At 70.5% G+C, this 56,380-nt stretch carries 52 protein-coding genes, 1 tRNA gene and 1 pseudogene (2 of these 54 cut by a window edge); 32 read left to right on the top strand and 22 right to left on the bottom strand.

Annotation, left to right across the window (positions count from 1 at the left end; genetic code table 11):
- A protein-coding gene (locus tag SGFS_RS39775) for an aldehyde dehydrogenase (RefSeq protein WP_286257099.1) crosses the window boundary here: on the bottom strand, nt 1-1,356 show its 5' portion. The gene continues 123 nt to the left of window position 1, outside the view; only the first 1,356 of its 1,479 coding nucleotides appear in the window; the start codon lies at nt 1,354-1,356; its stop codon lies off the left edge, out of view.
- Between the two features lie 322 nt (nt 1,357-1,678).
- Between SGFS_RS39775 and SGFS_RS39770 the strand changes: the two genes are divergently transcribed.
- The 3 genes from SGFS_RS39770 (at nt 1,679) to SGFS_RS39760 (ending at nt 4,759) form a co-directional block, all read left to right on the top strand.
- The gene (locus SGFS_RS39770) at nt 1,679-2,704 is read left to right on the top strand and encodes an MBL fold metallo-hydrolase (RefSeq protein WP_286257098.1); all 1,026 of its coding nucleotides are present in this window, start codon (nt 1,679-1,681) and stop codon (nt 2,702-2,704) included.
- A 66-nt stretch (nt 2,705-2,770) separates the two neighbouring features.
- Nucleotides 2,771-2,977 carry a hypothetical protein gene (locus tag SGFS_RS39765; RefSeq protein WP_286257097.1) on the top strand — a complete coding sequence of 69 codons (207 nt, stop codon included), beginning with the start codon at nt 2,771-2,773 and terminating at the stop codon, nt 2,975-2,977.
- 93 nt (nt 2,978-3,070) lie between these two features.
- On the top strand, nt 3,071-4,759 hold the full coding sequence (locus tag SGFS_RS39760; protein ID WP_286257096.1) for a serine/threonine-protein kinase: 1,689 nt from the start codon (nt 3,071-3,073) through the stop codon (nt 4,757-4,759).
- Nucleotides 4,760-4,858: 99 nt separating this feature from the next.
- Here the strand turns inward: SGFS_RS39760 and SGFS_RS39755 are convergent, their stop codons facing one another.
- A complete protein-coding gene (locus SGFS_RS39755; RefSeq protein WP_286257095.1) occupies nt 4,859-5,602 on the bottom strand; it encodes a phosphotransferase in 744 nt (247 codons plus the stop codon).
- A gap of 416 nt (nt 5,603-6,018) precedes the next feature.
- Between SGFS_RS39755 and SGFS_RS39750 the strand changes: the two genes are divergently transcribed.
- The 3 genes from SGFS_RS39750 (at nt 6,019) to SGFS_RS39740 (ending at nt 9,235) form a co-directional block, all read left to right on the top strand.
- The gene (locus SGFS_RS39750; protein WP_286257094.1) at nt 6,019-7,263 is read left to right on the top strand and encodes a prenyltransferase/squalene oxidase repeat-containing protein; all 1,245 of its coding nucleotides are present in this window, start codon (nt 6,019-6,021) and stop codon (nt 7,261-7,263) included.
- A gap of 443 nt (nt 7,264-7,706) precedes the next feature.
- On the top strand, nt 7,707-8,117 hold the full coding sequence (locus SGFS_RS39745; protein ID WP_286257093.1) for an aggregation-promoting factor C-terminal-like domain-containing protein: 411 nt from the start codon (nt 7,707-7,709) through the stop codon (nt 8,115-8,117).
- Nucleotides 8,118-8,524: 407 nt separating this feature from the next.
- Nucleotides 8,525-9,235 (top strand): hypothetical protein, encoded by a 711-nt coding sequence (locus SGFS_RS39740; RefSeq protein WP_286257092.1) that lies wholly within the window; start codon nt 8,525-8,527, stop codon nt 9,233-9,235.
- A 135-nt stretch (nt 9,236-9,370) separates the two neighbouring features.
- Here SGFS_RS39740 and SGFS_RS39735 read toward each other — a convergent pair whose 3' ends face one another.
- Complete coding sequence (locus tag SGFS_RS39735) at nt 9,371-10,540, bottom strand: steroid 3-ketoacyl-CoA thiolase (protein ID WP_286257091.1); 1,170 nt, start codon at nt 10,538-10,540, stop codon at nt 9,371-9,373.
- A gap of 427 nt (nt 10,541-10,967) precedes the next feature.
- On the opposite strand from SGFS_RS39735, the gene SGFS_RS39730 reads away from it, so the two are divergent.
- The 5 genes from SGFS_RS39730 to SGFS_RS39710 all read left to right on the top strand — a co-directional run bounded on the left by SGFS_RS39730 (nt 10,968) and on the right by SGFS_RS39710 (nt 15,984).
- Nucleotides 10,968-12,188: an esterase/lipase family protein gene (locus SGFS_RS39730; protein WP_286257089.1), complete on the top strand. Its 1,221-nt coding sequence runs from the start codon at nt 10,968-10,970 to the stop codon at nt 12,186-12,188.
- Between the two features lie 198 nt (nt 12,189-12,386).
- The gene (locus tag SGFS_RS39725; RefSeq protein ID WP_286257087.1) at nt 12,387-13,622 is read left to right on the top strand and encodes a cytochrome P450; all 1,236 of its coding nucleotides are present in this window, start codon (nt 12,387-12,389) and stop codon (nt 13,620-13,622) included.
- Nucleotides 13,623-14,023: 401 nt separating this feature from the next.
- Nucleotides 14,024-14,659 (top strand): hypothetical protein, encoded by a 636-nt coding sequence (locus SGFS_RS39720; RefSeq protein ID WP_286257086.1) that lies wholly within the window; start codon nt 14,024-14,026, stop codon nt 14,657-14,659.
- Nucleotides 14,660-14,701: 42 nt separating this feature from the next.
- A complete protein-coding gene (locus SGFS_RS39715) occupies nt 14,702-15,571 on the top strand; it encodes a glycine betaine ABC transporter substrate-binding protein (protein ID WP_286257085.1) in 870 nt (289 codons plus the stop codon).
- A 47-nt stretch (nt 15,572-15,618) separates the two neighbouring features.
- Nucleotides 15,619-15,984: a hypothetical protein gene (locus SGFS_RS39710; RefSeq protein WP_286257084.1), complete on the top strand. Its 366-nt coding sequence runs from the start codon at nt 15,619-15,621 to the stop codon at nt 15,982-15,984.
- A gap of 7 nt (nt 15,985-15,991) precedes the next feature.
- On the opposite strand, the gene SGFS_RS39705 is transcribed toward SGFS_RS39710, so the two are convergent.
- Nucleotides 15,992-17,998 (bottom strand): bifunctional glycosyltransferase 87/phosphatase PAP2 family protein, encoded by a 2,007-nt coding sequence (locus SGFS_RS39705; RefSeq protein ID WP_286257083.1) that lies wholly within the window; start codon nt 17,996-17,998, stop codon nt 15,992-15,994.
- A gap of 216 nt (nt 17,999-18,214) precedes the next feature.
- Between SGFS_RS39705 and SGFS_RS39700 the strand changes: the two genes are divergently transcribed.
- Complete coding sequence (locus SGFS_RS39700; RefSeq protein WP_286257081.1) at nt 18,215-19,429, top strand: DUF2330 domain-containing protein; 1,215 nt, start codon at nt 18,215-18,217, stop codon at nt 19,427-19,429.
- A gap of 139 nt (nt 19,430-19,568) precedes the next feature.
- Nucleotides 19,569-20,240, top strand: coding sequence for an O-methyltransferase (locus SGFS_RS39695; protein WP_286257080.1), 672 nt, complete (start codon nt 19,569-19,571; stop codon nt 20,238-20,240).
- A 24-nt stretch (nt 20,241-20,264) separates the two neighbouring features.
- Here the strand turns inward: SGFS_RS39695 and SGFS_RS39690 are convergent, their stop codons facing one another.
- Nucleotides 20,265-20,660: an FHA domain-containing protein gene (locus tag SGFS_RS39690; protein WP_286257079.1), complete on the bottom strand. Its 396-nt coding sequence runs from the start codon at nt 20,658-20,660 to the stop codon at nt 20,265-20,267.
- Between the two features lie 129 nt (nt 20,661-20,789).
- On the opposite strand from SGFS_RS39690, the gene SGFS_RS39685 reads away from it, so the two are divergent.
- Nucleotides 20,790-21,194 (top strand): DnaJ family domain-containing protein, encoded by a 405-nt coding sequence (locus SGFS_RS39685; protein WP_286257078.1) that lies wholly within the window; start codon nt 20,790-20,792, stop codon nt 21,192-21,194.
- Between the two features lie 145 nt (nt 21,195-21,339).
- Here the strand turns inward: SGFS_RS39685 and SGFS_RS39680 are convergent, their stop codons facing one another.
- Together SGFS_RS39680 and SGFS_RS39675 are read right to left on the bottom strand one after the other, a co-directional pair.
- The gene (locus SGFS_RS39680; RefSeq protein WP_434028132.1) at nt 21,340-21,708 is read right to left on the bottom strand and encodes a hypothetical protein; all 369 of its coding nucleotides are present in this window, start codon (nt 21,706-21,708) and stop codon (nt 21,340-21,342) included.
- A 26-nt stretch (nt 21,709-21,734) separates the two neighbouring features.
- Nucleotides 21,735-22,391, bottom strand: coding sequence for a hypothetical protein (locus tag SGFS_RS39675; protein WP_286257075.1), 657 nt, complete (start codon nt 22,389-22,391; stop codon nt 21,735-21,737).
- A gap of 164 nt (nt 22,392-22,555) precedes the next feature.
- On the opposite strand from SGFS_RS39675, the gene SGFS_RS39670 reads away from it, so the two are divergent.
- Nucleotides 22,556-23,065 carry a GNAT family N-acetyltransferase gene (locus tag SGFS_RS39670; RefSeq protein WP_286257074.1) on the top strand — a complete coding sequence of 170 codons (510 nt, stop codon included), beginning with the start codon at nt 22,556-22,558 and terminating at the stop codon, nt 23,063-23,065.
- Between the two features lie 33 nt (nt 23,066-23,098).
- Here the strand turns inward: SGFS_RS39670 and SGFS_RS39665 are convergent, their stop codons facing one another.
- Nucleotides 23,099-25,231, bottom strand: a complete 2,133-nt coding sequence (locus SGFS_RS39665) for an MDR family MFS transporter (protein ID WP_434028131.1) — start codon at nt 25,229-25,231, stop codon at nt 23,099-23,101.
- A gap of 163 nt (nt 25,232-25,394) precedes the next feature.
- Here SGFS_RS39665 and SGFS_RS39660 point away from each other — a divergent pair, with 163 nt between their 5' ends.
- Nucleotides 25,395-26,396 (top strand): peptidoglycan-binding domain-containing protein, encoded by a 1,002-nt coding sequence (locus SGFS_RS39660; protein ID WP_286257073.1) that lies wholly within the window; start codon nt 25,395-25,397, stop codon nt 26,394-26,396.
- Nucleotides 26,397-26,449: 53 nt separating this feature from the next.
- Nucleotides 26,450-26,770 (top strand): antibiotic biosynthesis monooxygenase family protein, encoded by a 321-nt coding sequence (locus tag SGFS_RS39655; RefSeq protein ID WP_286257072.1) that lies wholly within the window; start codon nt 26,450-26,452, stop codon nt 26,768-26,770.
- Between the two features lie 207 nt (nt 26,771-26,977).
- Here SGFS_RS39655 and tnpA read toward each other — a convergent pair.
- The 3 genes and pseudogenes from tnpA to SGFS_RS39640 all read right to left on the bottom strand — a co-directional run.
- Nucleotides 26,978-27,324 (bottom strand): annotated as a pseudogene (gene tnpA, locus SGFS_RS39650) (IS200/IS605 family transposase); the annotation flags it as partial.
- Between the two features lie 98 nt (nt 27,325-27,422).
- Nucleotides 27,423-28,100 (bottom strand): HAD family hydrolase, encoded by a 678-nt coding sequence (locus SGFS_RS39645; protein WP_286257071.1) that lies wholly within the window; start codon nt 28,098-28,100, stop codon nt 27,423-27,425.
- Nucleotides 28,101-28,473: 373 nt separating this feature from the next.
- Complete coding sequence (locus SGFS_RS39640) at nt 28,474-29,055, bottom strand: TMEM165/GDT1 family protein (RefSeq protein ID WP_286257069.1); 582 nt, start codon at nt 29,053-29,055, stop codon at nt 28,474-28,476.
- A gap of 464 nt (nt 29,056-29,519) precedes the next feature.
- Here SGFS_RS39640 and SGFS_RS39635 point away from each other — a divergent pair, with 464 nt between their 5' ends.
- From SGFS_RS39635 to SGFS_RS39615, 5 genes are all read left to right on the top strand, one after another.
- Nucleotides 29,520-30,164, top strand: coding sequence for an HNH endonuclease family protein (locus SGFS_RS39635; RefSeq protein WP_286257068.1), 645 nt, complete (start codon nt 29,520-29,522; stop codon nt 30,162-30,164).
- A 210-nt stretch (nt 30,165-30,374) separates the two neighbouring features.
- Nucleotides 30,375-32,021 carry an alkaline phosphatase D family protein gene (locus SGFS_RS39630; RefSeq protein ID WP_286257067.1) on the top strand — a complete coding sequence of 549 codons (1,647 nt, stop codon included), beginning with the start codon at nt 30,375-30,377 and terminating at the stop codon, nt 32,019-32,021.
- Nucleotides 32,022-32,188: 167 nt separating this feature from the next.
- Nucleotides 32,189-34,159, top strand: coding sequence for an FAD/NAD(P)-binding protein (locus tag SGFS_RS39625; RefSeq protein ID WP_434028130.1), 1,971 nt, complete (start codon nt 32,189-32,191; stop codon nt 34,157-34,159).
- 84 nt (nt 34,160-34,243) lie between these two features.
- Nucleotides 34,244-34,699, top strand: coding sequence for a DoxX family protein (locus tag SGFS_RS39620; RefSeq protein ID WP_286257065.1), 456 nt, complete (start codon nt 34,244-34,246; stop codon nt 34,697-34,699).
- Nucleotides 34,700-35,013: 314 nt separating this feature from the next.
- On the top strand, nt 35,014-35,625 hold the full coding sequence (locus tag SGFS_RS39615; RefSeq protein WP_286257064.1) for a DedA family protein: 612 nt from the start codon (nt 35,014-35,016) through the stop codon (nt 35,623-35,625).
- A 174-nt stretch (nt 35,626-35,799) separates the two neighbouring features.
- On the opposite strand, the gene SGFS_RS39610 is transcribed toward SGFS_RS39615, so the two are convergent.
- The gene (locus SGFS_RS39610) at nt 35,800-36,027 is read right to left on the bottom strand and encodes a DUF2277 domain-containing protein (RefSeq protein ID WP_286257063.1); all 228 of its coding nucleotides are present in this window, start codon (nt 36,025-36,027) and stop codon (nt 35,800-35,802) included.
- Between the two features lie 123 nt (nt 36,028-36,150).
- Here SGFS_RS39610 and SGFS_RS39605 point away from each other — a divergent pair, with 123 nt between their 5' ends.
- Nucleotides 36,151-37,059, top strand: a complete 909-nt coding sequence (locus SGFS_RS39605; protein WP_286257061.1) for a ketopantoate reductase family protein — start codon at nt 36,151-36,153, stop codon at nt 37,057-37,059.
- Here SGFS_RS39605 and SGFS_RS39600 read toward each other — a convergent pair.
- Nucleotides 37,056-37,979, bottom strand: coding sequence for a LysR family transcriptional regulator (locus SGFS_RS39600; protein ID WP_286257059.1), 924 nt, complete (start codon nt 37,977-37,979; stop codon nt 37,056-37,058). The two genes, SGFS_RS39605 and SGFS_RS39600, sit on opposite strands and share 4 nt — an antisense overlap.
- 123 nt (nt 37,980-38,102) lie before the next feature.
- On the opposite strand from SGFS_RS39600, the gene SGFS_RS39595 reads away from it, so the two are divergent.
- The 3 genes from SGFS_RS39595 (at nt 38,103) to SGFS_RS39585 (ending at nt 39,427) form a co-directional block, all read left to right on the top strand.
- A complete protein-coding gene (locus tag SGFS_RS39595; RefSeq protein ID WP_286257058.1) occupies nt 38,103-38,339 on the top strand; it encodes a hypothetical protein in 237 nt (78 codons plus the stop codon).
- 153 nt (nt 38,340-38,492) lie between these two features.
- Nucleotides 38,493-39,005, top strand: a complete 513-nt coding sequence (locus SGFS_RS39590) for a hypothetical protein (RefSeq protein ID WP_286257057.1) — start codon at nt 38,493-38,495, stop codon at nt 39,003-39,005.
- Between the two features lie 77 nt (nt 39,006-39,082).
- The gene (locus tag SGFS_RS39585; RefSeq protein ID WP_286257056.1) at nt 39,083-39,427 is read left to right on the top strand and encodes a hypothetical protein; all 345 of its coding nucleotides are present in this window, start codon (nt 39,083-39,085) and stop codon (nt 39,425-39,427) included.
- Between the two features lie 86 nt (nt 39,428-39,513).
- Here the strand turns inward: SGFS_RS39585 and SGFS_RS39580 are convergent.
- A tRNA-Val gene (locus tag SGFS_RS39580) sits at nt 39,514-39,585 on the bottom strand.
- Between the two features lie 164 nt (nt 39,586-39,749).
- On the opposite strand from SGFS_RS39580, the gene SGFS_RS39575 reads away from it, so the two are divergent.
- The 3 genes from SGFS_RS39575 (at nt 39,750) to SGFS_RS39565 (ending at nt 42,805) form a co-directional block, all read left to right on the top strand.
- A complete protein-coding gene (locus SGFS_RS39575; protein ID WP_286257055.1) occupies nt 39,750-40,544 on the top strand; it encodes a DUF4097 family beta strand repeat-containing protein in 795 nt (264 codons plus the stop codon).
- Between the two features lie 121 nt (nt 40,545-40,665).
- Nucleotides 40,666-42,084 (top strand): coiled-coil domain-containing protein, encoded by a 1,419-nt coding sequence (locus SGFS_RS39570; RefSeq protein WP_286257054.1) that lies wholly within the window; start codon nt 40,666-40,668, stop codon nt 42,082-42,084.
- A gap of 88 nt (nt 42,085-42,172) precedes the next feature.
- Nucleotides 42,173-42,805 (top strand): DUF4383 domain-containing protein, encoded by a 633-nt coding sequence (locus tag SGFS_RS39565; protein ID WP_286257053.1) that lies wholly within the window; start codon nt 42,173-42,175, stop codon nt 42,803-42,805.
- Between the two features lie 3 nt (nt 42,806-42,808).
- On the opposite strand, the gene SGFS_RS39560 is transcribed toward SGFS_RS39565, so the two are convergent.
- The 3 genes from SGFS_RS39560 to SGFS_RS39550 all read right to left on the bottom strand — a co-directional run bounded on the left by SGFS_RS39560 (nt 42,809) and on the right by SGFS_RS39550 (nt 47,634).
- Complete coding sequence (locus SGFS_RS39560; protein ID WP_434028129.1) at nt 42,809-43,951, bottom strand: amidase domain-containing protein; 1,143 nt, start codon at nt 43,949-43,951, stop codon at nt 42,809-42,811.
- A gap of 171 nt (nt 43,952-44,122) precedes the next feature.
- Nucleotides 44,123-45,427, bottom strand: a complete 1,305-nt coding sequence (locus tag SGFS_RS39555; RefSeq protein ID WP_286257052.1) for a polysaccharide deacetylase family protein — start codon at nt 45,425-45,427, stop codon at nt 44,123-44,125.
- Between the two features lie 155 nt (nt 45,428-45,582).
- Entirely contained in the window at nt 45,583-47,634 is a 2,052-nt protein-coding gene (locus SGFS_RS39550) for a transglycosylase domain-containing protein (protein ID WP_286260292.1), read from the bottom strand.
- A 473-nt stretch (nt 47,635-48,107) separates the two neighbouring features.
- Here SGFS_RS39550 and SGFS_RS39545 point away from each other — a divergent pair, with 473 nt between their 5' ends.
- Nucleotides 48,108-48,332: an FmdB family zinc ribbon protein gene (locus SGFS_RS39545; RefSeq protein WP_286257051.1), complete on the top strand. Its 225-nt coding sequence runs from the start codon at nt 48,108-48,110 to the stop codon at nt 48,330-48,332.
- 124 nt (nt 48,333-48,456) lie between these two features.
- Entirely contained in the window at nt 48,457-49,278 is an 822-nt protein-coding gene (locus tag SGFS_RS39540; protein ID WP_286257050.1) for a DedA family protein, read from the top strand.
- On the opposite strand, the gene SGFS_RS39535 is transcribed toward SGFS_RS39540, so the two are convergent.
- From SGFS_RS39535 to SGFS_RS39525, 3 genes are all read right to left on the bottom strand, one after another.
- Nucleotides 49,199-50,008: an HAD family hydrolase gene (locus tag SGFS_RS39535; RefSeq protein WP_286257049.1), complete on the bottom strand. Its 810-nt coding sequence runs from the start codon at nt 50,006-50,008 to the stop codon at nt 49,199-49,201. The two genes, SGFS_RS39540 and SGFS_RS39535, sit on opposite strands and share 80 nt — an antisense overlap.
- The gene (locus SGFS_RS39530; RefSeq protein WP_286257048.1) at nt 50,008-52,536 is read right to left on the bottom strand and encodes a phosphoribosyltransferase; all 2,529 of its coding nucleotides are present in this window, start codon (nt 52,534-52,536) and stop codon (nt 50,008-50,010) included. Before SGFS_RS39530 ends, SGFS_RS39535 begins: the two co-directional genes overlap by 1 nt.
- 82 nt (nt 52,537-52,618) lie before the next feature.
- A complete protein-coding gene (locus SGFS_RS39525; RefSeq protein WP_286257047.1) occupies nt 52,619-53,785 on the bottom strand; it encodes an HpcH/HpaI aldolase/citrate lyase family protein in 1,167 nt (388 codons plus the stop codon).
- Between the two features lie 190 nt (nt 53,786-53,975).
- Between SGFS_RS39525 and SGFS_RS39520 the strand changes: the two genes are divergently transcribed.
- Nucleotides 53,976-54,806 (top strand): TerD family protein, encoded by an 831-nt coding sequence (locus SGFS_RS39520; protein ID WP_286257046.1) that lies wholly within the window; start codon nt 53,976-53,978, stop codon nt 54,804-54,806.
- A 103-nt stretch (nt 54,807-54,909) separates the two neighbouring features.
- On the opposite strand, the gene SGFS_RS39515 is transcribed toward SGFS_RS39520, so the two are convergent.
- The gene (locus tag SGFS_RS39515; protein ID WP_286257045.1) at nt 54,910-55,647 is read right to left on the bottom strand and encodes a TerD family protein; all 738 of its coding nucleotides are present in this window, start codon (nt 55,645-55,647) and stop codon (nt 54,910-54,912) included.
- 155 nt (nt 55,648-55,802) lie between these two features.
- Nucleotides 55,803-56,380 carry the 3' portion of a DUF475 domain-containing protein gene (locus SGFS_RS39510; protein WP_286257044.1) on the bottom strand. Its footprint extends 565 nt past the window's final position, so 578 of the gene's 1,143 nt are visible here — the last part of the coding sequence; its start codon lies beyond the right edge, outside the window; its stop codon occupies nt 55,803-55,805.

Raw genomic sequence — 56,380 nt, 5'->3', positions numbered from 1 at the left:
GCCGAACGGGCCGAGCATGTCGAGACTGAAGGTGTTGACGGAGTAGGTGCCGGTGCGGACCTGGCGGGCCACCTCGACGCCGCGCTCGTCGTCGGCGGTCCAGACGCTGCCGCTGAGGCCGTACTCGGAGTCGTTGGCGATCCTTATCGCGTCCTTCTCGTCGCCGTACGGCAGGAGGCAGATCACCGGGCCGAAGATCTCCTCGCGGGCGATGCGCATGGAGTTGTCGACGTCGCCGAAGAGGGTGGGCTCGACGTACCAGCCGTGGTCCAGGCCCGCCGGGCGGCCGCCGCCGGTGAGGATCTTGGCGCCCTCCTCCTGGCCGATGCGGATGTAGTCGAGGCTGCGGCGGCGCTGACGTTCGGCGACGAGCGGACCGAGTTCGGTCGCCGGGTCGAGCGGATCGCCGACCTTGAGCGCGCTCGCGGCGGCGGCGAAGGCCTCGGCGAACTCGTCGTAGCGGGTGCGCGGGACGAGGATGCGGGTCTGGGCGACACATGCCTGGCCGTTGATCATCCAGGCGAAGGGGGCGATGCCGTTGACGGCGGTCTGCGCGTCGGCGTCGGGGAGGATCACGGCCGCCGACTTGCCGCCCAGTTCCAGGGTGACGCGGGTGAGGTTGCGGGCGCAGACCTCCATGACGCGCTTGCCGGCGGCGACCGAGCCGGTGAAGGAGACCTTGTCGACGCCGGGGTGTCCGACGAGGTACTCGCTCACCTCGCGGTCGGCGGGCAGGACGGAGAGCACACCCTCGGGCAGGCCCGCCTCGGCGGCGATCTCGGCCAGGAGGTAGGCGTCAAGGGGTGTCTCGGGCGAGACCTTCAGGATCGTCGGGCAGCCGGCGAGCAGCGCGGGGGCGAGTTTGGCGGCGGCGGTGAACTGCGGCACGTTCCACGGGACGACGGCCGCGACGACGCCGACGGGTTCGCGGCGCACGAGGATCTGCCCGAGTACGCCGGCCCGCCGCTCCTCGTACGTGAAGGCGCGGGCGGTGGTGATCGCCGCGTCCCAGACCATGAGCGAGGCGAGTGCCTGGACCATCACGGAGGAGGTGTATGGGGTGCCGTTCTCGGCGCTGATGATCCGGGCGAACTCATCGTGGCGTACGGCGAAGGTGTCCTTGATGCGGGTGACGACCTCGATGCGCTCGTCGAGGGTCAGGCGTGGCCAGGGGCCCTCGTCGAAGGCTTTGCGGGCGGCGGCGACAGCGCGGTCGACGTCGGCGCGGGAGGCGTGCGGAACGCGGCCGATGACCTCCTCGGTGTGCGGCGAGACGACCTCGATGACGTCCGTGCCCAAGGGGTCGGTCAACGCCCCACCGATGAACAGCTGTCCGTGTTCCACGAGCTCGGTCATGGTCGACTGCCTCCCCGGGGGCCGTTCCTGACGCTCCATCAGATTGTGCGCTACGGGAACTGATACCAGGTCTGGTGGGAGGAGTCCACGGGGTGAGTGGGTGGGGTTGGGAGGTTTGGCCCGGCTTTCCAGGGGCGCGGGGAACTGCGCGAGCAACCACATCCGAACCCGCGCCCGCGCCCGCGCCCGGCGCCCGGCGCCCGCCAACGCACCCCGACCACGCCTAGCTCGTAGCCAACCGGAGAAGCGCTACACCCGTTCCGCTGGAACCAGTTCTAGTTATAGTGGGCCGGGATGGCCGGACACGGCGATTGGGGAGCCCATGGCGCAGGCGAGGGATCACGGCGGGGGCGTACGGTCCATCGAGGTCCCCATCCCGGACAACCCGCTCGGCCACACACTCGTGTACGTCGTCGACACCGATCGCGGCCCGGTACTGATCGACACCGGCTGGGACGACCCCCGCTCCTGGACCACCCTCACCGACGGCCTCACCGCGTGCGGCACCTCCGTCTCCGAGATCCACGGCATCGTCATCACCCACCACCACCCCGACCACCACGGCCTCTCGGGCGCCGTACGCGAGGCCTCCGGCGCGTGGATCGCGATGCACGCCGCCGACATCTCGGTGGTCCGCCGCACCCGCTCGACCCGCCCCGAGACCTGGCTCGGCTACATGGCGGCGAAGCTGACCGCCGCCGGGGCCCCGGAAGAGCACGTGGCCCCCCTGCGCACCTCCGGCCCCCGCAGACTCCCCGGATTCTCCCCCGCCCTCCCCGACCGCGAGATCGTCCCCGGTGAACTCCTCGACCTCCCCGGCCGCCGCCTCCGCGCGATCTGGACGCCGGGCCACACGCCCGGCCACGTCTGCCTCCACCTGGAGGAGGCGCACCCCTCCCAACTCCCGGGCCACGGACGTCTGTTCTCCGGCGACCACCTCCTGCCCGAGATCAGCCCGCACATCGGCCTGTACGAGGACCCGGACGACGTCACCACCGCCGACCCCCTCGGCGACTTCCTCGACTCCCTCGAACGCGTCGCCCGCCTCGGCCCCGCCGAGGTCCTCCCGGCCCACCAGTACGCGTTCACCGACGCCCCGTCCCGCGTACGGGAGCTGCTCGACCACCACGAGCACCGCCTGACCGGCCTCCAGTCCCTCCTCACCACCCCGCTCACCCCCTGGCAACTGGCCGAGCGCATGGAGTGGAACCGCCCCTGGCCCGACATCCCGTACTCCTCCCGCAACATCGCCGTCGCGGAGGCCGAGGCACATCTGCGCCGCCTGGTGAAGGAGGGCCGCGCGGAGTCCGTGCCGGGGAGCGATCCGGTGACGTACGTGGCGGTGTGAGCGAAGCCGACCGCGCCACCGGGGTGCAGAAGGAACTGACTGGTCGCGCCGACCCGCCCGTGGTGGGTGGCGGACGGTCCCGGCGAGGACCCCTACGCCACGGACCCCGCCGCCCTGCACGCCTCCCTGCACGCCTCCCGCCGGGCGATCCTCGGCCTGGGCCCGGCCCTCGTCGTCCCGGGACGCGGCGCCGCGTTCGCGCCCACGGGCTCCTCTCCGCGCCGACCCCTGTCGGCCCTCGGCTCCCATCAGCGGTCACAGGACACCCTTTAGGCTGCTGCCGTTGATCAGTTCATCGGACCACCGGCAGTAAGTGGCCGAGGAACCGCGGGACTTGGGGATCAGGGAAGCAGGGGGACCGGACCGTTGGACAACGCGACTGAGGTGTTCCAGCCGCTACAGGTGGACGATCCGCCGGTGGTGGCCGGTTACCGCCTCGCCGCCCGGCTCGGCGCGGGTGGCATGGGCCGGGTCTATCTGTCGCACACGCAGGGCGGCCGGCCGGTGGCGATCAAGGTGATCCGTCCGGAGCTGGCCGACGATCCGGCGTTCCGGCGGCGGTTCCGCCGGGAGATCGGGGCGGCGCAGCGGGTCCGGGGCGCGTACACCGCCGAACTCATCGACGCCGACGCGGACGGCGTACCGCCCTGGCTGGCCACCCTGTACGTGCCAGGCCCCTCCCTGGCGGAGGCCGTCGCCCGGCGCGGACCGCTGCCGGTGCCGGCGATGCTGTGGCTGATGGCGGGGGCGGCCGAGGCGCTGCAGGCCATCCATGGCGCGGGGATCGTGCACCGGGATCTGAAGCCGTCGAACGTGCTGTTGGCCGCCGACGGGCCCCGGGTGATCGACTTCGGTATCTCGCTGGCCTCCGACGTCACCTCGCCCACCGCCTCGGGCTCCGCCGTCGGCACCCCCCAGTTCATGGCTCCCGAGCAGGCGGTCGCGGGTGAGGTGACGTCGGCGACCGATGTCTTCGCGCTCGGGCAGACGGCGGCGTTCGCGGCACTGGGCGAACCGCTGTACGGGGACGGGCCCTCGGCCACCGTGCTGTACCGGATCGTGCACGAGCAGCCCGACCTGTCCCTGCTGCCCGCGCAGCTCCGTCCGCTGATCGCCCGGTGCCTGGCCGCCGAACCGGAGGAGCGGGCCACGTTGGCGGAGGTCGTCGAGTGGTGCCGACAGCGGCTGGGCCGGGACGCCGACGCGGGCGGTGGACCGGCCGTCTGGCGGGAGGTCACAGGGCCGGAGGTGACGGTTCCGGCGCCGGTCCCCGACCCCACCCCGGTCCACACGATGCCGTTGCTCGCGCCACCCCGGCCGACGGTGCCGACAGGGTCGGTGGAGACGGCAGAGACGGCAGGGCCGAGCGAGCGGCGGGCCCGTCGCCGTCGGACCGCGCTGATCACCACCGTCGCCGTGACCGCGGGCGCGCTGCTGTTGACGGGCCTGGCGTGGACCTTGGCGGAGGGCCTGAACCGGCTCCGCGACGGGGACACGGCCGCGTCCTCGACTTCCGGTGCGACAGGGTCCGGACGGTCGTCCACGTCCTCGCCGGAGTCGTCGGGGTCGTCGTCGCGATCCTCGTCGGGGTCCACGGGCGACTCGGGGGCGGCCAAAGGCGCTGGTGACAAGGCATCCGAGACGTCTAGCCCCTCCCCGACCGCGCCCAAGCAGCCGCGAGCTATCGGGGTCGCCCCCCTGAATCTCACCGAGAAGAACTCGCTGAGCATCAAGGACCTGGAAACGCGCGAGGACCGCAAGGGGGACATCCGCTTCACCTGCGAGGGAGACGGCTGCGCGCTGGAGAGCGACACCAGCGTGATCACCATGCTGTTCGACGAGCCGGGCGCCACCCTCGATACGTGCCGTGTCGCCCTCACCGGCGCCAAGAGTCACAACTTCTCGCTGGCCGTGGCGGCGGCCGGCAGCGAGTTCTGCTTCAAGCACCCCTCCGGGGACATCGCGCTGTTCGTGATCCAGGTGAAGTCGACCGCGCTGCCCAACAGCGGGCTGAGCTTCGTGCTCGGGGACCTGACGGTCTGGCGGGCGGCCTGAGGGCGCCCGAGCCGCCCTGAGCCGCCCTGAGCCGCCCTGAGCCGCCCTGAGCCGCCCTGAGCCGCCCTGAGCCGCCCCGCGGCAGCTTGTCCCGGCGGCTCAGGTCACGAAGGGAGTGGCGGCCTCACGGATCAACTCCTCGGCCCGGCCCAGCAGTTGGATCTCGTACGCGGTCATCGTCGGATCGGCGGCCCTGCGCGCCCTCGCCTCCCTGAGGCCCTCCTCCGTCAGGGCGGAGCCGGCCGTCCGGTGGGTCAGGAGGGAGGTGAGCGTGGCGTGGGCGAGCCCGGCGCGGGGGTCGTCGTCGGCCACGGCGACCTGGGCGAGGATCACCGCCGACATGCCCCAGTCCAGGCCCGGCGGACCCTCCTCGGCGTTGGCCCAGTCGATGACCCTGGGGCCGTCCGGGGTGAGCAGCACGTTCTCGGGGTGCAGGTCGAGGTGGAGGACGCGGACGCCGGGGGTGGCGGTGCGGCGGGGCGGAAGCGCGTGCAACTCGCGCAGGAGACGGGCGAGTAGGGCGCCCGCCTCGGCCGGACCCAGGAGGCCCGCGCCGAACGCCTCCAACATCGTCGGGCCCGACAGCCGTTCCAGCACCAGGTCGGTCCGGGTCGCCTCGCGCACCCGCGGAACGGGGTAACCGTGGCCTCGTACGTACTCCATGACCTCGGCCTCGGCGACCGCGTCCCCCCAACCGCCCCTGTAGCGCCGCAGCACCCAAGTCCCGTTGTCGGCACCGGCATTGGTATCGGGATTGGCATCGGCATTGCCATGGGCATCGGTATCGCCGAGCTCGTACACATCGGCCGTACGGCCCGCCCCGAGCAGTCTCCCCATCCGCATGGTCCGAAGCTAACCCGGCCTCCACGTGCCGCCCAGGCGGCTCGCTACGGGTCAGTAGAGTGGCCGGGTCGTCATCACATCCGTACAGGGGGAAGCCGGTGCGAATCCGGCGCTGACCGGCAACCGCGAGCCGGTGTCCCAGCGGGGGCCGGCGAGTCGGATCGCCGTGTACGGGATCGTGACCGGCTCGCGTCACCGGCGGCCCGTCGGTGCACGGCACCGTCGAGGAACACGGGGCCGAGCCGCCCGGCTGTGCCGTGCCGCCCGGTTCCCGCAGGGGGAGGCATCAGCCGATGAGGCATGAGTCGATGCGGCATGAGTCGATGCGGCATGAGTCGATGCGGCATGAGTCGAGCATCAAAGTCTTGGGTACGGAGGTCCGCCGCGGCACTGCGGTCCGGGGCCCCGCACGAACCGTGACCGCCACCGCCGCCCTGACCGTTCTGCTCGGCCTCGGTTCCGTGCCGGTCGCCCTCGCCGACGGCTCCCCCGCTCCCTCCGCCTCGCCGTCCCAGGCGATACCCACCGGGCTGTACGGCTCCGACGACCCCGCCGAGGACGGCGTCCGGAGGCAGTCCCTCACTCTCCTCGCGCTGAGCACGGCCGGCGAGAAGCCCCCGGCCGAGGCCGTGCGCTGGCTCGTCGACCAGCAGTGCGACAACGGGGCCTGGGCGGCGTACCGCGCCGACCCCTACGCCAAGTGTGACGCGACGACCCCGGTCGACCCCGGCAGTACGGCGGTCGCGGTGCAGGCGCTCGCCTGGCTCGGCAGGCACGACACCGAGATCGAGCGGGCCGTCGACTGGCTGAAGGACGTACAGCACGAGGACGGCGGCTGGGGCGACGACGCGGGCGGGGCGAGCGACGCCGGCTCGACGTCCGCCGTGATCGGCGCCCTGGCGGCCGTGGGCGCCGACCCCGCCGACCAGAAGCGGCACGGCAACTCCCCTTACGACCTCCTGGGCACACTCTCCGTCCCCTGTCAGGAGAAGGGCGCCGGCGCCTTCGCCCAGCGGCCCGACAAGAAGGGCGGGCTCGTGCCGGACGCCGAGGCCACGGCCGCCGGCGTGCTCGGCAGCCTGGGGAAGGGATACGTGGTGGGCGCGTGGATGGCCGGCGACAAGGCCGATGGGTGTAGGAGTGACTCCGGCGGGCGCGAGGCCGTCGCCCACAACGGCGTACGCCGTCTCACCGAGGCCACGGCCGAGAACGGCTGTCTGACCTCCGCGCTCTCCGGGTCCGGAGGTCGGCCCGACCACGGCGCCACCGCCGACGCGGTCGTCGCGCTCGCCGCCGCCGGGGCGACGGACGCCACGTCGAAGCCGCTGGCCTGGCTGAAGAAGAACCACGGGAGTTGGGCGGCCGAGGCGGGCCCCGCCGCGTACGCCCGGCTCATCCTCGCCGCCCACGCGACCTGGACCGATCCGCACGACTTCGGGGGCACCGACCTGGTCGAGCAGCTGGCCGCCACCGGTCCGGCGACCGATGTCGACTACTTCCCCACGCCTGACGGAAACACGTCCGCCGGGGAGGAAGGGCAGGCGGAGGACGACAGCGGGTTCGGCTGGTCCGGCAAGTGGCTGCTGGCCAGGCTCGGTGTGTTCGCCGCCATCTCGCTCTTCGTGTTCTTCGTGTGGGACAGGAAACGGGATCGCTCGTGATCCGTCGGCGTGCCCGCGGTCGCTCGTGATCCGTCGGCGTGCCCGGCGGCGACCGCGGAGACGCCGGTCACATGCGCACCCTCCGCCGTATCGACACCCCGCGAGGGACCACACACCCTCCGTTGGCTGATCCGTGAACCACCCCACAGGACCCAGGTCACATACGAAGCGGGATCGTAGATCGAACCGCGTGGCATGCCCACACCATCATGGCCTCTGACCTGCGCATTGAGAGCCCCGTCACACGGAGGACCTTCAAACCACATACGACCACAACTAGCAAAAGGGGTGTTTGCGGGCAGACCGTCCGGGCTGCTTCTGTAGACGAGTCGCACGGCGCCGACGTGCCCACCCGGGCCTCGGCGCCTACGTACGCCCCCACCACTCATCACGTGGTGAAGGCATACCCGCGACGGCCATGTCCCCGAAGAAAAGGTGTTCCGTTGAACCGCTCGCTCCTCCGCCGCATCGCCTCCCCGAAGAAGGTCCTCACCGGTGCCGCCGTGGCCGCCACCGCCGCCGGTGCGCTGCTCGCCGCCGCGCCCGCCCAGGCCGCGTCGGAGGCCTCGCAGGCCCAGGCGATCGCGAAGAAGATGATCGGCGACTCGGCCCAGTACACGTGCTTCTCCAACATCGTCGACCACGAGAGCGACTGGAACATCAACGCGACGAACGCGTCCTCCGGCGCCTACGGCCTGGTCCAGGCGCTCCCCGGCTCGAAGATGGCCTCCGCCGGTTCCGACTGGAAGACCAACGCCGCCACCCAGATCAAGTGGGGCGTGGACTACATGAAGGACCGCTACGGCAGCCCCTGTGGCGCGTGGAACTTCTGGCAGGCCAACAACTGGTACTGAGCGACCACCGGCGCGTAACGCCGAACGGCAGCTGAAGGCGGCGGCCCCCGATCCCCGGGGCCGCCGCCTTCGCCGTTTCCCCGCCTTTCGGAACCCGGCCCTCCGGCCCCTCGCCCTCCGCCCCCTCGCCCTCCGCCCCTCGCCCGCCGCACCGGGCCTTCCGCACCGCGCCTTTCCCCCTGCGGTTTCCGCCCTGCGTCTTCCGACCCTCGCTCTCCGCCCTGCGGCTTCCGGCCTCCGCCGTCCAGGCACCGCCGTCCAGGCACCGCCGTCCGGAGCCCTGCCCTCCAGGACGCTGCCCGAAGAGACAATTTCGCCCCTCCTCGCGCACCCGTAGCTTCGTCGCGACACCAAGGACCGCCCGCGCATCACCCGCGGGGCAACCCCCGTCACGAGGAGAGAACACCGTGCGTAAGCGCCTCACCGCATCCGCAGTCGCCGCAGTCGCCTCCATAGCCCTGCTCGGCGCCTCCGGCCAGGCGTTCGCCGGCAGCCAGGCAGACACCAAGCCCGCTGCCCCCTCCAAGCTGACCGTGGCCGCGTACAAGGCCTGGCTGAAGAAGACGCCCGGCGCCGCCGCCACGCTCAAGGCGTTCAGCAGGCTGCCCGCGGCCAAGCAGACGGCGTTCGTCGGCTATTTGCAGAACCCGAAGGTCTACAAGGCGTTCACCGTCTCGCACGACGGTGACATCCCGAAGAGCGGCAAGAAGACGGTCCGCTACAACAAGGACGTCACCTTCACCAGCAGCACGACCTCCACCGCCCGCACGGTGAAGAAGGTCACCACCGTCAGCCTGTCCACCACGGCGACCGAGCGCGTCTTCGACATCCCGGTCACCACCGTGTCGACCCAGCTGGCCTACCAGACCAACAGGGACGTGATGACCGGCAAGGGGACGAAGGTCGGCCACAAGGGCACCAACTTCAACGCCGCCTTCGCCATCACCCCCTCCGCGAGCAGCGCCGAGCCCGAGGCGAACATGCTCGACGGCAGGACCACCTGGACCGCGACTCCCAAGTTCAAGACCGTCGGCACCAAGCCCGTCAAGAAGCTCCAGGTCATCACCGGCCTGGGCGCCCACAGCTGGAACGCCCAGCTCATCAACATCGGCGGCTGACACCGGGAGGGGGCGGACACCGCGCACGGGTCCGTCCCCTCACCACCGAAGCCAACAGCGACTACAGCGACTACAGCGACTACAGCGACTACAGCGACTACACAGTCTTGGGGCCGCCGGCCCGCAGAGCCACACTCAAAGCCGCTGAATGATCGTCCCCGTGGCCAACCCGCCCCCCGCGCACATCGTCACCAGCGCGAACTCCTTGTCCGCCCGCTCCAGTTCATGCAGCGCGGTCGTGATCAGCCGTGCCCCGGTCGCCCCCACCGGATGCCCCAGCGCGATCGCGCCCCCGTTGACGTTCACCTTCGCCAGGTCCTGTTCGAAGACCCGCGCCCAGCTCAACACCACGGACGCGAAGGCCTCGTTGATCTCGACGAGGTCGATGTCCTTCAGGGACATGCCCGCCTTGCCCAGCACCGCCTTCGTCGCGTCGATCGGCCCGTCGAGGTGGAAGTGCGGGTCGGCGCCCACCAGGGCCTGGGCCACGATCCGCGCCCGGGGGCGCAGTTTCAGCGCCCGCGCCATCCGCTTCGACGCCCACATGATCGCCGCCGCGCCGTCGCTGATCTGGGACGAGTTGCCCGCGGTGTGCACGGCAGTGGGCATGATCGGTTTCAGCCGGGCCAGCGCCTCCGCCGACGTGTCGCGCAGCCCCTCGTCCCGGTCCACCAGGCGCCACATGCCCTGTCCGGCCCTCTGCTCGTCCTCCGTCGTCGGCACCTGGACCGCGAACGTCTCCCGTTTGAACCGCTCCTCGGCCCAGGCCACTGCGGCCCGTTCCTGCGAGAGGACGCCGAGCGAGTCGACGTCCTCCCTGGACAGTCCACGACGGCGTGCGATCCGCTCCGCCGCCTCGAACTGGTTCGGCAGATCCACGTTCCACTCGTCCGGGAACGGCTTCCCGGGCCCGTGCTTCGACCCCGACCCCAGCGGCACCCGCGACATCGCCTCGACCCCGCAGCTGATGCCCACGTCGATCACGCCCGCCGCGACCATGTTCGCCACCATGTGCGAGGCCTGCTGCGAGGACCCGCACTGGCAGTCCACCGTCGTCGCGGCCGTCTCGTACGGCAGGCCCATGGTCAGCCAGGCCGTGCGCGCGGGGTTCATGGACTGTTCGCCGGCGTGGGTGACCGTGCCGCCGACGATCTGTTCGACGCAGTCGGCGGGGATGCCGGTGCGGCCGAGGAGTTCTCGGTACGTCTCGCCCAGGAGATAGGCGGGATGGAGGTTGGCGAGCGCGCCGCCGCGCTTGCCGATGGGGGTGCGTACGGCTTCGACGATCACGGGTTCCGCGGCCATGGGGAATCGGTCCTCTCAACGGTTACCCGCGCGGCGCGGGGCGTCCCGGCCCGGCCCGCCACGCAGAACTAGTACGCGTTCTAGTTCTATGTGACAGCGTGCCGACGTGACCCACGTCACCGCAAGGGTCGTGCACGGCGCACACACGATCCGGCGGTCGATTCCCCTGGGCCCGGGACGCGCCACGCGCGCCATCCGCGCCGGGCCGACCTGGCGTTCGTCGCCCTCCAGTGGGCCGAACGGGTGGCGCGCCGAACATATTCGCCACTCACCCCCAATGCCTTCGTACGGATGAAGAGCCGGGCATCCCATGGCCGACCCGCGACAGCCTTGCTGACGATGAGTCCGTCCTCGCGCCGATCACAGTCCTTCAGTCCGCTTCCGGAGCGGGCTGCTGTGCCATGCGCGCGGACGGAAGGAGACGGCCTTGTCCGAGCAACAGTACGAACAGGCGGAAAAGAGCGTCGGGGAGTTCACACTCGCCACCCCCGTGGGTGCCGAGCCGCCGGTCCCCCTGCCTTATCCGGTCCCGGAACCGGACGAGGAGTGGGAACTGCCGAACGGTTTCGCACACGTCTTCTACGGTGACGACAACCGGGGGATCACCCGGCCGGTGATCATGTGCGACGGCTTCAACCTCGGCAGGAGCGACCTGAAGTCGCTGTACGCCGGTCTCGACCGCGACTACCCCCTCCTGAGCCAACTCCGCCGCCGGGGCCGCGACGTCATCCTGCTCGGTTTAGACGAGCGCTCCGCCTCGATCCTGGACAACGCCGAAGCCGTGGTCGCCGCCGTCATGCGGACCGCCGCCGAGCAACAGGGCGACGCACCGCTGACCGTGGGCGGCTTCAGCATGGGCGGTCTGGTCACCCGCTACGCCCTCGCCAAGATGGAGCGTCGGCGGATGGACCACCGCACCCGCCTGTACTTCTCCTACGACAGCCCGCACCGCGGCGCTGTCGTACCCATCGGCCTCCAGGCGTTCTCGCACTTCATCCCGGTCCCGAACCCCTTCGCCCGGCAGATGAACAGTCCGGCCGCCCGGCAGATGCTCTGGCGCCACTACGACCCGGCGACCGGGGAGTCCGGAATCGCGCCCGAGCGCACGCGGTTCCTGGAGGAGCTGGAGAGCGTCGGCGGCTGGCCGCGCATCCCCCGCCTTCTGGCGCTCGCCAACGGCCGCGGCGACGGCACGGGCCTCACGCTCCCGCCCGGCGCGACCGCGCTGAAGGTCGAGCGGATCTACCCGGGCACGACCTTCTACACCCAGGCCCAGGGCAAGGACGTCATCGTCGCCGAGCTGAAGCGGAGGTTCCCCCCGGCAGAGAAGACGATCACGACGAATGACTTCCCCGAACTGGACGGCGCCCCCGGCGGCACCCTCCGCTCGTACGGCATCCTCGCCGACATGCTGAAGAAGTTCGGCGCCGACGTCGATCTACGGCACGCGGAAGTCTGCTTCGTGCCCTCGGTGAGCGCGGTCGCGATCCGCGACATCGACCAGCAGAAGGACCTCTACGCCGACATCGGCGGCCTGGATCCGGAGCAGAGCGAGGTCGACGAGTTCGTCTGTTCCTCGGCCACGACGGCGCACACCGCCATCACCCAGGAGCTCGGCGAGTGGCTGCTGGACCGGCTGCCCGACTGATCCCGCACCGACCCGCACCGACCCGCACCGACCCGCACCGGCCGGGCTGTCCGCTTCGGACGGCCCGGCCCTCGCGCATGATCACGCGATTCGGACCGCCGTAGCCCTTGCGACTTGCAGAACCCCTCACTACCGTCGCGGCAATTCCATAACTGATGGACCGTCAGAATGAGCTGACGGGAGCGACGGGAGCCGACCATGCCCTGTCCAGCGCTGCCCGACGGGTTCGACTTCACCGACCCCGACCTGCTGCACCACCGCGTCCCCTTCCCGGAGTTCGCCGAGCTGCGCCGGGTGGAACCGGTCCGCTGGATCGCCCAGCCGGCCAACCTCGCCGGGTTCCAGGACGAGGGCTACTGGGCCGTGACCAGGCACGCAGACGTCAAGTACGTCTCCACCCATCCGGAGATCTTCTCGTCCACCCTCAACACGGCGATCATCCGCTTCAACGAACACATCGAGCGCGACGCGATCGACGCCCAGCGGCTGATCATCCTCAACATGGATCCGCCGGAACACACCCGGGTCCGCCAGATCGTCCAGCGCGGCTTCACTCCGAGGGCCATCCGCGCGCTGGAGGACACCCTGCGCACCCGCGCCCACTCCATCGCCCGGGAGGCCCTCGCCCACCCCGGACCCTTCGACTTCGTCACCAAGGTCGCCTGCGAACTGCCGCTCCAGGCGATAGCCGAGCTGATCGGCATCCCGCAGGAGGACCGTTCCAAGATCTTCGAGTGGTCGAACCGGATGATCGCGTACGACGACCCGGAGTACGCCATCACCGAGGAGGTCGGCCAGGAGTCGGCCATCGAGCTCATCGCCTACGCCATGAACATGGCCGCCGACCGCAAACAGTGCCCGGCCAAGGACATCGTGACCACGCTGGTGGCCGCCGAGGACGAGGGCAACCTGGGCTCCGACGAGTTCGGCTTCTTCGTGCTCGCGCTGTCCGTCGCGGGCAACGAGACCACCCGCAACGCCATCAGCCACGGCATGCACGCGTTCCTCACCCACCCCGAGCAGTGGGACCTCTTCAAGCGGGAGCGCCCGGCGACGGCCGCCGAGGAGATCGTGCGCTGGGCGACCCCCGTCGTCTCCTTCCAGCGCACGGCCACCCGGGACACCGAACTCGGCGGCAAGCAGATCAAGAAGGGCGACCGGGTCGGCATCTTCTACTCCTCCGCCAACCACGACCCCGAGGTCTTCGACACCCCGGAGGCCTTCGACATCACCCGGGACCCCAACCCCCACCTCGGCTTCGGCGGCGGAGGCCCGCACTTCTGCCTCGGCAAGTCCCTGGCCGTCATGGAGATCGACCTGATCTTCAACGCGGTCGCCGACGCCATGCCGAACCTGACGCTGGTGAGCGACCCACGCCGGCTGCGTTCCGCCTGGATCAACGGGGTCAAGGAACTCCAGGTGATCAACGGCTGACCCAGCCGCCCCACATCTCGGGCCGACGGCCTCCCGGCGCCGTCGGCCCGTCCTGTCGCGCGGCGGACACGAGTGCAGGCAAGCGGGCGCCCGGCTGCGGGCGCCCTTTTTTGTGACTCGTCCCTGAACCAGCTCTGATCAGATCCTGATGAAAGGCTGCGAGCATGGCGATCCGCTCGAACACGATTCACCCCACACCACAGCGCTGCCGGAATCCAATAATTCACGGATTCCCGGACAGTGCACATTCGCATGCCCAGAAAAGAATGCCGGTCCCCCCGGCTCGGATTTAATTCTCTGTTTCCTTATTTCTTATTGACGTGAACACGGTCCCCACCCGATAGTTGTGCGCAGTCGGCGGGGCAAACCCCCAAACCCCGCCCCTCCTCATGGAGAGATCAATGGCACTCGCGCACCGCAGGAACGGATCGACCCGGCGCCTCCGCACCGCCGGGACACTCGCGGCCCTCACCATGGGCGCCTCGCTGCTCGCCGCCCCTCAGGCATTCGCCGCCGGCCCGTCCCAGGCCGAACTCCTCAAGGCCTGCAACCAGGCCAGTTTCTGCGCGTTCCACCCGCAGAGCTACTGGGGCTACACGGGCCCCAAGCACCAGGTCGGCAGCACCGCGTACAACTGCGGCAACAACACCAACCAGCACCGTATCGACTGGTCGGACACGACCACCGCCGGCAACACCCTCGGTGTCTCCGTCTCCGCGACCTACAAGTTCTCCCTGGTCTTCGAGGCCTCCGTCGAGACCAGCTACAGCCACACCTGGGAGAACTCCCACACCGACACCGAGTCCAACACGATCAACATCTCGCCGCGCAGCGTCGGGTGGATCGAGCGCGGAACCGCCAAGCAGCAGGCCAAGGGCTGGTGGGAGATCCAGTTCAAGAACAAGTACTACGACCACTACGTCTGGTACATCTACGACTTCCAGCAGTCCGGCTTCAACAAGGACAACCCCGGCTACGGCTACGTCAACTTCAAGGACCGGAAGATGACGTCCGCCGAAATCGGCGCCCACTGCTGATTCAGCCAACTCCCGTAGCATGCGTCTAGGAATTCGTTCGTGATGCCAGGAATTCGTTCTCCGCTCCGAATCGTCGCTCTCGCCGTCTGCTCGCTCTTCGTTCTCTCCGGCTGTGCCGATGGGAACAGCGGCACCGGTTACGCAGACCGTCAAGGGCCGACCGTAATCGGCACCGACAGCTCTGCGGAAAGCCGGGTCGTGGCGGCGATATACCGCGAAATCCTCACCGCCGCCGGGCAGGAGGTGCGGACGGCGAAAACCACGTACGCGTCCCCTGCCGAAACCGCTCAGGCCGTGGTGGCGGGCAAGATAGGCATCGCGCCCGCTTACGAGAGCACCATGCTGCGCGCGTTGCCGGGCGGCCAGACCATGCCCGGCAACATGGAGGCGACGCTGAGCATGGCGCTGCCTCCGGGGATCGTCGCGCTGCCGCCGGCCACGGCGCAGCGCGGGGTCGTTATCGCGGTCACCGAGGCCACCGCCGACCGGCACACACTTCGCAGCCTCGCCGACCTCGGCAAAGCGAAAGGCCGCCTCACCCTCGGCGGCTCTGCCTCCGGTGATCCCGGCGCCCCTTCGACCACGTCGTTGAAGAAGGCGTACGGCGTCACTCTCACCTCGGCCGGGACATCGGGGAAAGCGGACGTACTGGTGCTGCGCAGCACCGACCCCGCGATCACCCGGGACGGACTGGTCGTACTGAGCGACCCCAAGTCCGTCATCCCGCCCGAGCACGTCTTCCCACTCATCAGCGCCCCTGCCGTGGATGCGACCGGCAGGGAGGCTCTGGCCCGCGTCAACACCCCCCTGACCACTGGCCAGTTGGCCGCGCTCGCCGCCTCTGTGAAGGCGGGCGAGGCTCCCGGAAAGGCTGCCAGAACCTGGCTGCGTTCCAAGGGCCTGCTGCGCTGAGCCCGCGTCAGCTCCGATGTCACATGAACAGGAATGGTGGTAGTTCTATGCGCAGCCTCAAGCGCAGGGTCGCCGCGGCGGCAGTCGTGGCAGGCGCCCTCTTCGGCACCCTGGCGGTTCCGGGAACGGCCTACGCCGCCGACAAGAACGTACAGCTCAGGATCTGCAGCGGGTCGACCGAGACCGTCAAGTTCTACTTCGTCGGCGCCAACCAGTACGACGACTGGGTCGGCTCGAGGTTCTGGGAGATCGCTCCGAAGGGCTGCACCACGGCGGAGGGCTACTGGTGGCGGGCCGGCCGGTCGGTGGAATTCCACCACCGCAAGCCCAGCACCGGATGGCGGTGGGAGCCCCGCCTCATCTCGGCGAACGACACCAGGAACGGCGCCACATACGATCTCTGGATCGGCTGACAGTTATTCATGACGGGGCCGCAGACCGCCGCACACGGTCTGCGGTCCCGTCATTGGCGTCGGCGCCGTTCTCCGTCCTCGCTCGCGGTCCCGTCAGCAGATATGTGATGCCGAACCCGGCGCCGACCACCGCCGCGCCGCCCGCCGCGTCGAGGACCCAGTGGTTTCCCGTACCCACGATCGCGCAGACCGTGAAGAACGGATGCAGCAGGCCCAGCGCCTTCATCCACCGTCCGGGGGCGACGATCGCGATCACCAGACCGCACCACAGCGACCAGCCGAAGTGCAGTGACGGCATCGCCGCGTACTGGTTGGTGAAGGCCGTCAGCGTGCCGTAGTCCGGGTCGGAGAAGTCCTGGACGCCGTGGACCGTGTCGATGACGCCGAGGCCCGGCATCAGGCGCGGCGGCGCCAGCGGGTAGAAGAAGAAGCCGACCAGCGCGAGCACGGTGGTGATGCCGATGGCCGTGCGCGCCCAGCGGTAGTCGGCGGGGCGGCGCCAGTACAGGACGCCGAGGACGCTCAGCGGGACCACGAAGTGGAACGACGTGTAGTAGAAGTCGAAGAAGTCGCGCAGCCAGTCGATCTTCACGACAGTGTGGTTGCACCAGTGCTCGATGTCGATGAACAGGAACTTCTCGATCGAGAGAACCTGGTCGGCGTTGCGTTCGGCGGCGGCCCGGCTGCCCGTGGCCTCCAGCCGGGTGCGCTGGTAGGCGGCGTATGTGACGCGGATCAGCAGCAGTTCGAGCAGCAGGTTGGGGCGGGTCGCCACACGGCGCAGGAGCGGGGCCCAGCTGAAGCGGGTCTCCGTCTTCGGGGCGTACTCCGTGGGGATCGGCTCCCGGTAGTACGGCGAGCTGCGGGAGAGGAACGGGACGACGAGGGCGGAAGCCAGCGCGGCGAGCAGGACCACGTTGTCACGCAGCGGGTACAGGGCGCCCATGTTCGGCACCATCATCTTCCCGGGCAGCGTCATCACCAGCCCGACGGCGACCGGCCACACGTACCGCGACGAGGCCCGCCTGCCGACCCTGCCGACCATCGCGAGCAGCACCCACAGCAGCTGGTGCTTCCAGGACGTCGGCGAGACGGCGACGACGACACAGCCGGTGATCGCGACCGCCAGCAGCAGCTGTCCGTCGCGCGCGTAGCGGATCGCCCGGCGCAGGCCCAGTACGGCCACGGCGGCGGCGAGCGCGAGGAAGACCGCGATCTCCAGCGGGCCCTCCGGACCCAGCCGCAGCAGCGCGCCGTGCAGCGACTGGTTGGCGAGGTCGTCCGCCCTGCCGCCGAGCCCTACACCCGCCAGGTGGTGCACCCAGTACGTGTACGAGTCGCGCGGCATCGCGGCCCAGGCGAGCGCGGTGGCCCCGGCGAACGTGGCGCCGGTCGCGACGGCGGCCCGGCGGCGGCCGGTGAACCACAGCAGCGGCACGAACAGCAGCACGGCCGGTTGCAGCGCCGCGGCGAGGCCGACGCACACCCCGCTCCCGCGCTCGCCCCGGACCGCGAAGCAGCCCGCGAGGACGAGCAGTACCGGGATGATGCTGGTCTGGCCCAGATACAGCGTGTTGCGCACCGGCAGCGACAGCATCAGCAGCGTGACGGCGACGGGCGTGGCGAGCAGGGCCGTACGGCGGGTGACGGGCTGCGGCAGGGCCTGTGCGGCGATCAGGCCGAGGGCGACGACCAGCAGCAGGGTGCCGAAGGTCCAGCCCCAGCCGAGGGCCTGCTCGGCGGCCCGGGTGAGCGGTTTGAGGACGAGGCCGCCGAAGGGGGTGCCGGTGAACCTCGTCGAGTCGTACAGCGAGCCGTTCACATGCAGGACGCCGTCCGGGCCGGCCCAGGTCTCCAGATCCGTCAGCCGCTCGCCCCTGGGCGTGTTCAGCACGACCGCGATCTGCCGGGCGACCAGGATCGCGGCGACCAGCCACAGCACGACCCGCACCGCGCTCAGCCGCACCGCCACGCCCACGGCACCGCCCGGTCCGCTCTGCTCCGCATTCGCCACGCCCTGTCGCCTTCCACTTCGTGGATGTCGCACGTTTTGTCCGAATGACGATAGTCCGCGGGGAGTTGTCTACCCCCGCAAGGGCGCGGCGTGGATCACAACGGGTCACAGCGGCGTTTCGTGACCGATCACGAGCCGTGTTCGTGACAGGGCACTGACAATCGCCTGGAAGCATGGCTCCCGTACGCGCGGGCGCGAGCGGGGGGAACACGGGGGATGAGTGGTCACGCGGGTTTTGCACGGGGGCGGCTGCTGACCGTCGTCCTCGCCCTGCTGGGTGTCCAGCTGGCCTGGTTCGTGGCACCGGCGTACGCCTGCGGGTGCGGGGCGATGGTGCCGGACGGGCAGCACAACGTGTACGTCAACCGGGAGTCGTCCGTCGTGCGGTGGGACGGCGGCGAGGAACAGATCGTGATGAGCCTGACGGTCGCCGGGGACTCCCCCGAGGCCGCCTGGATCATGCCGGTGCCGAACCGGGCGACCGTACGGCTCGGCGACCGGGCCCTCTTCGACCAGCTCGGCGACGCGACCGCGCCGGAGTACCGCGAGCGCGAGTACTTCTGGCCGCGCTCGGGCGACTGGCCCTTCGACATCATGGAGTCGGACGGCGCCTCCGGCGGCGCGCCCCGGGCCGGCGCCCCCTCGGTCGACGTGGTCGGCCGCGAGCGGCTCGGCCCCTTCGATGTGGCCCGGCTGACCGCCACCGACTCCGGCGCCCTCGGCGACTGGCTCGACGACAACGGCTTCGAGCTGCCGGACCGCCTGGACAGGGCGCTGCGGCCGTACGTGGAACAGGACTGGGAGTACGTGGCGATCCGGCTGGCGCCGGAGGAATCCGCCTCGGGCAGCGCACTGGGCGGCACCCTCGACCCGCTGCACCTGACGTTCAGGAGCGACGAGCCGGTGTACCCGATGCGGCTGTCGAAGCTCGCCACGACCCCGCAGTCGCTCGGCCTGTACGTCCTCGCCGAGCACCGCATGGAACCGCGCTCGGCGATCGGCGGCGACGAGCCGGAGGTCACCTACGCCGGCCGGGTCACCGCGCCCACCGGCGCGCTCGCCGAACTCACCGACGGCGGCACGGACTTCCTCACCGCCCTCGACCAGAACTTCCCGGAGCCCTCGCTGATCTCCGGCGACCACGAACTGCGGCGGACGGCGACCGACGCCGCGTACCGAAAGGTGATCTACATGGATGACATGGCGACGCTGGGCGGGGTGCCGGTGTGGCTGATCTCGGTCGGCGGCGGCCTCGCGCTACTGGCGATCAAGGCGGTGGCGGTCACGATCGTGCTCCGGCGGAACAGCCGCAAGACACCGCCGCTGCCGCCGATACAGCCGATGCCGCCGTACGGTCACCCTGTGCAGCAGTACGCGCCCCCGCCCCAGCAGCCGGTGCCGCCGACCCAGCCACCTGGGCCGATCGGCTGAAAGCGGGGACCACGGAGAAGTACAGAGAGGTGGCGAGAAGTACGGAACGCCGGACAAGGAACCCTGACTGGCCTATATTCGTTAGCGCAACTAGTTAGCCCATCTAACTAGCCATACGAAAGGCATAGGTCACAGGTTCATGAGTGAGTCGCAGGTGTGGGACGACGTCGACGACTACTTCACGACCCGGCTCGCCCCGGAGGACGAGGCACTGGCGGCCGCGCTGCGCGACAGCGACGCCGCCGGGCTCCCGCACATCAATGTCGCCCCGAACCAGGGCAAGCTCCTGCAGCTCCTGGCCGAGATCCAGGGTGCCCGCCGCATCCTGGAGATCGGCACCCTGGGCGGCTACAGCACGATCTGGCTGGGGCGCGCGCTACCGACGGACGGCCGGCTGATCTCCCTCGAGTACAGCTCCGAGAACGCCGAGGTCGCCACCCGCAACATCGCGCGCGCCGGCCTCGACGGTCTGGTCGAGGTGCGGGTGGGCCCGGCCCTGGAGTCGCTGCCCAAGCTCGCGGACGAGAACCCCGAGCCGTTCGACCTGGTGTTCATCGACGCCGACAAGGCCAACAACCCGCACTACGTGGAGTGGGCCCTGAAGCTCACCCGCGCCGGCAGCCTGATCGTCGTCGACAACGTCGTACGGGGCGGCCGGGTCGTCGACGCGGACAGCACCGAGCCGGACGTCCAGGGCACCCGGGCCGCCATCGAACTCATCGCCACGCACCCGAGGCTGACCGGCACGGCGGTCCAGACGGTGGGCAGCAAGGGGTACGACGGCTTCGCGCTGGCCCGGGTGCTGGACTGAGCCGGGCGCCCTGGGGGCGGCTCGTCAGGCCTCGTGGTAGAAGCCCACGTTGACGCTGCGCGGGCCCGTGCGGTCGTAGATGATCAGCTCGCCCGAGCCGTTGGGCGGGAGTTTCGCCGTGCCGCCGTAGGGCAGGGGCGTGGGCTGGTGGTTCAGGAGGGTCAGATGCACCTCCGACGACGGGTCCGCGTGCGTACCGCGCAGCCACGTCACCTGCCAGGTGCCGTCGGGGCCGCAGAGGAACTCCAGGTGGACCCGGGAGACGAACAGCCAGTCGTCGGGCGTCGCGAGACGGCACACCGCCTTGTCCCGGCCCACCCGGAGCACGGCGCCCGGCTCGCTGGGCGCGTCGGCCATCTGCATGCCGGCCGTCGCCCCGGCGTCCGCCTCGGCGACCGAGGCCATGGTGAGTTCGAGCACGTACCGCTCCTTAAGGGTCCTTACGGGTCATCACGTCAATTGTCCCTGCGCGCGGCGCGCTTGACGCGCCGCCGCCGCATGATAATTCCCCAGATCGTCCGGTTGCGCGGGGTCCGGCACAATGGACGCATGACCGAGCGAAAGCCACCCGGTGTCAGCTTCGAGTCCTTCATCGACAAACAGATCCGTGACGCGCAGGCCCGCGGAGACTTCGAGGGCCTGCCGGGCGCGGGCGAACCGCTGCGCGGCGACGACACGGCGTACGACGAACTCTGGTGGATCAAGCAGAAGATGGCCCGCGAGGGCATGTCCGTCCTGCCGCCGACGCTCGCGCTGCGCAAGGAGGCGGAGGACGCGCTGGAGGCGGCGTACCGGGCTCCTTCGGAGCGGCTCGTGCGCAAGATCATCACCGAGATCAACGCCAAGATCCGCGAGATGATGTTCCGGCCGCCGCCGGGACCGCCGCTGGGGAAGAAGCCGTACGACGTGGAAGAGGTCGTGCGGGAATGGCGGGAGCGCCGCGACCTGTCGTAGCTTCGCGGCGCCCAGGAGTCTGGGGAGCCCAAGAGACTGGGGAGATGCGTTGCTCCGCTGTCGATCCGCGGGTCCGCCGCGTGGTTGCTCGCGCCCACGCGGCGGACCCGCGGATCGACACAGCCCCGCGCCCCTCACGGGGCCCCTACATGCTCAGCAACCGTTCCGTCAGCTCCCGGTAGTCGCGCAGGGCCAGGCGGAGCTGTTCCGTGTCGGTGTCGGTCGTCTCCGGGGACTGCCAGGTGGCTCGCAGGGTGCGGCGGCGTCGGGTCATCGCCTCGGTGAAGCGGCCCGTCGCCTCCTCCAGTACGCGGTCGGCCTCCTGTACCGCGGCCCGGGGTTCGTCGACGAAGTCGCCGACGGCGTGCTGCAGCCGGAGGCCGAGCTCGTCGGACTCCTCGTGGGGCAGGAGGTGGGCGGCGGTGCCGGGGCTCTCGGCGGTGCGGGCCGGGGAACGCTCGCTCTGAGCCGGGGCCGCCTTCGGACCGCTGCCGTGCGCCTGAGTCCCGCTCACACCTTCGGTGCCTTGTGTCATCGCCCTCAACTCCCCTTCGCGTGTCGCCCGGTGAACGTCCACGGCAGGTGGTGGGACCGGGCGGGCTCACGGCGTCCCTGCTCGGCCGTCTTCCTGTCCCTGCGCCCCGGAGCCACCAGGTCCTCGAACAGGGCGCGGGACTCGACCATGGCCTCGCGCAGTTCCTCCGTGTCCGCGTGGCCGTCCCGGGTGTGGGCGGCGCGGTGCACCCGGCGGTATCCGTCCACGTGGCGGGCGTGGTGGACGGAGAGCGCGTCGAGCCGCTCCTCGTACTGGTCGCCGCCCGGGAAACCGCGCTCCCCCGCCAGTTCGGTGAGCAGCCGGTCCGCCTCCGCGACCGCCTGTCCGGGCGAGTCGACGAAACCCTCCTGTGCGGCCGTCCAACGAGCCTCGTACCGTTCGCGGTCGGACGCGGCGAGCGGCCGCCGCTCCAGCGAGCCGTGCCGCCGTACCCGCTCCGCCAACTCCCGTACGGCTGCCCGCTCGTCTCCGCCGTGACGCGCCACGGTCCGGTCGTACTCGGGCCCGAACCGCCGTCGCATCGATCCGCCGCCGCCCGAACCGAAGTGTGCGCGCAGCGAGGGAACGGCCGCGACGGCGACCACGGCCGCCACGATCACGACCCCCACCACGATCAAAGCGATGATCACGCCTGTGGACATGACTGCCTTCCCTGTCTCTCGGCCCGGTCTCCTCGGTCGGCGGGCCGTCTTCGGGCAACCGGGTTGCCCGAAGCGCTGCGCTCAAACAGCCGCCGGTCGGCCGCCCCGGCGCCGGCCGTAATTCGTTTGCGGCCGGGCACCGCCCTCTCCCGACAATGACCCCCATGCCCCGTACCCCCGCGGCCCCCGCCTGGGCCGTCGCCCCCGAGCCGTTCCACTCCCCCGTCGCCGCCGCGCTCTGGCGGGCGTACTACACGGAGGTCAGCGACCGCTGGTATCTGCTGCACGAGGGGCGGATCACGGACCCCGAGGAGCTGGAGCGGGAGGTGGCGGCGGACACCGGGGAGTATCTGGCGCCGCCGGGCGGTGTGCTGCTGGTGGCGCGGTACGGGGGCAAGCCCGTCGGGACGGCGGGGGTGCGGCTGATGGACTCCGCCACGGCCGAGCTGAAGCGGGTCTTCCTGCTGAAGGAGGCGCGCGGCAGGGGCGGCGCCGCCCTGCTGGTGACCGCCGCCGAGGACGCGGCCCGGGCCCTGGGCGCCGGGCGGATCGTGCTGGACACCCGGGGCGACCTGGTCGAGGCCCGCGCGCTGTACTCGCGGCTCGGCTACGAGGAGAGCGAGCCGTACAACGACCACGCGTACGCCGAGCACTGGTTCACGAAAAAGCTGTAGATCGCTGTGGATCGCTGTTGGATCGCTGCAGATCTACGACGTCACGGGCCGTACGGTTGCCGCCCTTCCCCGCCCTTCCTCGTGCGGGCGTTCCGCGTCCGAGCCGCACAGTTCGGCGTTCAGCTCCTCGACCAGGCGGACCAGGTCGGTGGGCCGGTCGGGCCCCCACCAGTCGCCGAGCAGCTCGGCGAGGGACTCCTCGCGGGCCCTGGCCAGCTTCTCGGCGACCTCGTGGCCGGTGTCGGTCAGTACGAGGTCGATGCCCTCGCGCCGGGCGAGGCCGCGCTCCTCCACCTGCCGGGACGCGGCCATGATCACGGCGAGCGGTACGGAGCTGCGCTCGGCGAGGACACCGGGCTCGGCCCAGCCGTACTTCCGGATCCGCAGCAGCAGCCAGCTCCCGGCGGGCAGCAGGTCGTAGCCGGCCCGCGCGGTGATCGTCCGGTAGATCTCGCGGCGCCCCTCCCGGGAGCCGAGCACCGACAGCGCGCGGCACACCTCGTCGTACGAGGACCGCTCGACGGGGTTGCTGGCGAAGGTCTCCGTGCCGTCCGGCGCCGTCACCGACCCGCGCAGCCGGTCCTCGCGCAGGAACCAGGCGAGGACGAAGCCGAGTACGGCGACCGGGGCCGCGTAGAGGAAGACGTCGGTGATGGCGGAGGCGTACGCGTCGAGGACGGACGGGCGGAGTGCGGGCGGGAGTCCGGCGATCTCGCGCGGGTCGGCCTCGAGCCCGTCGACGCTCGCGCCCGGCGGCAGTTGGGCGCCCCGGAGGGCGTCGGTGAGCTTGTCGCCGAGGCGGTTCGCGAAGACCGTGCCGAAGACGGCTACGCCGAACGAGGCGCCGATGGAGCGGAAGAAGGTCGCGCCGGAGGTGGCGACGCCGAGGTCCTCGTACGAGACGGCGTTCTGCACGATGAGCACGAGGACCTGCATGACCAGGCCGAGGCCGAGCCCGAAGACGAAGAAGTACGCGCTCATCTCGCCGTTGCCGCTGTGCGCGTCGAGTTGGTGGAGCAGCAGCAGACCGAGGGCCGTCACGGCCGTACCGGCGACGGGGAACACCTTCCAGCGGCCGGTACGGCTGACGATCTGCCCGGAGACGGTCGAGGACAGCAGCAGCCCGAACACCATCGGCAGCATGTGCACGCCCGACATGGTCGGTGAGACCCCGTGGACGACCTGGAGGAACGTCGGCAGATACGTCATCGCGCCGAACATCGCGAAGCCGATGATGAAGCTGATGACGGCGGAGAGCGTGAAGGTGCGGACGCGGAAGAGTTTGAGGGGGAGGACGGGTTCGGCGGCGCGCCGCTCGACGGCGACGAACGCGACGATCAGCAGCGCTCCGAGCACGGCGAGGCCGATGATCTGCGGCGAGTCCCAGGCCCAGGTGGTGCCGCCGAGGGAGGCGACGAGGACCAGGCAGGTGGCGACGGAGGCAATGAGGAAGGTGCCGAGGTAGTCGATGACGTGCCGTTCGGCCCGGCGGGGGATGCGCAGCACGGCGGCGATCACGAGCAGGGCGACCGCCCCGACCGGCAGGTTGACGTAGAAGACCCAGCGCCAGCTCAAGTGCTCGGTGAACAGCCCGCCGAGCAGCGGTCCGAGGACGCTGGTCGCGCCGAACACCGCCCCGAACAGGCCCTGGTAGCGACCACGTTCGCGCGGTGGGACGAGGTCGCCGACGATCGCCATGGACAGCACCATGAGTCCGCCGCCGCCGAGGCCCTGCAGCGCCCGGAACCCGATCAGCTGGGGCATGTTCTGTGCCATTCCGCACAGCGCGGACCCGATCAGGAAGATCACGATCGCCGTCTGGAACAGCCTCTTCCGGCCGTACTGGTCACCGAGCTTGCCCCACAGCGGGGTCGCCGCCGTCGAGGCGAGCAGATACGCGGTGACGACCCAGGACAGATGGTCCAGTCCGCCGAGGTCGCTGACGATGGTCGGCAGCGCGGTCGAGACGATCGTCTGGTCGAGCGCGGCGAGCAGCATCCCCAGCAGAAGGGCGCCCATGGGGACGAGGACGCCGGCGGAGCCCGGAGCGTGACCGGTGGCGGAGGGGGCCGCGTGGCGGGCCGAGGACAGGGATGGGGGAGGCGATGAGGACGGGGTGTCCGCGCTCGTCACGTCACCGGTTCCACCGCTGGTTCCATCGGTCATGAAGACCTCCCGGGGCCCTACAGTCGTGCGTCTCCATCTTGGTGGGTGTGACCGGTTATGGCCCGTCGAATCGTTGCGGAACCCGTGATTCCTGGGGTTCCTGGGAGATTCTGTGGTGAGCCTTTGCATAAACTCTGGATTCTTCGCGGGGAGGGACCAACACGTGAGTGAACCGAACAGCCACATATGCCCGGAGTGCGGTACGCCGCGCGCCTGGGACGGCTCCCCCTCCTGCGAGTGCTCCCGCAGAATGGCCGACGCCCACCTCGAAACCCGTACGGCGGAGGCGGCGGCCGCCGAGGACTTCGACCCGCTGCGGATCCGGCCATATGTGGAGCTGGAGGACGGGGAGGGCCCGAGCGACCTGGAACACGGGCGTCGGCGTGGCCGAGCGGGTGGAACGATTCCGCAGGGCCCGGAGGACGTCCCCACGATGGCGATACCGGTGACGCCGCCCGCCCCCGAGCCGTACGGCCACGCCGGGCCCTTTGGGCTTTCCGATCCCTCCGCGCGATCCCCCCGGCGGCGCCGCCGTCGCCGTCCCGGAATGATCGTCGCGCTCGCCGGGGCCGCCGCCGGAGTCATCGCCGTCGCCGGCATCGCGAGCGGTCTCTTCTCTTACGACACCCCCGAGCGGGACAGCGCGCTGCCGGACGACCTGCGGGCGAGCGCGCCGGACAACTCCGCCGACGGGGACTCCTCGCCGGTGGACCCGACCGGAGGCGGATCGTCCGGGGGCGGCTCGTACGACACGCCGGGTTCGGGCGCCGCCAGGAGCACGCGCCCCTCGCCGACGCCCACGTCCGCCGACTCGCCGAGCCCGTCGTCCTCACCCTCGGCGAGCCCCTCCCCGACCGCGACCGCGGACCCGTCGGCGTCCGACGCCGCCTCGGCCGGTCCCGATGTGGGCGCCGCGGACAAACAGCGCGGCACGGTCGTGGTGCTCCGCCTCGGCGACGACGACCCCGAGGTCGTCGAACTCCAGCTCCGGCTCAACGAGTTGGGCTTCTACGACGGCGACATCGATGAGAACTACGACAGCCGGGTCGAGCAGGCCGTCATCGACTACCAGGTGGCGCGGGGCATCACCGAGGACATGGAGGAGCCGGGCGTCTACGGCCCGATGACCCGGACCCTGTTGGAGTCGGAGACGAAGGAGCCGTGACGGCCGGAGGGCCGCCGCCGGGTCTCTCAGGTCACGTGGGGCAGGATGGCTCCATGAGCATCGTCAAGATCAACGTCCTCACGGTTCCCGCCGAGCAGCGGGAGGTCCTGGAGAAGCGGTTCGCGTCCCGCGCCGGTGTGGTGGAGAACTCCGACGGCTTCGAGTGGTTCGAGCTGCTGCGTCCGGTGGACGGCACGGACGACTACCTCGTCTACACGCGGTGGCGGGACGAGGCCGCGTTCCAGGCGTGGATGGAGGGGCCGATGAAGCAGGCCCACCAGGGCGGCGGCGACCGTCCGCAGCCGGCGGCCACCGGTTCGACCGTGTGGACCTTCGAGGTCCTGCAGCAGACGGGCCCGAAGTCGGAGGGCTGAGTCGTGGGGCGGCGGGGGCCGGGCTTTCGCCCCCCGCCGCCGCTACCGGAATTCATTCGCAGTGCATCGGCCTTCAGACCGGTGGTGAAGCGAATCTGACAGTGGCGACGCGGAGCGTCGCAGACTCAGGTCCGGCGGAGCCGGACACTGGGGGTCTTCGCCTGCGGCGCGGAGCGTCGGGAGGGCTTCTCCCGGTGGAGCTGATGCTCACACGGGCCGGTTCTGCTGTTGATGTACTGCCGGACCACGGAGAGCGGGGCACCGCCGACGGTTCCGGCGAAGTAGGACCCGGACCAGAGCTTGTTGGCCCGCCAGTAGTGGCGCACCAGGTCGGGGAACTCCTGGCGCAGGCGGCGGGAGGAGACGCCCTTGAGGGAGTTGACCGGCTTGGTCACGGCGATCTTGGGCGGGAAGTTCACCAGCAGGTGGACGTGGTTGTCCTCGCCGTTGAACTCCACCAGCTCGCACTCGAAGTCCGTACACACCGACCGCGTGATCTCCTCCATCCGCCTCAAGTGGACATCGGTGAACACTCTGTGCCGGAACCTGGTCACAGGAAGCCACGGATTCCCGACCGAACCCCGTGCCGCGTAGCGGCACAACAACCGGTCAGGGAAGGCCAGAATCCTCGGGCTTCAGCCCGAGGAGCAAGTCAACCCACCCACAGCCGAACCACCACCCCACCCCCAGCCGCTTCCACCCGCACCCCACCAAGATCCGCCACCAACACGTCCGGCCCGTAGAGGCCGGCCCGCTCCCCCACCCCCACCACCCGCATTCCCGCAGCCCGCCCAGCCACGATCCCCGCCTCGGAGTCCTCGAACACCACACAGTCCTCAGGCGCGACCCCCAACTCGGCCGCCCCCTTCAAGAACCCCTCGGGATCCGGCTTGCTCGCCCCCACGGACTCCGCCGTGATCCGCACCGCCGGCAACGGCAACCCGGCCGCCCCCATCCGCGCCGTGGACAACGCAACATCCGCCGAGGTCACCAGCGCGTGCGGCACCTCCGCGAGGGACGCGAGAAACTCCGGCGCCCCGGGAATCGGCACCACCCCGTCCACATCCGCCGTCTCCTCGGCCAGCAGCCGCTTGTTGTCCGCGAGGTTCTGCTCCATGGGCCGGTCCGGCAGCAGGACGGCCATCGTGGCGTAGCCCTGCCGCCCGTGGACCACCTTGATGACCTCGTCCCCGGCCAGCCCGTGCCGCTCGGCCCAGCGCCGCCAGACCCGCTCGACGGCGGCATCGGAGTTGACGAGCGTGCCGTCCATGTCCAGCAACAGGGCACGGGCGGTCAGAACGGTCGGCTGGGTGGGCACGGCGGCTGTCATGAACGACTCCAGGCAGACTCAGGACGGGCCTCGGACGGGCCTCGGACGGGCCTTGGACCCGCCTCTGACGGGCCCTGAACGGGCTCTCCGGACGGGCCCTGAACAAACGACAGAACCTGCGCGGACCCCGGCAGGCGGGAACAAGGTGGTCCCGCCCGCCGGTCAGGGAAAACGAGCGGGAGCCACTTTGTTTCCCCACGGTACAAAACAAAGCCCCCTCCCGCCACCACCCCCGCAAAGCTTCACCAGCCGTTCAACTCAACCGCCCCGCACAGCCCACGCAGTCCGTCCCTCGCCCCCACCCGCACAGCCCGCGCAGTCCGTCCCTTCGCAGCCCACCCGCACAGCCCGCGCAGCCCGCCCCCTCCAGACGTCACCCGGTCACCGCCTCCCACAGACTCCACGCCCCGAGCCCCACCATCAGCGCGGCGGCGATCCGCGTGATGAGCACGAGCGGCACCCTCTTCATCAGCGCCTTCCCGCCGACGATGCCCAGCCCGGCCACGGCCCACAGCGCCAGCACCGCACCGAGCCCGACCGACAGCGGATCGTCGTAGCGCGCCGCGAGGTTGGCCGTCATGATCTGTGTCAGATCCCCGAACTCGGCGACGAGGATGAGCATGAAACCCGCCCCCGCGACCTTCCAGAAGCTCTGATCCTCGGGCCGCCGGATCCCCTCGTCGCCCTCACCGCCCTTGCGCAGCAGCACCGCCGCGCCACCGAGGAACAACAGACCCGTCACCACCCGCACGACCTGCTGCGGCAGCAGCGTGAGCACGCTCCCCGCCGCGACCGCCAGCGCGACATGGACCGCGAAGGCCGCCGCGACACCGACGAAGACGTACGAGGCGCGGTAGCGCGTGCCGAGGACGAGACCGGCGAGGGCCGTCTTGTCGGGGAGTTCTGCGAGGAAGACGACGCCGAAGACGAGCGCCGTCACACTGAAGCTGATCAAGGTTTCTCAATCGGTCGGGGCCGCCCCACCGAGAGAACACGTCCACTGACACGACACCTCGGCACGGCAGCACACGGTTCCCGTGCCGTACGGCACGGGACGTCACCCGTGCCCCGTGGCACGGATGTGCACTGCTTGCCGAAGGTCTCGCTGGCCGGCCCCGGTCATGGGACCCGCCTCCGGGCGCCGGCTCAGACGAGCTGAGCAGTATGTCGACGGTCCGGCGAAGAGCTACTCCCCTTCTGCGCCGGCCATCCTACGGGAAACAAGTCGACAATCGCATCGCCGATCAGCCGATCGGTCGATCACATGACGAACCCATCGACGGGTAATTACGGCCTCGACCCTTGTCCTGTCATGCACCCGTCATTAACTTCTCACCCAACGCACACCTGCCGGTAACACCACGCGGCGACTCTTCAATCGCTCGCGCCCCAACGCCCCGGCCCCCATTAGGAGTTCACATGCGCAGGTTCTACGCGCGTCGACGGGTCAGCATACTCGCCGCGCTCAGCGGATTGATAGCCTCCGTCGCGCTCTTCAACGCCCCCACCGCCTCCGCCGCGCTCCCCACCCCGGTCAGCGCCGCCACCGCCCGCTCCTACCTCGCCAGCCTCACCGTGGCGACCGAGGACCGCACCGGTTACGACCGGGACCTGTTCAACCACTGGATCACCATCAGCGGCACCTGCAACACCCGCGAGACGGTCCTCAAGCGCGACGGTACGAACGTCGTCACCAGCTCCGCCTGCGCCGCCACCAGCGGCACCTGGTACTCCCCGTACGACGGCGCCACCTGGACCGCCGCCTCCGACCTGGACATCGACCACCTCGTGCCGCTGGCCGAGGCCTGGGACTCCGGCGCCGACAGCTGGACCAGCACCCAGCGCCAGAACTTCGCCAACGACCTGACCCGCCCGCAGCTCATCGCCGTCACGGACAACGTGAACCAGGCGAAGAGCGACCAGGACCCGGCCGAGTGGATGCCGTCGGTCACGTCCTACCGCTGCACGTACGTCCGCGCCTGGGTCCAGGTGAAGTACTACTACGACCTGTCGGTGGACTCCGCCGAGAAGAGCGCGCTCACCAGCTACCTGGCGAACTGCTGAACCCAGGCCGCGCCGCGTCGCCCGGATCCTCCCCGCTCACCCCTGTCGTTCCGTACCGTACGGGGCGACGGACAAGGGTGAGCCGAAGGGGCACGCCGGTGTCGGGCGGTGAACGCGCGAAGGCCCGAAGGGCTGAGCACGTTCACCGCCCGACACCGGCTGAAGCGCCCCGGAGGCGAACCCGACAAGACAAGGAGCGGGTGATCGCCGATGGCGGGGCTGCGCCTGGGACCACTGCTGAGATATGTGGACGGCTCGTCCGCGACCGTGTGGGTCGAGACGAGCCGTCCGTGCACCGCCGAGGTCCGCTGCTCCGGCGGCGGACACGGTGAGGCCCGCACCTTCCAGGTCGCCGGCCATCACTACGCGCTCGTCCCGGTCACGGGCCTCACACCGGGCAGGGCGTCGACGTACGAGATCCGCCTCGACGGCACCCTCGTATGGCCTCCGCCCGACTCGGGTTTCCCGCCCTCCGAGATCCGTACCCCTGTCGCGGGCGCTCCCGTACGGATCGCCTTCGGCTCCTGCCGCTGGGCCGCGCCGCCCGCCGGTGAGCCGGATCCCGTGGGTCCCGACGCGCTGGACTCGCTGGCGGCCCGGATCGCCGCCGGGTCCGCGACGGCCGAACGGCCCGACGTGCTGCTGCTCCTCGGCGACCAGATCTACGCCGACGAGACCTCCAAGGCCACCCGCCGGTGGCTCGCCGCCCGCCGCAGCCTGGCTGACCCGCCGGGCGACCAGGTCGCGGACTACGAGGAGTACACCCACCTCTACTACGAGTCCTGGCTCGACCCCGGGATCCGCTGGCTGCTCTCCACGGTCCCCAGCTGCATGATCTTCGACGACCACGACGTCATCGACGACTGGAACACCAGCGCGTCCTGGCTCGCCGACATGCGGGCCACCCCCTGGTGGCGCGAGCGGATCCTGAGCGGCCTGATGTCGTACTGGGTCCATCAGCACCTCGGCAACCTCTCACCGGACGAACTGGCCGCCGATCCGCTGTACGCGGCCGTACGCGCCACCCCGGACGGTACGGACGTCCTGCGCGCGCACGCCGCCCGCGCCGACCAGGATTCCGCCTCGGTCCGCTGGAGCTACCGGCGCGACTTCGGGCGCGTCCGCGTGCTGATGCTCGACAGCCGGGCCGCCCGCGTCCTGGAGGAGGGCGACCGGTCGATGCTGGACCCGGGCGAGGCCGACTGGCTGCGCACTCAGGCGCTGGACGCGCCCGGCTCGTACGACCACCTCCTCATCGGCACCTCGCTGCCCTGGCTGCTGCCGCACCTCGTGCACGACGCCGAGTCCTGGAGCGCGGCCCTGTGCCGGGGCGAGCGCGGGGAGCGCTGGGCGCGGTTCGGGGAGAAGCTGCGGCGCGGGGCGGATCTGGAGCACTGGGCGGCGTTCCCGGCGTCGTTCGAGGAGCTGACCGGGCTGCTCGCCGAGGCGGGCTCGGGCCCGTCCGCCCCGGCGACGGTGCTCGTCCTGTCCGGGGACGTGCACCACGCCTACATCGCCGAGCCCTCCTGGCCCGCCGACGCCGACGGCCCCGACGCGCGCGTGCTCCAGCTCACCTGCTCGCCGGTGCACAACTCGGTCCCGCTGTCGATAAAGCTCGGTTTCCGTTTCGGCTGGAGCGGGACGGGGCGGGCGATCGGCCGCTGGTTCGGGCGGCGCGGGCGCGGGGACCGGCCGTCCATCGACTGGCGCCGGACGGGCGGCCCCTGGTTCGGCAACCAGCTCATGACCCTGACCCTGCACGGCCGTTCGGCCCGGCTGCGCATGGAGCAGGCGCGGGCCCGGCGGGGTGGGAAGGCCCGGCTTGACACAGTGACGGAGTCCGAACTCGCCCGTTAATGCCCACGTTCCGCACGGTTGTTGCCCCTGTTGTCCGGGATGCTCGTGAGGCATCCCACACCGGGCGCCCGTGAGCGGACCCAGTGCTCGGCTCCCGTGACGTACGGCGGCATGATGTGGCGGACCGTCCGCCGTCCAGTGGGCGGTACGCCGCACCGCGCCCCACGATGCGCCCCACACGCACGGGAGTTACGCCCTTGTCCGAGACCAGTGACGCCACCGCCCGTGACGCGAAACCCACCGAGGTCGGCATCGCCCTCGTCGGCGCCGGCCCGCGCGGCACCAGCGTCCTGGAGCGCCTGTGCGCCTCCGCGCCCGAACTGCTCCGCCCGGGCACACGCCTGACGGTCCATGTCGTCGACCCGGCACCGCCCGGCCCCGGCCAGGTGTGGCGCACCGAGCAGTCCCCGCATCTGCTGATGAACACCGTGGCCTCGCAGGTCACCCTGTTCACCGACGAGAGCGTGGACTGCTCGGGGCCGATACGGCCGGGCCCGAGTCTGCACGAGTGGGCGCGCGGCGAGCTGGGCCCCGACGAGTACCCGACCCGCGCCCACTACGGCCGCTATCTGGAGTGGGTCTTCGCCGAGGTGGTGCGCGGCGCGCCGCCCGCGATACGGGTCGAGACCCACCCCACCCGCGCGGTCCGCCTCGACGACACCCCCGACGGCCGGCAGCGCCTGACTCTCGCCACCGGCCGCGTCCTCACCGGCCTCGCCGCCGTGGTCCTCACCCAGGGCCATCTGCCCACGGTCCCCGACCGGGCGGAGCGCGACCTCACCGCGTACGCCGAACTGCACGGCCTGCACCACGTCCCGCCCGCCAACCCGGCGGACGTCGACCTCTCGCCCGTCGAGCCCGGCGAGCCGGTCCTCCTGCGTGGCCTCGGCCTCAACTTCTTCGACCACATGGCCCTGCTGACCACCGGCCGGGGCGGCCGCTTCGTGCCCGACGGCGACCGGGGCCTGCGCTACCTCCCCTCCGGCCGCGAGCCGCGCCTGTACGCGGGCTCCCGGCGCGGGGTGCCGTACCAGGCGCGCGGCGACAACGCCAAAGGGCCGTACGGCCGTCACACCCCGCTCGTACTGACCCCCGAGGTGATCGCCGGCTTCCGCAAGCGCGCGGACTCCGGGGAGGCGCCCGACTTCCTCGCGGAGATATGGCCGTTGATGGCGAAGGAGGTGGAGACGGTCTATTACGAGGGGCTGTTGAGGGACACGGCCGGGCGTGACCGCTTCCGCGACGGCTTCCTCTCCGCGCCCCATCGCGGCGCCCGGGAAACCGCCGTACTGGACGAGTTCGGGATCGCGGAGGCCGACCGCTGGTCCTGGGACCGGGTGTCACGGCCGTACACGGGACGTACGTTCCCGGACCCGACGGCCTGGCGGGACTGGCTGCTGGCGTATCTCCGCGAGGACGCCGACCAGGCCGCGCTCGGCAATGTGGAGGGGCCGGTGAAGGCCGCGCTCGACGTGCTGCGGGATCTGCGCAACGAGCTGCGGCTGATCGTCGACCACGGCGGGCTGACCGGCGCGTCCCGCCGTGAGCATCTGGACCGCTGGTACACGCCACTGAACGCGTTCCTGTCCATCGGTCCGCCCCGCAGCCGTATCGAGGAGATGTCCGCGCTGATCGAGGCCGGCGTGCTGACGGTCCTCGGCCCCCGGCTGGAGGTACGGCCCGAGGACGGGGCCTGGCGGGCCCACTCCCCCGACGTACCGGGCTCGGCCGTCCGCGTGACGACCGTGATCGAGGCCCGTCTCCCGGAGCCGGACCTGCGCAGGACCGCCGACGAGCTGCTGGCCCGGCTACTGAAGACGGGCCAGTGCCGCCCGCACCGGATCACCGAGCCGGAGGGGGACGACTCCTACGAGACCGGCGGTCTCGATGTGACACCGCGCCCGTATCACCTGATAGACCGAAAAGGTGTCGCGCACACACAGCGGTTCGCGTTCGGCGTGCCCACGGAGGGCGTGCACTGGGTGACCGCGGCGGGCGCCCGGCCCGGTGTGGATTCAGTCACGCTTTCGGATGCCGACGCGGTGGCGAGAGCCGTTCTACGTGCGGCGATACCGCATCTGAAACATCATGGACACGCCAAGAGCTGGCCAAATGTTGAACTTGCAAGCATTGATTAGCGCTGCCTAACGTGGTGACCCACCGGTAACAACCGTCCCCATCGGTCCCACCAGGACCGGGTCATACCGAAGGAGCTCCCCACCATGACCGGACGCCTCAACAGCGCCCAGCCATACGCTCTCGGCGTGTTCCGCATCGTCGTCGGCCTGCTCTTCCTCTGCCACGGCGCAGGCAAGCTCTTCGGCGTCCTCGGCGGCGCCGACGGCCAGGGCGGCACCGTGTCCGCGGGCACCTGGCCCGGCTGGTACGCGGCCGTCATCGAACTCGTCGGCGGCAGCCTGGTCCTGCTCGGCCTCGGCACCCGCATCGCGGCGTTCATCGCCTCCGGCGCCATGGCCTACGCCTACTTCAAGGTCCACCAGCCCGGCGCCCTGTGGCCCATCCAGAACGGCGGCGAGGGCGCGGCACTGTACTGCTGGGCCATGTTCCTGCTGATCTTCACCGGCTCCGGCGCGCTCGGCCTCGACCAGTTCCTCGGCAAGCGCGGGGCCTCGACGGCAAGCAAGGCTGACGCGAAGAGCGCGCCGGTCGCGGCCTGACCCGACCCGGTCCCACGACACGGCACGGGTGGGTCGCCCGGGGCGATCACACGCCATCGACGGCCCACCCGAACGGCACGGCGAAGCGGGCCACCCGCACCCCCGCCACCTCACCGCCCCACTCTCCTGGTCCCTCACTCGTACCTCACACGCACCCTCACTCGTACGCCGCCGCGGCGCGGTGCGCGCGTTGCGGGACTGCAGCCGGGTGAACCGTGTACGACGGACACATGAGCCCCTGTGAGCCCTCTGTCATACGCGAGGGATACGCTGTACGGCTATCACGGGGTCGGGGGAAAACAGGAGAGTGTGCGGTGCTTGAGAGTCTGGGGTCGCTGGCGGCAGGCCCATGGATCTACGCCGTCGTGGCCGCGTCCATTCTCCTGGACGTCTTTCTACCGGTGCTGCCGAGCGGAGTCCTGGTGGTGGCGGCCGCCACGGCGGCAGCGGCGGGTACCGCGGCGGGAGCGATGCCGTGGGACGGGCCGGACATCCTGATCCTGATGCTCTCGGCGACGACGGCCTCGGTACTGGGCGACCTGGCGGCGTACCGCCTCGCCTGGCAGGGCAGTGAGCGGCTGGACCGCGCGATCGCCCGCTCCCGCCGACTGACCACGGCGCAGGAACGTCTCGGCACGGCGCTCGCCCGTGGCGGCGGCATCCTGGTGGTCGTCGCCCGCTTCGCCCCCGCGGGCCGTTCCGTCGTCTCCCTCGGCTGGGGCGCCGCGCGGCGCCGGACCCGTGACTTCCTCCCGTGGTCCGCGCTGGCCGGCATGGCGTGGGCCGCGTACAGCGTGGCGCTCGGCTATTTCGGCGCCCAGTGGCTGGGCGCGACGTGGCTGGCGACGGGGGTGTCACTGGCGGCGTTGTTCGGGGCGGGCGCGGGAGCGGGGTACCTGATGCGCCGACCGGCTTTGCAGGGCTAGGGACAGACCCCAGGGCCCCTGAAGGGGCGCGGGGAACCGCGCGAGCAACCACGACAATCCCGCACCCGCCGACAAAGTCCATCCATCCACCCACCCACCCGAGCTCTCCCGCGCGGGGTCGAAGGGGCGGAGCCCCTGGAGGACGGGACGGGCAGGGGCGGCGGGGCGAAATCGCTACCCGGCGCGCTTCGCGGCGCCCCGGACCTCCAACCCCTCCAGGAGTTCGGCCGTCGCGGCGGCGATCGCGTCCACCGCGCGGTCGAACACCTCCCGGTTGTGCGCGGCGGGCGCACGGAAGCCGGAGACCTTGCGGACGTACTGAAGGGCGGCGGCACGGATGTCGTCCTCGGTGGCCTCTTCGGGCAGGACCGGCGGGCGGAGAGTCTTGATGCTGCGGCACATGCGTCCAGTGTCCTCCAACCCGACCCTCAAGGAATTCCTTGGGTATCGGCAAGCTTCTCCGAGGATTGACTCCTCCCTCGACCCCTTGTGATCATCACCGACGACGAGGGGAGTCTGACGACCATGACGAAGGACCGAATCACGGTGGCGGTGCTGGGCCCCGGCGGCGTAGGGGGCCTGCTGGCCGCGCTGCTGGTGCGGGCGGGCAACCGGGTGATCTGCCTGGCCGGGGACGAGACGGCCCGGGCCCTGGACGCGGAGGGCATCCTCGTCCGCAGCCCCCGCTTCGGCGAGTTCACGGCCCGCGTGGAAACCGCCGCCGAACTGCGCGAACCCGTCGACGCCTGCCTCGTCGCCGTGAAGCACACAAGCCTCGGCGCCGCCCTGGACCGCCTCCCCGCGCACGCCCTCGGCAACGACACCCTCGTCGTACCGTTCCTGAACGGCGTCGAGCACCCGGCGGCCCTGCGCGCCCGCTACGGCACCACGCCCGTCGCCCCGGCGGCGATCCGCGTCGAGTCCACCCGGGTCGTTCCGGGGGTGATCGAGCACACCAGCCCCTTCGTGGAGGTCGACCTGACCGGCGCCCCGGAGGTGGTACCGAGGAAGCTCCTCAACTCCCTTGCCGGCGCGCTGGAATGGGCCGGTGTGACCACCCGCGTCCTGGACGACGAGACGGCGACGCTGTGGGCGAAGATGTCGTTCCTCGCCCCGTTCGCGCTGCTGACCACCCGCTACGGGCTGCCGCTGGGCGAGATCCGCGCCCGGCACCGCGAGGAACTGGTCGCCCTGGTCGAGGAGACCACCAGGGTGAGCGGCGCCGTCGGCGCCCCCATGGACCCGGCCGGGACCCTGGCCCGCTACGACGCCTTCGCCCCCACCACCAAGTCCTCCATGCAGCGCGACGCCGAGGCCGGCCGCCCCCTCGAACTGGACGCGATCGGCGGCGCGTTGCTGCGCGCGGCCGAGCGCCACGGTGTTCCGGTGCCGGTGGCGGAGCGGGTGGTCGGGGAGCTGCGGGAGAAGTACTAACGCACCCCGCCCACCCGCTCCCCCGCCCGCACCACATGCCGAGCCACCGTGTCCGCGAACGCCCGTGCGGGCGGTGACAGCGCCTCCCAGCGTCGTACCGCCCAACCGACCGTGAGCGGCGGCAGATCCGGTACGGGCACGAACCGCAGACCGGGGTGGCCGGGCCCGGTCCAGCCCGGCAGGGCGGGGACGACGGCGTGACCGACGCCTAGTTCGGCGAGCAGGATCGCGGTGTCCCAGTCGGCGACACCGGCGCCGGAGGCGGCGACCTTGATGCCCAACTCCCGGTAGGCGGCATCGAGATGGGCGTAGGACGTGGAGTTCTTCGGCAGTCCGATCAGCCGTAGCCCGGCCAGTTCGTCGCCCTCTATCCGCTCCCGGCCCGCGAGTTCGTCGTCGGCGCGTACGGCGAGCACCCAGGGCAGCCGGGCCACGGCCCGCTGTTCGAGGCCGCGCACGGCGGGCCCCAGGGTGACCCAGGCGAGGTCGAGATCGAGAGCGGGGTCCGCCAGCGCGTCGCGGCAGCCACCGCTCGACCGTACGGTGTGGAACTCCAGCGCCACCCCCGGATACGACCGCCGGAAGTCGACGATCCCCTCCGTCATGAAGTGCCGCACGGTCGTGCCGCCGGTGGCGATCCGTACGACCCCTCCGTCGCCCCGCACCAGCTCGGCCAGCCGCCGCAGCGCGAGGTCGAGCCCGGCGATCCCCTCGGCGGCCGCCTCCTGGAGCAACCGCCCGGCCTTGGTGGGCACCACACCGCGGGCCTGCCGCTCCACCAGCCCGACGCCGACCTCCCGCTCCAGCCGCCGCACATGCTGACTCACCGCCGACTGGGTGCACCCCAACTCCCGGGCCACCGCACTGAGACTCCCGGCCCGGCACACGGCGACGAAGACACGCAGATCATCGAGGGTCACAACCCCAAGTTATCGCTTGGGGGCGGGCTGCCGACCGAGATAAAGCGAACGAACGAGAGCACGGTGATGACGAATGGCCGACCACGGACGTCGAATCCCGGCCAGCACAGCACCGCCCGGCCAGTGCTTCTGGCCAGGCCGCGCGACCCCGGACTCTTCACCTGGCGCCCGTACGGCAAGTGGCTGCTCGTCGTCACCGGGGCCAGTTGCACCGTCGTGGGTCTGTCCACCGTGTGGACGGGCCTCCCATGGCTGCTCGTGCCCACGATCTGCGGGGTGGTCGTCGCGGGTACGGCGTGGTTCCTCCACCGGGACCTGCGCCTCGACCGGGCCGGCCGACAGAACGACGGACCGGCATAGCGTTCACCTCCACTCCATTGCAACGAACAGAGCTTCACTCGTTGCATTACTCGAAGACCATTGTAACAATTACTCGGTCTTGAGCTGCGACTATAGAAACCTTACGCAATAAAGTCGTTGCTATATCCATGAACGCAACGTAGCTTTTCCGTCATGAGAAAAAAGCAGGCGGCACCCGGCGCCTTCACCGCCTTCGCCCGCTTCGTGCTCTGCGGCGGCGGAGTGGGGCTCACCTCCAGCTTCGCCGTGGCGGCCCTCGCCTCCTGGATGCCATGGGGCCTGGCCAACGCCCTGGTCACCGCGGTTTCCACGCTTCTCGCAACCGAGTTGCACGCCCGCTTCGCCTTCGGCACCGGCGGGCGCGCGACCCGGCGCCAGCATGCGCAGTCGGCCGGGTCCGCGGCGGCCGCGTATGCGGTGACCTGCGTGGCGATGCTCGTCCTGCAGCAGTTGGTGGCGGCACCCGGTGCGATGCTCGAGCAGGTCGTCTACCTGTCCGCCTCCGCACTCGCCGGCGTCGCACGGTTCACGGTGCTGCGCCTCGTCGTCTTCGCGCGGAACCTCCCGCCGGTCCCGACCCCCGCCCGCACGGCCCGTCCCGTACCCGCGACCGTGGCCCGCGCCGCGGCACCCGCCGACCCGGCGGCGCTCTGCCGCACCGCCTGACCGTTCCGTTCCGCCACAGTCCCCCGAGTGACCGAAGGAACTCGCATCCCAAAATCGAACAGGCGTAGCATTGCCGCGTGGCCAAGACCTATGACTTCCCCAGTGACCTCCTCGCCGGTCAGGAGGAGCTGCATCAGGTCCGGGCCGAGCTCCTGGCGCTGCTGAAGCGGCTGCCCTGGTCGGTCGAGCCCCTGGACGGTTTCAGCGACGACAACGGCTGGCGGAAGGTGGAGCGCCCCGCCTCCCCCGGCTGGACGCCCGACGAGCAGGCCGAGGTGGAGAAGCTCCGCGAGCGCGAGCGGGAGCTCGCCGTGTTCGTGACCTGCCACCGCTTCTGGGCCGAGGTCGCCACCGAGGACAAGGTGGACGCCCGGACCCGCCTGAAGCACACCCGCGCGACGGCCCTGGAACAGCCGGAGTAAGCGCGCTGACCCACGAAGAGACGACGAAGAGACAACGGAAAGACGACGAAGACCCCGGCCTCGATCGGCCGGGGTCTTCGCTTGGGTGGGCATGGACGGTTTCGAACCGCCGACATCCTGCTTGTAAGGCAGGCGCTCTACCCCTGAGCTACACGCCCAAGACAAGCCGACAGCCTACATTGCCCGACGGCATGCCCCGCAAACCGATAACCGGGGGTTATCCCTACCCATGGTCCGGGAGCGGCCCGGATCCCCCGGAACCCGCCCGCTCCGTACGGTCGAGGACATCGACAGGCAGCAGCGGGCGCAGGGGGAGAACACCATGGCACGTACGGCACACGCACCACGTACGGCACACAGCACGGGGACCCGGAGGATCGCTCTCGCCGGTCTCGCCGTGGCCGTCCTGGCCTCCGTCGCCGCGTGCGGCGCCGACGCGAAGGAGGACAAGGATCCCGAGCACCGGAGCTTCGCCCTCCAGGGCCGTACGCTCACCGTCGACTCGGACGACTCCGCGCTGGAGCTGGTCCCGGCGGACGTCGACGAGGTCGAGGTGACCCGGTGGTTCGAGGGGCGGATCGTGGTCGGCGGTGATCCCCGGGTGACGTGGGAGATGAAGGACGACCGGCTGACGCTGCGGATGAAGTGCTCGGGGTTCGTCGCCGACTGCTCGGCCAGGCACCGGATCGAGGTGCCGCGCGGGGTCGCAGTCGTCGTCGAGGACGGCGACGGAAGCGTGACCGCGAAGGGGTTCCAGGAGGCGTTGAAGATCCGGACGGCGGACGGTTCCGTGCGGGTCAGCGACTCCTCCGGGCCGCTGGAGCTGCACACCGGGGACGGCTCGGTGCGGGCGATCGGCATCGGCTCGCGGTCCGTCAGGGCCGACACCCAGGACGGATCGGTGAAGCTCGAACTCGACGTCGTACCGGACCTGGTGGAGGCCGGCAGCCACGACGGGTCGATCGACATCGGGCTGCCGCGCGACGCCTCGTACAAGGTGGACACCAGGGCCGACGACGGGTCCGTGCGCGTGTCCGTGCCCCGTGACGAGGACAGCTCGCACGTGGTGACCGCGCACACCCGGGACGGCTCGGTCGAGCTGCGGACCATGGGCTGACGTCCGGCCCGGGCCCTGATCGAAAACAGCGGCAACAGCGAACCGAACCACCCGTGTGTTCGTCCTTGACCGGTGGGAGAATGACAACCGGGCAGGGTGGATGACAGCACGGGAGAGGGATGTGACGGCGACACCTTCAGAGCCGTACACGCCGTTTGTGCCGCGCGCACAACAACAACCTCGCGGCCGTGCACCACAACCGACCGGCCTCCGACACCGCTCCGCGAGCCGTGACACCGTCGCGCTGCTCGCCCTTCCCCTTCTCCTCGCCCTCGCCCTGCCCGCCGCCTTCGCCGGTGGCGGCACGCGGCGGTGGTTCGGCGGGCGGGCGGAGAGCCAGCGGGCCGAGGCGCAGGCGGCGAAGGACGCGGCCGCGGCGGCGTTCTACGAACTGGACACCGCGCAGCGCGATCTGCGGATCTCGATAGAGACCATCACCGCGGTCGACGACTCGCCGGCCGCGCGCCGGGCCGTGGCCGACTTCTCCGCGCTGGGGCAGCGGATCGACCAGGTCAGCGCGCAGTACATCGCCGCCGTCGACGCCCATGACCTGGACCGGGACGACCTGGAGGCGTCCGCCGCCGCCCGCGCCCGGACCGAGTTGTCCGCCGCCAAGGACGAGCTGGGGCGGGCCAAGCAGGAGCTGGACCGGTTCGCGCAGGGCCTCGGGCCGCTGCTCGGCACGGCCGAGACGCAGCTGGCCCGGCTCGCCCCGGCCGTGGAGCGCGCCCGGCAGGGCCTGCTGGCCGCCTCGGGCGCCCTCGACTCCGTACGGGGTTCGGGGCTGCGGGCCGACGATCTCGCCGCCCGTCTCGCCGCCCTCGCGCCGGAGCTGACCAAGCTCAACCAGGGCGCGGGCCGGCACGGCGTACGGGAGACGCTGGAGCGGGCCGACCGGGTGGTGCGCGAGGCGGAGGCGGTGCGGACGGAGGCCGAGCGGCTGCCGGAGCGGGCCGCCGAGATCGACCACCGGCTGGTGTCTCTGCGTACGCGCGCGGAGGCGCTGAGAACCCGGGCCGGGCAGGTGCCGCAGGTGCTGAGCGAGCTGCGGCGGCGGTTCGTGGCGGCCTGCTGGCAGGACCTCCAGCAGGTGCCGGACCAGGCCGCCGAGAACGTCGAGCAGGCCCGGTCGAAGCTGCGCGAGGCGCGGGCCGCGCGGGACGCCCAGCGCTGGCCGGACGCGGCCTCGCTCCTGTCGACCGTACGGGCGCTGCTGAACGGCACGGACGAGGCGGTGTCGGCGGCCGGTGACCGGCTGGCGCGGCTGAACGCCGTGCAGAAGGACCCGCAGCAGGAGATCGACCGGACGCGGTTCGCGATCAGGGACGCCCAGCGGCTGGCCATGGCGGGCCGCTCGACGCCCGATCCGCGGCACGCCCGCCCCCTGGACGACTCCGTGGCCCGCCTGGACCGCGCGATCGCCACGCTGGAGGGCCGACACCCCGACTACTGGCACTTCTTGACGGAGACCGAGGGCGTACGGCAGACGGTGGCCCAGGTGGTGGACCTGATCCGCAAGGAGCGCGGCACGAGCGCCTGAGGCGCCCGGCCGGGTTGCCGGTCCGAGCCCGGTGGGCGGATGCTGAAGGGGTACGCAGGCCTCCGCTGACACCCGAGGGAGGGCGGACATGGCCACGCACGCCACGCACACACTGCGTCCGACGAAGGGTCGGCACGCGGGGCCCCGGCGGCGCATCAGGATCGACGAGCACCTTCCCGTCGACCACCGACTCAGCAGGGTCTACCGGTTCGGGGCGGGCCTGATGGGTCTGTTCCTGGTCGTCTTCGGCATCCTGGGCCTCATCGACAAGGTCGGCTGGTTCGACACCCGCGGCGACGAGGTCGTGGGCCTGAACACCAACGGCACGCTGAGCGTCCTGTCGATCTGTGTGGGGCTGCTGCTGCTCGTGGGCATGGTGATCGGCGGCAACTTCGCCTCGACGGTGAACATGGTCCTGGGCATCGCCTTCATCCTCAGCGGCTTCGGCAACCTGGCCCTGCTGGACACCGACTCGAACTTCCTCGCGTTCCGCATCGAGAACGTCCTGTTCAGCTTTGTCGTCGGCATCCTGCTGATGACGTTCGGGATGTACGGCAGGGTCGGCACGGCGCTGCCGCACGACAATCCGTACTGGCGGGCCCGCCATCCACAGGAGTCGGAACGCGAGATGGGGCGCAAGGCCCGGGTGGGGATGGCGAAACTGGAGCGGGCCGACGCCCTCCCCGGTGAGGAGGACGCCGGCCCGAGGTCCGGAACCTGAGAATCAGGTGCGGTACGCGTAGTAGTTCGCCGTCGGGTAGGACGCGATGAGGCTCGCCACCGACCGGCGGTAGGTGTCCGCGTCGTGGTAGGTCAGATACGGCACACCGCTGGAGCTGCGGTACGTCGTCATCATGGAGTGGTCCTTCTCCCCGTCCCGGTTGAAGTCCATCTGCATGACGTCACCGACGTCCAGCTGGTAGACGTTCGCGAGCGGGGTGGTCCGCTTGGCGGTCTGGGTGAACCAGGACCACTCGTTGACCCCGGTCCAGGCGTCGGCGTTGCCGTTCGACGCGTAGTACCAGGTGTCGTACTCCTCGGGCGTGACCTTGGAGATCTGCTGCCAGCCACCCGCGAGGAGGCCCTGGCTGAGGTAGTTGGTGCAGTCGCCGCCGAGCGAGTTGTACTTGCGGTACGCCGTGTTGTAGTTCTTCCAGTACTTCTCGGTGTACGTGGCCATCGCCTGGTAGTTGTACTTCCCGCCGTTGAGCGTCTTCGCGTTGGCGGGGGCGGGCCAGGTGGTGGCGGCCTTGGGCGCGTCGATGACGGCCATCGGCGTACGGCTCGGCTTGGCGTTCGCCGCCGGGGCCACGGGATCGTTGATCCGGGGGGCGCCGCCGTCCGTCGAGCGCATGGCGGTCAGCTGCCAGGCGCCGTTCGACGCGGTGAAGGTCAGTACGTGGTGCGCCTCGAAGCCCGTGGAGGTGGGCTCGTCGCCGCGTATCTTCTTGTACTTCAAGGTCGTGGCCTCGGTGACCTTGACCGTGGCCTTCGTCCCCTTGACCGCGGTGCTGTCCACGGCGACCTTCGTGTCGGCCGACGTGTAGGCCTCCCCGAGGCCCGCGAGGCGGGACTTCGTGGCGCGCAGGGCCTTCAGCTTGGTGTCCTCGGCGCTCTTCTGCGCGGCGGACAGCTTCACGCCGCCGGTCGGCTTGAGCGACGTGCGGGCCGCCTTGGCGCCGTCGATCAGGACGGCGGTGCGGTCGGTGATCACGTTGTCCGCGACGCGGCCGAAGGCGTCCTTGGTGGCCTTGGTGACCTTGGGCGTCGACGCGGTGGCATGGGCGCCGGCCACGGGCAGCAGGACGGTGGAGAGAACGACCGCTGCCGTCGTGGCGCAGCAGCGGCTCAACATCCTTGATCTCACTGTGTTTTCTCCTTGACCCCGAGATGGTCGGATTCTCAGGGAGGGGAATCTTTACATGACCTCCTCAAGTGCGCCGCATCGGGGTCGCGTTACGACCGTCACATCACCGCAAGACCGTCAAGTCACCGCGAAACCACGGGTCACTTCACGAACAGGTCATCCACGAGCGGGTCACTTCACGAGCGTGGACCAGTCCACCGTCTGCGCGGGGTCCAGGTTGCGCAGGGCCGCGAGGGTCTCCGGCTTCTGGACGTCCATCCAGTCCGCCAGCTCGTCGAAGGACACGCACTTGACGTCCTTCTTGGTGCAGACGTTCTTGATGACCTCGTCGACGGCGTTCATGTAGATGCCGCCGTTCCACTGCTCGAAGTGGTTGCCGATGAACATGGGCGCCCGGCTGCCGTAGTACACCCGGTTGAAGCCCTTCATATAGATGTCGATGGTCTCCTGCTGCCACGTCGGGTACATCGCCGGGTCGCCGTCGGTCTCACCGTTGGACTGGTTGTACAGGAAGTTGAAGTCCATCGACAGCGCCTGGAAGTCGCCGTTGTACGGGAGCATCTGCAGCGGGAAGTCCCAGATGCCGTTCTTCTTGCCGGGCCACACCTGGTACGCGCCGCCGGAGCTGGCGTCGTAGCGGTAGCCGAAGTCCTTCGCGGCCTTCAGCAGGTTCTTCTGGCCCTCCAGGCAGGGCGCGCGGCCGCCGGTGACCGCCTTGATGTCGAAGGGCAGGGCGGGCAGGTCCTTGAAGCCGGTGTTGGTCTTCCAGTTCTCGACGAAGGAGTTGAACTCCTCGATCTCCTGCTTCCACTCCGCGACGCTCCAGTCGTCGCCGCCCTTCTCGCCGCAGAAGTGGCCGTTGAAGTGGGTGCCTATCTCGTTGCCCTCCTTCCACGCCTCGGCGAGCTCCGCCAGGGTGGTGCGGATGTGCTCATCGGTGGGGTAGCTGATCGCGGCGGCGCCCTTCTCGTGCTGCGGCGGGTCGTACAGCGTCCGCTTCTCCTTGGGCAGCAGGTAGATGCCGGTGAGGAAGAACGTCATGTGGGCGTCGTACTTCTTCGCCATCTCGCGGTAGTGCTCGAAGAGGCCGTCGTCGCCCGCCAGCGCGCCGTCCCAGGAGAAGACGACGAACTGCGGGGGCTTCTCGCCCGGCTTGAGCGGCTCGGCCTTCAGCCGGCCCTTCTGCGGGCCCGTGTAGGAGGTGGAGCCGTCTCCGATGATCTTGGTCTTGCCGTCCCACTTGCGTTCCGCGTCGTCCGCCGCCGAGTTCGTCCTGCCCGTGGTGCCCTTGCCGCCCGAGGAGGACGCCGTCGGGGTGGTGCTGTCCGAGCGGTTCAGCACCATGTAGCCGCCGACGAGCGAGGCGACGACGAGGAGGGCCGCCACGGTCAGGAACTGCGGGCGGGTGGTGGTACGGCGCCGGGGCGGGCGCGCTTTTCGGCGGCGACCGGACGGGGTCTTCCTGCCAGGGCTCATGTGCGGCTCATTCTGCGAGGGTGGGGGGTGACGTACGGGTGCGGGTGCGGATACGAATACGGGTGCCGGCTGTTGGACCCGCGAACCGACCGATCAGTTGCCCGGAATCCCGGGAGACCTCGAACACATCGGCAGTCCCCCGGGCCTCCTCGGCCTCAGTCGAGCGGACTCATGGCCTTGGACCAGATCTCGTAAGGCAGGCCCGCGTTCGGCTCTCCGGCGATGCCGTCGAGCTTCAACGGTTCCAGGCTCTTGGTCAGGTCGATGCGGTAGACGACGACCGCGGTCGACACGTACTTCGCGGTGCCGACGTACCAGGCGGCCTTGTCGTCCTGCGTGGTGCCGCCCTTGCCGGCCACCCGGGCCGTGGCGGGGGCGGCGAGAGGGTGGTCGCCGGTGAAGGCGTCCTCCAGCGCGTCGGTGACCTGGTCGGCCACCTCGGCGCTCATCGCGCGTTTCGCCTTGGGGGTGTTCATCGGGACCTTGGAGCCGTTGTGGGTGACCTTGCGCACCGAGTACGGCTCGGTGTGCTTGCCGTCCGCTGCGAAGGTGCTGTAGCCGCTGGCCATCCGGATCGCGCTGGGGGTGGCGCTGCCCACGGACAGCGCGGGCACCTCCGCCCCGAAGCTGGAGGCGAGGAATCCGGAGTCCTGGGCGGTCTTGCGGACCGTGGGCAGACCCGCGTCCATGCCGAGCTGCATGAACGGGGTGTTCACGGACTCGGCGAGCGCGGTGTGCAGGCTGATCTGCCCCCAGGACCTGTTGCCGTCGTTGTGCGCGAAGACCTTGTCGCCGTCGCGGTCCCAGTACGGCCCCTCCGGGGTGGTCACCGGGACGGCGTCGTTGCCGTTGTAGGGCGTCTGCGGGGTGACGCCGGTCTTCCCGGAGTCGCGGTCGGTGCTGATGCCGTACTGCAGGGCGGCCGCGTAGACGAACGGCAGGAAGGCCGACCCCGCGGGGACCGTGGTCGCGTTCGACTCGTTGTAGCCCTGGGTGCGGTGGTCCGGGCCGCCGTAGACGGCGAGGATCCGGCCGTCGGCGGCCACCGAGGAGGCGCCGAAGTGCGTGGTCTTCGCCTTCTTCGCGGAGTCCTTCTTCGCATCCTTGCGCGCCTTGGTGACGGCGGCGGTCAGCTCCGTCTGCCGTTTCTTGTCGAAGGTCGTGTAGATCTGGTAGCCACCCCGGTCGAACTCCTGGGCGGAGATGTTCGCGGCCTTCTTGGCGTACTGACCGGCGAGTTCCAGCAGGTAGTCGCTCTGCTTACCGGTGTCGTAGGAGTTCGCCTGCTTCAGCGGCTCGGGGAACTTCGTGTACTTGGCGCGCTCGGACTTCGACAGCTCGCCGAGGTCCACCATCCGGTCCAGGATCCACCCCCACCGCACCACGGCCCGGTCGCGGTTGGCCTGGCTGAGGGCGGGGTCGTAGAGGCCCGCGCCCTTGAGGAGGGAGGCGAGGAAGGCGGCCTCGCTGGCGTTCAGCTCGCCGACGTCCTTGCCGTAGTAGGCCTGGGCGGCCCGCTGGATGCCGTAGGTGCCGCGGCCGAACCAGCTGGTGTTGAGGTAGCCCTCCAGGATCTTGTCCTTGCTCATGTTGTTGTCGAGCTTGAGGGCGATCATGGCCTCGGTGAGCTTGCGGCCGAGCGTACGGTCCTGGTTCAGGTAGACGTTCTTCACATACTGCTGGGTGATCGTCGAGCCGCCCTGGGTGTCGCCCTCGCCGACCGTGCGGACCAGGGCGCGGGTGATGCCGCTGACGGAGATGCCGGGGTCGGAGTAGAAACTCGCGTTCTCCGCCGCGAGGACCGCCGAGCGCACGTCCTCGGGGACGTCCTTCAGCGGCATCGCCTGCCGCCGCACCCAGCCCGTACGGGCCATGGGGGTGCCGTCGGACCAGAAGTACACGTTGTCCTGCTGGGTGGCGAAGGTGTTGAGGTCGTCCGGTATGTCGGTGGCGGCGTAGGCCACCCCCAGGAACACCACGCCGAGGCCCACGGAGACACCGACGGCCCCCAGCGACTGCCGCCAGGAGGGCACCCAGCGACGCCAGTCGGTGCGGCCCGGGCGCGGGTACTGCGGTCTGAGGCGGCGGGCGTGCGGGGCGAGCCCCTCCTTGAGCGGTCCGAGACGCGCGCCGAGGCCCGCGGAGAGCCGTGCGCCGAGGGACGGCCGGGCCGCGCGGCGGCGGCTCGCGCGATGGCCGGAACCCATCCCTTGTTCGGCCCCGACGGGGCCGCTCGACCCCCGTTTGGGGGCAGCCCGGCGGCGGCGACCGCGGCCGTCGCCCTCCTGGCTAGCCACGGCACACCCCTATGGATGCACGTCCCACGGGACGCACGGCACCCACGTGATGGCAGGCAGTGGTCACGACTGCGCCTCCCTCCCCAACTTGCAGCCGCTGGTGTGGCTCGGGCACAGCCGCTTGAACCACGATTGCCGTCCCCCCGATTCCCCCGGCCTCTCGGCCGCCCCCACACCGCGCACACAAATTATCAGCCAACTTCACAAGTTCTTCGATCACGAAGCAGAAAGAAATGGCCAGTCCGTACGTTGCAACAAACCACACAGAAAAGGACTCTCCGCCCCCAGGGAAAGATCGTTTCCCGAGCTGCCCGATACGGCAAGGGGGAAAGCGGTTCCGGACGTTCTGCCGACCCCCTCGGCGCGCCGGTTAGCCTGTGCACATGCCTCGCTACGAGTACCGCTGCCGCACCTGCGGCGACACGTTCGAACTGAGCCGCCCGATGGCCGAGTCCTCCGCCCCCGCGGACTGCCCGGCCGGCCACGCCGACACGGTCAAACTGCTGTCGACCGTGGCTGTGGGCGGTACGGCCTCCGCGTCCGCACCGGCCCCCCGCGCGGGCGGCGGTGGTGGAGGCGGCTGCTGCGGCGGGGGTTGCTGCGGTTGATCGACACGCTTTGTTCAACGGCCGGCGGGGTTTGATCGTTCAATCGGGCCCCGCCTCGCGAGCACTCACCTGACCCTTACGTTCCCTCAGGCTCTCTTAAGCTTCGCTCGCCTAGCGTGCCCTCATGACAGCGATGGCGGCGGCGAGCGGCGCACCCCAGTGGATCAACAGCCTGATGGACACCCTCGGGGCGCCCGGGGCCGGCATCGCCGTCGCGCTGGAGAACCTCTTCCCCCCGATCCCCAGTGAGGTCATTCTCCCCCTCGCGGGCTTCGCCGCCAGCACGGGCCGGATGGACCTCTGGGCCGCGCTGCTGTGGACCACCGCGGGCTCGGTGATCGGCGCCCTCGCGCTCTACGGCGTGGGCGCCCTCCTCGGCCGCGACCGCACGGTCGCCCTCGCCGCGAAGCTGCCGCTGGTCAAGGTCGCGGACATCGAGCGGACGGAGGGCTGGTTCCTGCGGCACGGCACCAAGGCGATCTTCTTCGGCCGGATGATCCCGGTCTTCCGCAGCCTGATCTCCGTACCGGCCGGCGTGGAACGCATGCCCCTGCCCGTGTTCACCGCGCTCACGACCCTGGGCAGCGTGATCTGGAACACGGTGTTCGTACTGGCGGGCTACTTCCTCGGCGCCAACTGGACCGAGGTGACGGCGATCGCCTCGACGTACTCGAAGATCGTCCTCGCCGCGGCGGCCCTGGCCGTGGTGATGTTCACCCTGACCCGCTTCCGGAGAAGGGCCGCCCTTCAAGGGGCGCGGGGCTGTGGCGTTTGCGGCTCCGCCGCGTGGACGCGACGAGCCACGACGAAGCCGCAGCCCGCGAACGACAGCGCCCGCCACCCCCTGAACGGCCCGGAAGCCGACCTCACCGTTCCCGCGACGCCCGCAGGAACTCCCGAAGAATCCGCTCCCCGGCCGCCACACCCCGCTCCGGAAGCCCGATGACCGCGGGCCCGACCCACCCCGCGTCCGCCAGCTCCCCGTGCCCCGGCCGCCAGGCCCGATCCACCGCGAGCAGCAGATCCGCATCCAGCAGAGAGTCACCCGCGGCCAACGTCAACTCGGCCCCGGTCCTGCGCGCGACCTCGCGCATGGCCGCACTCTTGGTCAGCGGCTTCGGCACCGCGTAGATCTTGCGGCCCTGGAGCGAGACGGTCCAGCCCCGGTTCTCGGCCCACACCGCCAGCTCCTTCACCCACTCCTCGGGCACGAGCTCGCGCTCGACGACGAGATAGGCGAAGAGGTCCTCGGCGACCCGGTGCTTGCGCACCCAGGACGGGTCGGTGGTGTCCGCCAGATACGCCCGCACCTCGTCCAGCGGCGCGCACTCGTCCGCGAGCCGGCCCGTCACCTGGGCGTACCAGTCGCCGTCGGTGACGCCGTCGACGAGCAGATGCCCGCCGTTGGCACAGATCGCGTACTTCGGAGCCGGCCCCGGCAGATTGATCCGCTGGTACTGCTTGCGGGTCCGGGTGGTGGTCGGCACGAACACCACGAGGTCCCCCAGCTCGGAGAGCAACCGCGCGGACGTCTCCGTCATGTACGACAGCGGCCTGCTCTCGTGCACCTCCACGGTGAGCAGCCGGGGCGCCCGGGCGTCCGGCATGGTCAGCGCGAGGGCGGCCGAGGAGTAGATGAGCGTACGGTCGAGGTCGCTCGTCACCAGTACCGACATCAGACCGTCACCGCCTTGCCGTCGGCGCCGGTCGCGCCCCGCGTGTACTGCGGGTGGATCAACCCCACGCATGTGTACGGCAGTTCGGCCACCTCTTCCACCGGTACCCCTCTCTGTTCGGCGAGCAGGCGTACATGGTCGAGGTCCGCGCCCGCCCCGGCCCGCGCGAGGATCTTCCACGGTACCCGGCGCAGCAGTACGCGCGTGGTCTCGCCGACACCCGGCTTGACCAGGTTGACGTCGTGAATCCCGTACTCCTCGCTGATGCGCTCGACGGCCGCCCAGCCCTCCCAGGTCGGGGTGCGGTCGGCGGCGAGCAGCTCCTTGGTGCGGGCGTCGACGACATCGCCGACCGCGTCGAACCGGGCGGCTATGGCGTCGAGGAAGTCCACCGACACATCCACCTCGGCGAGTTCGCGGTAGAACTTCGCCCCGTGGAAGTCGTTCGGCCCGACCAGGTCGGAACGCAGCACGGTCCGCGAGATCAGCCCGGAGACGGTCGAGTTGAGGCAGGCGGAGGGGATGAGGAAGTCCTCGCGGGTGCCGTAGGTACGGACGCAGGAGCCCGGGTCGGCGAGTACGGCGATCTCCGGGTCGAAGCCGGTGATGCCGTCGGACGCCTCGAACTCCTCCACCGCCGCGACGAGTTCACGGGTGATCGCGCCCTTGCCGGTCCAGCCGTCGACGAAGACGACATCCGCGGGGTCGTGGTGCGCGGCCAGCCAGCGGAGGGCGTTGGCGTCGATTCCGCGTCCGCGCACGATCGACACGGCGTAGTGCGGCAGCTCGATGCCGTGCCGGTGTTGCGCCCAGCGCCGCATCAACACGCCCACGGGGGTCCCGGCGCGGGCGAGCGACACGAGCACGGGCCGCGGCGACCGCTCGGCCAGCACGGACTCGGTCACGACGCCCACGGCCACCGCGATCCGCTCGGCGGAGTCCTCCAGCGCGCTGCGGAAGAGGGCCTGGTACTGCTCGCTCGGCTGGTACTCGACGGGCAGGGACTCGGCGTAGTGCGCGCCACCGCTCTGGATGGCCTCCTCCCGCTCCTCGGTCGGCGCCTCCAGCGTCACGTCCGAGAGGTCCTGGAGCAGCCAGCCGACCTCGTCGGGCGCGTAGGAGGAGAAGCCGGGGCCTCGGAGGGGGTCGGGCAGCATGGAGGGCCTTTCGGGGAGGTGTGAGATCGGCTTCTTGTCTTCCGCCGCGGCGGCGCCCGGCCGGGACGCCGCATCCCGGCGGTGCCGAACCGGCGGCACATACGGCGGCGCATACGAAGGCACCACGGCCAGCAGCACGCTCGGCGTGTGCGCGGCGAGGACCGCCAGCAGTCCGTCGTCCGCCTGTAGCTCGGCCGAGTCCGCGGCCGAGTCGACGACCGCGACCACCGCGTCGAACCCACCGCCGGCCACGTTGTACGCGTACCGCTCCCCCGGCCCGTCCGCAGGCTCGTCATGCGCCGGGAAGACGATTCGGCTGCGTATCGCGTAGCCGGGGTCGTCGACCGCGAGGACCGGCGACCGCGTGGTGGTGGAGAACCGTATCTCCATGCCCTCCACCAGCCGCTCCAGCTCGCGCGCTAGGACCAGCGGCGCGTACATCAGCTCCTCGAAGCCGAGCACCAGCACCCGCCGGGCCCCACGCGGCAGCGCCTCCGCGAGCCGCGCGGCCATCGCGGGCAGCTCGGCCTCCAGCCGCGAGCGATGCGCGGGCGTGAACCCGTGCCGCCCCCCGTCGGGCACCCCGGCCGGCCAGCCCAGCTCGACCCGGGTGACATCCGAAGCGGAGCCCGGCTCCACGGACGGCGCGGCACCCTCGTACTCGGCGACCAGTGCCTGCCCTTTCTCCAGCACCCCTTCCGGCAGCCGTACGGTCCCCTTCACCGCGGCCACCAGAGCCACCCGCGCCCCGATCTCGTGCGCGAACTCCGCCAGCCGCCCCTGATCCGCCGCCGACCTCATGTCGACCAGCGCCACGACGACGTACCGCTGCCGCGGATACCGCTCGTGCAGCGCGCGAATCGTGTTCAGGACCGTGTTCCCGGTGGAGAACTCGTCGTCGACCAGCACCAGCGGACCCCGCCCCGCGAGCAGCGCGGGGTCCTCCGGCAGCAGCAGATGGGAGGTCGCGTGGGAGTGGGACTCCTCGAAGCCGCCGGCCTGGGACACGCCCTCGACCGGCCGCCGGGTGGAGTGGAGGTAGGGCGTCTCGCCCAGCCCGTCCGCGACGGCGTGCCCGAGCCCGGTCGCCGTCTCCGCGTACCCGAGGACCACCGCCGTGCGTGTCCCGGCGGCCCCCAGCAGCTCCCGCACCTGCCGGCCGAGCGCGAACCCGTGCCCGTACACGACGGCCGGCGACTGCGGCACATGCTTGCCGAGCACGTTCGACACCAGCAGATGGGCCCGCTTGGGGTTGCGCCGCAGCGCCAGCCCCAGCAGGTCGCCCAGCCGATCGTCGCCTACCAGTTCGACCCCGAGTCGCTCGGCGACCCAGGTCCCGGACCAGATCGAGTCGTTCGCTGCGTTATTCATCGATTCCTTAGTCGGTACGTCGGTCGGTACGACGCGGATGCGGGCGCGGAAAGGCACACCGGCTGGGAAGGCACACCGGCTCTCAGTCGGGCAGGCCCGCGGCCAACAGGTCCACGAATCCAATGTCCTCCCGGGCGACGCCGAAGACATCCGCTCGCTGCAGAACCCTTTCCGCCCAGGCGCGGTGCGGCTTGACCTCGTTCATCTTGTTCCGGGAGGCGGAGCGCAGGACCCCGCCGCCGTGACGCTCGGGCCGCAGGATGTCCTGGGCGTCGCCGTACTCCTCGTGGCTGACCACGGACAGCGCGTGCACCGGCAGAACGTGCGAGGGGTGGATGCAGGTCTTGCCGAGCAGGCCGTTGGCCTGGTCCAGGGAGATCTCCCGCAGCAGCCCGTCCAGGGCGTGCTCTATGAGCGACTCGCGCAGGGACAGCTCGCGGTTGGCGAGGAAGGGGCTGGTGCGCAGCTGCGGCTTGAACATGCGCTCCTGGACCCGGAAGTACTCCCAGACCGGCCCGGTGACGGTGAACCCGGTGCCGTCGGCCCGCCCGAGCACGTTCACCACGTCCGCGATCACGGAGGCCACGATCTGGACGTCGTACGCGGTCATGTCGGGCGCCCGGCGCAGGGCGTAGGAGGAGCAGAAGTCGGTGACGCCGAGGCGCAGCGCGAGCACGCGGTCGCGGTACTTGTCGACGGTGTGGGCGATGCCCTGGAGCGCTTCTACGCGCGTTTCCCTGTACATCAGTTCGGGAGATTCCAGTACGGGCATGGCGAAGAGCCGCCGTCCGCTCGCCGCCTCGGCCATGGTGAGCGCCTCCAGGAACGCGACACCCCGCTCCTCGGTGAACTTCGGCAGTACGAATCCGGACAGCAGCCGGACGGCGGGGCCGAGGCGCCGCGCGAGGTCGGGAATCTGCTCGGGGAAGCGGACCCGGATGAAGAGCAGCGGAAGCTCGGCGTCGGGCCGTCCGGCGAGGTCGGCGAACTGGCGGACCAGGTTCTCCTCGGCGGGCTCGACCTCCGAGTCGTCGATCGAGTCCTCCAGGCACAGCACCATGGAGACCACTCCACGCCCGGCCTGCTTCACGATGTCGTCGGCCAACCGCTCCCGGGTGGCGGGGCTGTACAGCGTGGCGCCGAGGGCGGCGGCGAGCACCCGGGCCGGGGAGTCCGCGTGGAACTCGACCGGCTCTCGATGGAAGAGACGCTGGCGCTCCTCAGGGGCGATGTGCCCGAAATGACGCATGGAGTTCCCCCGTGGCTACTGATCGGCTCGGCGTGAAGGTGGCCGGTAATAGTACGTACAAACTTGTGACATCAGTTCCCGTCGGGCATGAAGTTCTGGTAACTCAGCTGTGTCCAGCGTTCGACGGTTTGTCCAGCGATTCCCCGCCCCCGCGTTGTCGTGATCAGGACCGAGAGGGCAGGATGACCGCATGACGCACGCGATGCTGAAGGGGTCGAACGTCCCGATCGAAGCCACGGCGGTCCGCGCCGTGCTGCGCTGGACACCCGGACAGGGTGTCCCGGACGTCGACGCCTCGGCGCTGCTCCTAGGGCCCGACGGACGGGTACGGTCCGACGAGGACTTCGTCTTCTACAACCAGCCACGCCACCCTTCCGGCAAGGTGTGGCGACTCGGCAAGAAGCGCGTGGCCGAGGGCCTGACGGACACGATCCAGACGGATCTGACAGGTGTCGAGTCCGCCGTCGGCCAGATTCTCCTGGTGGCATCGGCGGAAGACGTGACGTTCGATCGCGTACGGTCGCTGCGCATCCTGCTGTACGACGCCACCGTCGCCGATGCCGAACCGCTGGCGTATTTCGACATCAAGCCGGAGACCGGCGAGGAGACGGCCCTGATCTGCGGCGAGCTGTACCGCCGCGGCGGCGGCTGGAAGTTCCGCGCCCTCGGCGAGGGCTACACCAACGGCCTGCAGGGCCTCGCGACCGACTTCGGTATCTCGGTCGACGAGTCGGAGGCGGCGGCAGCCGCAGCAGCGGCCGCGACGACGACCCAGACCCCGGCCCCGGCTCCGGCCCCGGAGATCTCGGCCCCCCTGCCCCCCGAGCAGCCCACCACCGGAGTCCCGTCCCAGCCCTCGTACGGCTACCCCCCGGCACCCCCCACCCAACAGCCGCCCCAGCACGCCCCGGCCTACGGCTACCCGCAGCCGGCGTACGGCTATCCCCAGCCGACGGCGGCGGCCCTCCCGGACCCGAACTTCAGAATGCCGCCGCAAGGGCCACAGTTCATCGGACGCTGAGGGGGAGCCGCGCCCCGTGAGGGGCGCGGGGATCTGCGCGATCAGCCCCCACAGGCCCGCAGTCGCCAAGGCACCTCAAAGCCCCGAGCTCGAAGGCGCCCCTTCATTTCTCCACCTTGCTCTTATAGCCCCGCCCCCACTGCAACCCCCACCCGTACAACCGATCAAGCTCCGCCTGGAACCCGTAGACGAACTTCACTTCCCGGCGCACGATGATCTCCCCCTTGACGTTCTCGATCATCACCACCGCACACGACCGAGCCTGAGGGTGCCGCTCGTCCAGTCCTATCTCGATCCGAGGACCATTGCTGGGATAGAGCGTGACGATCGCGTGGGTCCGGTCGAACGCCGGTGTCTGGTCGTAGATGTAGACGAAGACGAGCATCCGCTTGAAGGCTTCACGGTGGTCGAGGTTGATGTACATCGTCTCGCCGGACCCCGACCCGAACCGGTCGTCACCGCTGAGCCGCATGTACGGCGGGTCGTTGATGTCACCGAGGAAGCCGCCCAGCGGCTGGACGACCCCCTTCGTCCCGTCGGCCAGCTCGTACAGACACCCGAGGTCGAGGTCGACGTTGACCATGCTCTGGCTGTGCGCCTGCACGGTCTCCGGCTTCAGCGCCCTGAAGGGATGCCTCAGCACACTCTGCCGCTGGAACCCGCCGATGTCGGACGTCCGCATCCGCCAGGACAGGTTGACGCGCAGGTGCCCCGCAGCGGCGTTCTGCTTGCTGAGCGACACCCTCTGGTGCCGTTTGGTCAGCTCGATGGCGTTGGTCGCCGCGTTGCCCGCGTCGAACTCCGACGCACGCCCCCGCCAGAGGTTGTCGAAGAAACTCATGCCCGCCCACACCCGCCGTGTCGTCGCGTCAACTGCCGTCAACCGCCACGGGGCGGCCGACGAGGACATCCTCGTCGGCCGCCCCGCTCAGAGCGTTCCCTCATCAGGAGGGCCGTCACACTCCGGAACCGGTCACACCGGCCCGGTGTTCCGGATCAGACTCCGGACGCTACCGCCTCCTTGTCGGAGGCGTCAGCTTTTCCCTCCGCGGCCGCCAGCGCCTTGTTGCGGCGGACGGAGGACCAGAAGGACCAGCCGATCAGGATGACACCGATGGAGCCGGTGATGAGCTCGTGGATCTGGTACTGGATGGTGATGAGCAGGATCGCGGCGAGGGCGCCGATCGCGTAGTGCGCGCCGTGCTCCAGGTAGACGTAGTCGTCGAGTGTGCCCTGGCGGACCAGGTAGACCGTGAGCGACCGGACGTACATGGCGCCGATACCGAGGCCCAGCGCCATCAGGACGATGTCGTTGGTGATGGCGAAGGCGCCGATGACGCCGTCGAAGGAGAAGGAGGCGTCCAGGACCTCCAGGTAGAGGAACATGAAGAACGCGGCCTTGCCGGCGAGGGCGACGGCCGAGCGCGGCTTGCCGGTGCGTTCCGCCTCTTCCTCCTCCTCGTGCTCGCGCTCCTCGTCTTCCTCGAGTTTGTCCTCGAAGTAGCTGGAGAGGCCGCCGACGACCAGGTAGGTGATCAGGCCCGCTACGCCGGCGAGCAGGACCGTCTCGGCCT

Origin of the sequence: Streptomyces graminofaciens (genome assembly GCF_030294945.1) — a bacterium.
GTDB classification, from domain to species: domain Bacteria; phylum Actinomycetota; class Actinomycetes; order Streptomycetales; family Streptomycetaceae; genus Streptomyces; species Streptomyces graminofaciens.
The sequence above is the reverse complement of the archived record's forward strand: the minus strand, read 5'-3'. Positions and strand labels throughout refer to the sequence as shown.

What these genes read in the sequence shown, in the direction of transcription:
- SGFS_RS39770 (WP_286257098.1), top strand. Translation starts at nt 1,679, where the DNA reads ATGGCGCAGGCGAGGGATCACGGCGGGGGCGTACGGTCCATCGAGGTC.
- SGFS_RS39755 (WP_286257095.1), bottom strand. Translation starts at nt 5,602, where the DNA reads ATGCGGATGGGGAGACTGCTCGGGGCGGGCCGTACGGCCGATGTGTAC.
- SGFS_RS39735 (WP_286257091.1), bottom strand. Translation starts at nt 10,540, where the DNA reads ATGGCCGCGGAACCCGTGATCGTCGAAGCCGTACGCACCCCCATCGGC.
- SGFS_RS39725 (WP_286257087.1), top strand. Translation starts at nt 12,387, where the DNA reads ATGCCCTGTCCAGCGCTGCCCGACGGGTTCGACTTCACCGACCCCGAC.
- SGFS_RS39720 (WP_286257086.1), top strand. Translation starts at nt 14,024, where the DNA reads ATGGCACTCGCGCACCGCAGGAACGGATCGACCCGGCGCCTCCGCACC.
- SGFS_RS39715 (WP_286257085.1), top strand. Translation starts at nt 14,702, where the DNA reads ATGCCAGGAATTCGTTCTCCGCTCCGAATCGTCGCTCTCGCCGTCTGC.
- SGFS_RS39710 (WP_286257084.1), top strand. Translation starts at nt 15,619, where the DNA reads ATGCGCAGCCTCAAGCGCAGGGTCGCCGCGGCGGCAGTCGTGGCAGGC.
- SGFS_RS39700 (WP_286257081.1), top strand. Translation starts at nt 18,215, where the DNA reads ATGAGTGGTCACGCGGGTTTTGCACGGGGGCGGCTGCTGACCGTCGTC.
- SGFS_RS39695 (WP_286257080.1), top strand. Translation starts at nt 19,569, where the DNA reads ATGAGTGAGTCGCAGGTGTGGGACGACGTCGACGACTACTTCACGACC.
- SGFS_RS39685 (WP_286257078.1), top strand. Translation starts at nt 20,790, where the DNA reads ATGACCGAGCGAAAGCCACCCGGTGTCAGCTTCGAGTCCTTCATCGAC.
- SGFS_RS39675 (WP_286257075.1), bottom strand. Translation starts at nt 22,391, where the DNA reads ATGTCCACAGGCGTGATCATCGCTTTGATCGTGGTGGGGGTCGTGATC.
- SGFS_RS39670 (WP_286257074.1), top strand. Translation starts at nt 22,556, where the DNA reads ATGCCCCGTACCCCCGCGGCCCCCGCCTGGGCCGTCGCCCCCGAGCCG.
- SGFS_RS39665 (WP_434028131.1), bottom strand. Translation starts at nt 25,231, where the DNA reads ATGACCGATGGAACCAGCGGTGGAACCGGTGACGTGACGAGCGCGGAC.
- SGFS_RS39655 (WP_286257072.1), top strand. Translation starts at nt 26,450, where the DNA reads ATGAGCATCGTCAAGATCAACGTCCTCACGGTTCCCGCCGAGCAGCGG.
- SGFS_RS39645 (WP_286257071.1), bottom strand. Translation starts at nt 28,100, where the DNA reads ATGACAGCCGCCGTGCCCACCCAGCCGACCGTTCTGACCGCCCGTGCC.
- SGFS_RS39635 (WP_286257068.1), top strand. Translation starts at nt 29,520, where the DNA reads ATGCGCAGGTTCTACGCGCGTCGACGGGTCAGCATACTCGCCGCGCTC.
- SGFS_RS39630 (WP_286257067.1), top strand. Translation starts at nt 30,375, where the DNA reads ATGGCGGGGCTGCGCCTGGGACCACTGCTGAGATATGTGGACGGCTCG.
- SGFS_RS39625 (WP_434028130.1), top strand. Translation starts at nt 32,189, where the DNA reads ATGCGCCCCACACGCACGGGAGTTACGCCCTTGTCCGAGACCAGTGAC.
- SGFS_RS39620 (WP_286257065.1), top strand. Translation starts at nt 34,244, where the DNA reads ATGACCGGACGCCTCAACAGCGCCCAGCCATACGCTCTCGGCGTGTTC.
- SGFS_RS39610 (WP_286257063.1), bottom strand. Translation starts at nt 36,027, where the DNA reads ATGTGCCGCAGCATCAAGACTCTCCGCCCGCCGGTCCTGCCCGAAGAG.
- SGFS_RS39605 (WP_286257061.1), top strand. Translation starts at nt 36,151, where the DNA reads ATGACGAAGGACCGAATCACGGTGGCGGTGCTGGGCCCCGGCGGCGTA.
- SGFS_RS39590 (WP_286257057.1), top strand. Translation starts at nt 38,493, where the DNA reads ATGAGAAAAAAGCAGGCGGCACCCGGCGCCTTCACCGCCTTCGCCCGC.
- SGFS_RS39575 (WP_286257055.1), top strand. Translation starts at nt 39,750, where the DNA reads ATGGCACGTACGGCACACGCACCACGTACGGCACACAGCACGGGGACC.
- SGFS_RS39565 (WP_286257053.1), top strand. Translation starts at nt 42,173, where the DNA reads ATGGCCACGCACGCCACGCACACACTGCGTCCGACGAAGGGTCGGCAC.
- SGFS_RS39555 (WP_286257052.1), bottom strand. Translation starts at nt 45,427, where the DNA reads ATGAGCCCTGGCAGGAAGACCCCGTCCGGTCGCCGCCGAAAAGCGCGC.
- SGFS_RS39550 (WP_286260292.1), bottom strand. Translation starts at nt 47,634, where the DNA reads ATGGGTTCCGGCCATCGCGCGAGCCGCCGCCGCGCGGCCCGGCCGTCC.
- SGFS_RS39545 (WP_286257051.1), top strand. Translation starts at nt 48,108, where the DNA reads ATGCCTCGCTACGAGTACCGCTGCCGCACCTGCGGCGACACGTTCGAA.
- SGFS_RS39540 (WP_286257050.1), top strand. Translation starts at nt 48,457, where the DNA reads ATGACAGCGATGGCGGCGGCGAGCGGCGCACCCCAGTGGATCAACAGC.
- SGFS_RS39535 (WP_286257049.1), bottom strand. Translation starts at nt 50,008, where the DNA reads ATGTCGGTACTGGTGACGAGCGACCTCGACCGTACGCTCATCTACTCC.
- SGFS_RS39530 (WP_286257048.1), bottom strand. Translation starts at nt 52,536, where the DNA reads ATGAATAACGCAGCGAACGACTCGATCTGGTCCGGGACCTGGGTCGCC.
- SGFS_RS39525 (WP_286257047.1), bottom strand. Translation starts at nt 53,785, where the DNA reads ATGCGTCATTTCGGGCACATCGCCCCTGAGGAGCGCCAGCGTCTCTTC.
- SGFS_RS39520 (WP_286257046.1), top strand. Translation starts at nt 53,976, where the DNA reads ATGACGCACGCGATGCTGAAGGGGTCGAACGTCCCGATCGAAGCCACG.
- SGFS_RS39515 (WP_286257045.1), bottom strand. Translation starts at nt 55,647, where the DNA reads ATGAGTTTCTTCGACAACCTCTGGCGGGGGCGTGCGTCGGAGTTCGAC.